The organism is Streptomyces sp. NBC_00464 (genome assembly GCF_036013915.1).
In the GTDB taxonomy this organism is placed as follows: Bacteria; Actinomycetota; Actinomycetes; order Streptomycetales; family Streptomycetaceae; genus Streptomyces.
Window position 1 is genome coordinate 6578358 of record NZ_CP107899.1, and the last position, 55551, is coordinate 6633908.

At 71.5% G+C, this 55551-nt stretch carries 55 protein-coding genes and 1 pseudogene (2 of these 56 running past the window's edge); 37 read left to right on the forward strand and 19 right to left on the reverse strand.

From position 1 onward, the window contains the following. A protein-coding gene (locus OG912_RS29540) for a gamma-glutamyl-gamma-aminobutyrate hydrolase family protein (protein WP_327711982.1) crosses the window boundary here: on the reverse strand, nt 1–404 show its 5' portion. 295 nt of this gene lie to the left of the window's left edge; only the first 404 of its 699 coding nucleotides appear in the window; its start codon is at nt 402–404; its stop codon lies beyond the left edge, outside the window. A gap of 114 nt (nt 405–518) precedes the next feature. Between OG912_RS29540 and OG912_RS29545 the strand changes: the two genes are divergently transcribed. The 4 genes from OG912_RS29545 to OG912_RS29560 are packed head-to-tail and all read left to right on the forward strand — an operon-like array spanning nt 519 to nt 5022. Beyond that, on the forward strand, nt 519–1886 hold the full coding sequence (locus OG912_RS29545; RefSeq protein ID WP_327711983.1) for a glutamine synthetase family protein: 1368 nt from the start codon (nt 519–521) through the stop codon (nt 1884–1886). 8 nt (nt 1887–1894) lie between these two features. After that, nucleotides 1895–3259, forward strand: a complete 1365-nt coding sequence (locus tag OG912_RS29550; protein WP_327711984.1) for an aldehyde dehydrogenase family protein — start codon at nt 1895–1897, stop codon at nt 3257–3259. A 6-nt stretch (nt 3260–3265) separates the two neighbouring features. Beyond that, entirely contained in the window at nt 3266–4054 is a 789-nt protein-coding gene (locus OG912_RS29555) for a 3-oxoacyl-ACP reductase (protein ID WP_327711985.1), read from the forward strand. Nucleotides 4055–4098: 44 nt separating this feature from the next. Continuing rightward, nucleotides 4099–5022: a DUF2510 domain-containing protein gene (locus OG912_RS29560; RefSeq protein WP_327711986.1), complete on the forward strand. Its 924-nt coding sequence runs from the start codon at nt 4099–4101 to the stop codon at nt 5020–5022. Between the two features lie 12 nt (nt 5023–5034). Here OG912_RS29560 and OG912_RS29565 read toward each other — a convergent pair whose 3' ends face one another. Beyond that, nucleotides 5035–6237, reverse strand: coding sequence for an amino acid deaminase/aldolase (locus OG912_RS29565; protein ID WP_327711987.1), 1203 nt, complete (start codon nt 6235–6237; stop codon nt 5035–5037). 907 nt (nt 6238–7144) lie between these two features. On the opposite strand from OG912_RS29565, the gene OG912_RS29570 reads away from it, so the two are divergent. Both OG912_RS29570 and mycP read left to right on the forward strand, forming a co-directional pair. Further along, nucleotides 7145–7909, forward strand: a complete 765-nt coding sequence (locus OG912_RS29570; protein WP_327713582.1) for a hypothetical protein — start codon at nt 7145–7147, stop codon at nt 7907–7909. Beyond that, the gene (gene mycP, locus OG912_RS29575; RefSeq protein WP_327711988.1) at nt 7906–9096 is read left to right on the forward strand and encodes a type VII secretion-associated serine protease mycosin; all 1191 of its coding nucleotides are present in this window, start codon (nt 7906–7908) and stop codon (nt 9094–9096) included. Before OG912_RS29570 ends, mycP begins: the two co-directional genes overlap by 4 nt. Nucleotides 9097–9106: 10 nt before the next feature. On the opposite strand, the gene OG912_RS29580 is transcribed toward mycP, so the two are convergent. Beyond that, nucleotides 9107–10033: a serine hydrolase gene (locus tag OG912_RS29580; RefSeq protein WP_327711989.1), complete on the reverse strand. Its 927-nt coding sequence runs from the start codon at nt 10031–10033 to the stop codon at nt 9107–9109. Between the two features lie 86 nt (nt 10034–10119). On the opposite strand from OG912_RS29580, the gene OG912_RS29585 reads away from it, so the two are divergent. Beyond that, nucleotides 10120–10848 carry an SseB family protein gene (locus tag OG912_RS29585; protein ID WP_327711990.1) on the forward strand — a complete coding sequence of 243 codons (729 nt, stop codon included), beginning with the start codon at nt 10120–10122 and terminating at the stop codon, nt 10846–10848. Nucleotides 10849–10955: 107 nt separating this feature from the next. Beyond that, a complete protein-coding gene (locus OG912_RS29590) occupies nt 10956–11663 on the forward strand; it encodes an MIP family channel protein (protein ID WP_327711991.1) in 708 nt (235 codons plus the stop codon). An 81-nt stretch (nt 11664–11744) separates the two neighbouring features. On the opposite strand, the gene OG912_RS29595 is transcribed toward OG912_RS29590, so the two are convergent. Beyond that, nucleotides 11745–12107, reverse strand: coding sequence for a DUF1844 domain-containing protein (locus OG912_RS29595; protein WP_326735199.1), 363 nt, complete (start codon nt 12105–12107; stop codon nt 11745–11747). Nucleotides 12108–12410: 303 nt separating this feature from the next. Here OG912_RS29595 and infC point away from each other — a divergent pair, with 303 nt between their 5' ends. The 9 genes from infC to OG912_RS29640 all read left to right on the forward strand — a co-directional run bounded on the left by infC (nt 12411) and on the right by OG912_RS29640 (nt 22326). Then, nucleotides 12411–13166, forward strand: a complete 756-nt coding sequence (gene infC / locus OG912_RS29600) for a translation initiation factor IF-3 (protein ID WP_443061032.1) — start codon at nt 12411–12413, stop codon at nt 13164–13166. 120 nt (nt 13167–13286) lie between these two features. Continuing rightward, nucleotides 13287–13481 carry a 50S ribosomal protein L35 gene (gene rpmI, locus OG912_RS29605; protein ID WP_173311612.1) on the forward strand — a complete coding sequence of 65 codons (195 nt, stop codon included), beginning with the start codon at nt 13287–13289 and terminating at the stop codon, nt 13479–13481. A gap of 107 nt (nt 13482–13588) precedes the next feature. Next, nucleotides 13589–13972 (forward strand): 50S ribosomal protein L20, encoded by a 384-nt coding sequence (gene rplT / locus OG912_RS29610; RefSeq protein ID WP_024494113.1) that lies wholly within the window; start codon nt 13589–13591, stop codon nt 13970–13972. Nucleotides 13973–14083: 111 nt separating this feature from the next. Then, nucleotides 14084–14926 carry a TrmH family RNA methyltransferase gene (locus OG912_RS29615; RefSeq protein WP_327713583.1) on the forward strand — a complete coding sequence of 281 codons (843 nt, stop codon included), beginning with the start codon at nt 14084–14086 and terminating at the stop codon, nt 14924–14926. Nucleotides 14927–15047: 121 nt separating this feature from the next. Continuing rightward, nucleotides 15048–16199, forward strand: a complete 1152-nt coding sequence (locus tag OG912_RS29620; RefSeq protein ID WP_326735197.1) for a sensor histidine kinase — start codon at nt 15048–15050, stop codon at nt 16197–16199. Nucleotides 16200–16325: 126 nt separating this feature from the next. Further along, nucleotides 16326–17453 (forward strand): phenylalanine--tRNA ligase subunit alpha, encoded by a 1128-nt coding sequence (pheS, locus tag OG912_RS29625; protein WP_145762505.1) that lies wholly within the window; start codon nt 16326–16328, stop codon nt 17451–17453. Further along, complete coding sequence (gene pheT / locus OG912_RS29630; RefSeq protein ID WP_327711993.1) at nt 17453–19963, forward strand: phenylalanine--tRNA ligase subunit beta; 2511 nt, start codon at nt 17453–17455, stop codon at nt 19961–19963. Before pheS ends, pheT begins: the two co-directional genes overlap by 1 nt. 428 nt (nt 19964–20391) lie before the next feature. Next, nucleotides 20392–21732, forward strand: coding sequence for a transcriptional regulator (locus OG912_RS29635; protein ID WP_327711994.1), 1341 nt, complete (start codon nt 20392–20394; stop codon nt 21730–21732). Between the two features lie 63 nt (nt 21733–21795). Beyond that, nucleotides 21796–22326, forward strand: coding sequence for an NUDIX domain-containing protein (locus OG912_RS29640; RefSeq protein ID WP_327711995.1), 531 nt, complete (start codon nt 21796–21798; stop codon nt 22324–22326). 58 nt (nt 22327–22384) lie between these two features. Here OG912_RS29640 and OG912_RS29645 read toward each other — a convergent pair whose 3' ends face one another. Continuing rightward, nucleotides 22385–23245 (reverse strand): 3-hydroxybutyryl-CoA dehydrogenase, encoded by an 861-nt coding sequence (locus OG912_RS29645; protein ID WP_327711996.1) that lies wholly within the window; start codon nt 23243–23245, stop codon nt 22385–22387. Nucleotides 23246–23468: 223 nt separating this feature from the next. Here OG912_RS29645 and OG912_RS29650 point away from each other — a divergent pair, with 223 nt between their 5' ends. Next, nucleotides 23469–24746: a glycoside hydrolase family 10 protein gene (locus OG912_RS29650; protein WP_327711997.1), complete on the forward strand. Its 1278-nt coding sequence runs from the start codon at nt 23469–23471 to the stop codon at nt 24744–24746. 27 nt (nt 24747–24773) lie between these two features. Here OG912_RS29650 and OG912_RS29655 read toward each other — a convergent pair whose 3' ends face one another. Together OG912_RS29655 and OG912_RS29660 are read right to left on the reverse strand one after the other, a co-directional pair. Next, nucleotides 24774–24983 carry a DUF1918 domain-containing protein gene (locus OG912_RS29655; protein ID WP_327711998.1) on the reverse strand — a complete coding sequence of 70 codons (210 nt, stop codon included), beginning with the start codon at nt 24981–24983 and terminating at the stop codon, nt 24774–24776. A gap of 42 nt (nt 24984–25025) precedes the next feature. Continuing rightward, nucleotides 25026–25997, reverse strand: a complete 972-nt coding sequence (locus tag OG912_RS29660; protein WP_327711999.1) for a DMT family transporter — start codon at nt 25995–25997, stop codon at nt 25026–25028. Here OG912_RS29660 and OG912_RS29665 point away from each other — a divergent pair. The 4 genes and pseudogenes from OG912_RS29665 (at nt 25996) to OG912_RS29680 (ending at nt 29781) form a co-directional block, all read left to right on the forward strand. Next, a complete protein-coding gene (locus OG912_RS29665; protein ID WP_327712000.1) occupies nt 25996–27453 on the forward strand; it encodes an aminotransferase-like domain-containing protein in 1458 nt (485 codons plus the stop codon). The two genes, OG912_RS29660 and OG912_RS29665, sit on opposite strands and share 2 nt — an antisense overlap. Further along, the gene (locus OG912_RS29670) at nt 27450–27881 is read left to right on the forward strand and encodes a GNAT family N-acetyltransferase (RefSeq protein WP_327712001.1); all 432 of its coding nucleotides are present in this window, start codon (nt 27450–27452) and stop codon (nt 27879–27881) included. The genes OG912_RS29665 and OG912_RS29670 overlap by 4 nt, the downstream gene beginning before the upstream one ends. Before the next feature lie 61 nt (nt 27882–27942). Further along, nucleotides 27943–28502 (forward strand): annotated as a pseudogene (locus OG912_RS29675) (histidine phosphatase family protein); the annotation flags it as partial. Nucleotides 28503–28629: 127 nt separating this feature from the next. After that, on the forward strand, nt 28630–29781 hold the full coding sequence (locus tag OG912_RS29680) for a serine hydrolase domain-containing protein (RefSeq protein WP_327712002.1): 1152 nt from the start codon (nt 28630–28632) through the stop codon (nt 29779–29781). A 24-nt stretch (nt 29782–29805) separates the two neighbouring features. Here the strand turns inward: OG912_RS29680 and OG912_RS29685 are convergent, their stop codons facing one another. The 5 genes from OG912_RS29685 to OG912_RS29705 form a co-directional block, all read right to left on the reverse strand. Continuing rightward, nucleotides 29806–32049, reverse strand: coding sequence for an MMPL family transporter (locus OG912_RS29685; protein WP_327712003.1), 2244 nt, complete (start codon nt 32047–32049; stop codon nt 29806–29808). A gap of 196 nt (nt 32050–32245) precedes the next feature. Then, nucleotides 32246–32989, reverse strand: coding sequence for a Clp protease N-terminal domain-containing protein (locus tag OG912_RS29690; RefSeq protein ID WP_326735184.1), 744 nt, complete (start codon nt 32987–32989; stop codon nt 32246–32248). Between the two features lie 157 nt (nt 32990–33146). After that, a complete protein-coding gene (locus tag OG912_RS29695) occupies nt 33147–33644 on the reverse strand; it encodes a peptidylprolyl isomerase (RefSeq protein WP_327712004.1) in 498 nt (165 codons plus the stop codon). 129 nt (nt 33645–33773) lie between these two features. Then, nucleotides 33774–34286, reverse strand: a complete 513-nt coding sequence (locus tag OG912_RS29700) for a DinB family protein (protein WP_327712005.1) — start codon at nt 34284–34286, stop codon at nt 33774–33776. A 64-nt stretch (nt 34287–34350) separates the two neighbouring features. Next, on the reverse strand, nt 34351–35196 hold the full coding sequence (locus OG912_RS29705; RefSeq protein WP_327712006.1) for a LysR substrate-binding domain-containing protein: 846 nt from the start codon (nt 35194–35196) through the stop codon (nt 34351–34353). 57 nt (nt 35197–35253) lie between these two features. Between OG912_RS29705 and OG912_RS29710 the strand changes: the two genes are divergently transcribed. Together OG912_RS29710 and OG912_RS29715 are read left to right on the forward strand one after the other, a co-directional pair. Further along, entirely contained in the window at nt 35254–35643 is a 390-nt protein-coding gene (locus OG912_RS29710; RefSeq protein ID WP_326735181.1) for a DUF5997 family protein, read from the forward strand. Nucleotides 35644–35927: 284 nt separating this feature from the next. Further along, a complete protein-coding gene (locus tag OG912_RS29715; protein WP_327712007.1) occupies nt 35928–37574 on the forward strand; it encodes a TlrC/CarA/OleB/SrmB family ABC-F type ribosomal protection protein in 1647 nt (548 codons plus the stop codon). A 110-nt stretch (nt 37575–37684) separates the two neighbouring features. Here the strand turns inward: OG912_RS29715 and OG912_RS29720 are convergent, their stop codons facing one another. After that, complete coding sequence (locus OG912_RS29720) at nt 37685–38425, reverse strand: esterase/lipase family protein (RefSeq protein WP_326735179.1); 741 nt, start codon at nt 38423–38425, stop codon at nt 37685–37687. 247 nt (nt 38426–38672) lie between these two features. Between OG912_RS29720 and argC the strand changes: the two genes are divergently transcribed. The 5 genes from argC to OG912_RS29745 are packed head-to-tail and all read left to right on the forward strand — an operon-like array spanning nt 38673 to nt 43506. Continuing rightward, on the forward strand, nt 38673–39701 hold the full coding sequence (gene argC, locus OG912_RS29725) for an N-acetyl-gamma-glutamyl-phosphate reductase (RefSeq protein WP_327712008.1): 1029 nt from the start codon (nt 38673–38675) through the stop codon (nt 39699–39701). Continuing rightward, a complete protein-coding gene (gene argJ / locus OG912_RS29730) occupies nt 39698–40852 on the forward strand; it encodes a bifunctional glutamate N-acetyltransferase/amino-acid acetyltransferase ArgJ (RefSeq protein WP_327712010.1) in 1155 nt (384 codons plus the stop codon). Before argC ends, argJ begins: the two co-directional genes overlap by 4 nt. After that, entirely contained in the window at nt 40849–41751 is a 903-nt protein-coding gene (gene argB, locus OG912_RS29735; RefSeq protein WP_326735176.1) for an acetylglutamate kinase, read from the forward strand. The genes argJ and argB overlap by 4 nt, the downstream gene beginning before the upstream one ends. Further along, the gene (locus tag OG912_RS29740) at nt 41748–42959 is read left to right on the forward strand and encodes an acetylornithine transaminase (protein WP_326735175.1); all 1212 of its coding nucleotides are present in this window, start codon (nt 41748–41750) and stop codon (nt 42957–42959) included. Before argB ends, OG912_RS29740 begins: the two co-directional genes overlap by 4 nt. Nucleotides 42960–42969: 10 nt before the next feature. Continuing rightward, nucleotides 42970–43506, forward strand: coding sequence for an arginine repressor (locus OG912_RS29745; RefSeq protein ID WP_326735174.1), 537 nt, complete (start codon nt 42970–42972; stop codon nt 43504–43506). 6 nt (nt 43507–43512) lie between these two features. On the opposite strand, the gene OG912_RS29750 is transcribed toward OG912_RS29745, so the two are convergent. Both OG912_RS29750 and OG912_RS29755 read right to left on the reverse strand, forming a co-directional pair. Further along, nucleotides 43513–44214, reverse strand: coding sequence for a L,D-transpeptidase family protein (locus OG912_RS29750; protein ID WP_327712011.1), 702 nt, complete (start codon nt 44212–44214; stop codon nt 43513–43515). Between the two features lie 64 nt (nt 44215–44278). After that, entirely contained in the window at nt 44279–44872 is a 594-nt protein-coding gene (locus tag OG912_RS29755; protein ID WP_327712012.1) for a pyridoxamine 5'-phosphate oxidase family protein, read from the reverse strand. 308 nt (nt 44873–45180) lie between these two features. Between OG912_RS29755 and argH the strand changes: the two genes are divergently transcribed. Further along, nucleotides 45181–46614 (forward strand): argininosuccinate lyase, encoded by a 1434-nt coding sequence (gene argH / locus OG912_RS29760; RefSeq protein WP_327712013.1) that lies wholly within the window; start codon nt 45181–45183, stop codon nt 46612–46614. A 65-nt stretch (nt 46615–46679) separates the two neighbouring features. Further along, complete coding sequence (locus OG912_RS29765; RefSeq protein WP_327712014.1) at nt 46680–47651, forward strand: aldo/keto reductase; 972 nt, start codon at nt 46680–46682, stop codon at nt 47649–47651. Between the two features lie 36 nt (nt 47652–47687). Here the strand turns inward: OG912_RS29765 and OG912_RS29770 are convergent, their stop codons facing one another. Next, entirely contained in the window at nt 47688–48209 is a 522-nt protein-coding gene (locus tag OG912_RS29770) for an HAD domain-containing protein (RefSeq protein ID WP_327712015.1), read from the reverse strand. Between the two features lie 85 nt (nt 48210–48294). Between OG912_RS29770 and OG912_RS29775 the strand changes: the two genes are divergently transcribed. Beyond that, on the forward strand, nt 48295–48846 hold the full coding sequence (locus OG912_RS29775; RefSeq protein ID WP_326735168.1) for a TetR/AcrR family transcriptional regulator: 552 nt from the start codon (nt 48295–48297) through the stop codon (nt 48844–48846). Further along, nucleotides 48843–50387, forward strand: a complete 1545-nt coding sequence (locus OG912_RS29780; protein WP_327712016.1) for an MFS transporter — start codon at nt 48843–48845, stop codon at nt 50385–50387. The genes OG912_RS29775 and OG912_RS29780 overlap by 4 nt, the downstream gene beginning before the upstream one ends. 196 nt (nt 50388–50583) lie before the next feature. Here the strand turns inward: OG912_RS29780 and OG912_RS29785 are convergent, their stop codons facing one another. Continuing rightward, complete coding sequence (locus OG912_RS29785; RefSeq protein ID WP_326735166.1) at nt 50584–51255, reverse strand: lysophospholipid acyltransferase family protein; 672 nt, start codon at nt 51253–51255, stop codon at nt 50584–50586. A 234-nt stretch (nt 51256–51489) separates the two neighbouring features. Between OG912_RS29785 and OG912_RS29790 the strand changes: the two genes are divergently transcribed. The 3 genes from OG912_RS29790 to OG912_RS29800 all read left to right on the forward strand — a co-directional run bounded on the left by OG912_RS29790 (nt 51490) and on the right by OG912_RS29800 (nt 53857). Continuing rightward, nucleotides 51490–52644, forward strand: a complete 1155-nt coding sequence (locus tag OG912_RS29790) for a glycerophosphodiester phosphodiesterase (protein WP_327712017.1) — start codon at nt 51490–51492, stop codon at nt 52642–52644. A 105-nt stretch (nt 52645–52749) separates the two neighbouring features. Continuing rightward, complete coding sequence (locus tag OG912_RS29795; RefSeq protein ID WP_327712018.1) at nt 52750–53316, forward strand: sigma-70 family RNA polymerase sigma factor; 567 nt, start codon at nt 52750–52752, stop codon at nt 53314–53316. Nucleotides 53317–53353: 37 nt separating this feature from the next. After that, the gene (locus tag OG912_RS29800) at nt 53354–53857 is read left to right on the forward strand and encodes a GNAT family N-acetyltransferase (RefSeq protein WP_326740526.1); all 504 of its coding nucleotides are present in this window, start codon (nt 53354–53356) and stop codon (nt 53855–53857) included. Between the two features lie 3 nt (nt 53858–53860). Here the strand turns inward: OG912_RS29800 and OG912_RS29805 are convergent, their stop codons facing one another. Together OG912_RS29805 and OG912_RS29810 are read right to left on the reverse strand one after the other, a co-directional pair. Continuing rightward, on the reverse strand, nt 53861–54298 hold the full coding sequence (locus OG912_RS29805) for a hypothetical protein (protein ID WP_327712019.1): 438 nt from the start codon (nt 54296–54298) through the stop codon (nt 53861–53863). Nucleotides 54299–54300: 2 nt separating this feature from the next. After that, on the reverse strand, nt 54301–54660 hold the full coding sequence (locus OG912_RS29810; RefSeq protein WP_326735163.1) for a hypothetical protein: 360 nt from the start codon (nt 54658–54660) through the stop codon (nt 54301–54303). A 601-nt stretch (nt 54661–55261) separates the two neighbouring features. Between OG912_RS29810 and OG912_RS29815 the strand changes: the two genes are divergently transcribed. Beyond that, nucleotides 55262–55551 carry the beginning of a methionine ABC transporter ATP-binding protein gene (locus OG912_RS29815; protein WP_327712020.1) on the forward strand. It continues 769 nt past the right edge of the window, so 290 of the gene's 1059 nt are visible here — the first part of the coding sequence; the start codon lies at nt 55262–55264; its stop codon lies beyond the right edge, outside the window.

Consider the following 55551-nt stretch of genomic DNA (forward strand, 5'->3'; position numbering starts at 1 on the left):
TGACCGTCCAGATGCTGGGTCAGCGTGCCGCCGAGCGCCACGTTCAGCAACTGCATCCCGCGGCAGATCCCGAGCAAGGGGGTGCCCGACTCCAGCGCCGCCCCGATCAGCGCCGCCTCCCAGCCGTCCCGCTCCGGCGCGGCCGGCCCGGTCCGCGGGTCGCGCTCCGCCTCGTACCGCGCGGGGTCCACATCCGGCCCGCCCGCCACCACTACCGCGTCGAGCCGGGCCACCACCGACGCCGCGAGCTCCGGCGTGTCCGGAGGCAGCAGCACGGCCACCCCGCCCGCCTCCCGGACCAGCCGGGCGTAACCGGCGGGCAGGAGCGTGGCCGGCAGGTCCCAGACGCCCCAGCGGGCCGAGGCGACCAGGTAGGTACTGACACCGATCAGCGGACGGTTCATGGGTCCCCTCACTTCACTCGTACGGCACGCGGCACGCACCGGCACCGTATCCAAATCCCTTGTGCTGCCCATAGATTTGGATCATCTGTCGGCCTGCGAGGAGAGGATCCATCCGTGTCCGACCGAACAGCCCCGCTCGCCGTCGAGGAACTCCGCCTCCTCGTCGACAGCGATGAGATCGACACCGTGGTCCTGGCCTTCCCCGACATGCAGGGACGCCTCCAGGGGAAACGCTTCGCCGCCGCCTTCTTCCTCGACGAGGTCGTCCCGCACGGCACCGAGGGCTGCAACTACCTCCTCGCCGTCGACACCGACATGAACACCGTCGACGGGTACGCCATGTCCTCCTGGGACCGCGGCTACGGCGACTTCGCCATGCACCCCGACCTCGCCACGCTGCGCCGCGTGCCCTGGAACGAGTCCACCGCGATGGTCACCGCCGACCTCACCTGGGCCGACGGCTCACCCGTCATCGCCGCGCCCCGCCAGATCCTGCGCCGCCAGCTGGAACGCCTCGCGGAGCACGGCTACACGGCCCACGTCGGCACCGAGCTCGAATTCATCGTCTTCAAGGACACCTACGAACAGGCCTGGGACCGCGGCTACCGCGACCTGACCCCGGTCAACCAGTACAACGTCGACTACAGCGTCCTCGGCACCGGCCGCGTCGAGCCCCTGCTGCGCCGCATCCGCAACGAGATGGCGGGCGCGGGCCTCACCGTCGAGTCCGCCAAGGGCGAGTGCAACCCCGGCCAGCACGAGATCGTGTTCCGGTACGACGAAGCCCTGGTCACCTGCGACCAGCACGCCGTCTACAAGACGGGCGCGAAGGAGATCGCCGCGCAGGAGGGCGTCGCGCTCACCTTCATGGCCAAGTTCAACGAGCGCGAGGGCAACTCGTGCCACATCCACCTCTCGCTCCGGTCCACCGGCACGCCCGGACGCAGCGCCATGGCGGACACCGACGGCACCATGACCCCGCTCATGCGGCACTTCCTCGCCGGACAGCTCGCCGCCCTGCGCGACTTCTCCCTCCTGTACGCGCCGAACATCAACTCCTACAAACGCTTCCAGCCGGGCTCCTTCGCCCCGACCGCCGTCGCCTGGGGCCACGACAACCGCACCTGCGCCCTGCGCGTCGTGGGACACGGCCAGTCCCTGCGCCTGGAGAACCGGCTCCCCGGCGGCGACGTCAACCCGTACCTCGCCGTCGCCGGACTCGTCGCCGCGGGCCTGTACGGCATCGAGCACGCGCTCGAACTCCCCGAGCCGTGCGAGGGCAACGCCTATGCCGCCGCGTACGACCACGTCCCCACCACCCTGCGTGAGGCGGCCGAGCTGTGGGAGCACAGCGAGATCGCCCGCGAGGCCTTCGGCGACGAGATCGTGGCCCACTACCGCAACATGGCACGCGTCGAACTCGACGCCTTCGACGCAGCGGTGACCGACTGGGAAATCCGACGCTCCTTCGAACGACTGTGAGGGCCGCCTTGATCCATGAGCACCAGGTACTGAACCCGGCGACGGAGGAACTCCTCGCCGCCGTCCCCGCGACCTCGGCTGCCGAGGTGGACGCCGCCGTCACCCGCGCCGCCGCGGCCCAGCAGGTCTGGGCCGCCCTCGCCCCCGCCGACCGGGCGCGGCTGCTGCGCCGTTTCGCCGTCGCCGTCGACTCCCACATCGAGGAGCTGGCCGGGCTGGAGGTGCGGGAGGCCGGGCACACGGTCGGCAACGCGCGCTGGGAGGCGGGCAACGTCCGCGATCTGCTCGATTTCTCGGCCGGGGGAGTGGAGCGGCTCAGCGGCCGGCAGATCCCCGTCCCCGGCGGCATCGACCTCACCCTGCTCGAACCGCTCGGCGTCGTCGGGGTGATCGCCCCGTGGAACTTCCCCATGCCGATCGCCGCCTGGGGGACGGCCCCCGCCCTCGCAGCGGGCAACGCCGTGATCCTCAAACCCGCCGAGACCACCCCTCTGACCGCGCTCCGGCTCGCGGAACTCGCCCTGGACGCGGGCCTTCCCGAGCACCTCTTCCAGGTACTGCCGGGCGCGGGCGACGAGGCGGGCAACGCCCTCGTCGAGCACCCCGGAGTCGCCAAGATCGTCTTCACGGGCTCCACGCGCGTCGGCAAACAGATCATGGCCAAGTGCGCCGAACACGTGAAGCGGATCACCCTCGAACTCGGCGGCAAGAGCCCCAACATCGTCTTCGCCGACGCCGACATCGAAGCCGCGGCTGCCGCCGCCCCGCTGTCCTTCCTGGACAACGCGGGCCAGGACTGCTGCGCCCGCACCCGGATCCTCGTCCAGCGCTCCGTGTACGACCGTTTCCTGGAACTCCTCGCCCCGGCCCTCGCGGCGGTCGTCGTCGGTGACCCGGCCGACGAGAAGACACAGATGGGCCCGCTCATCTCACGTACCCAGCTGGAACGGGTACGGGGTTACGTCCCCGAGAACGCCGCCGCGCTCCGCGGCAGCGCGCCCGACGGCCCCGGATTCTGGTTCCCGCCGACCGTCCTCACCGGTGTGCCCGCACACGCGCCCGTCGCCACCGAGGAGGTCTTCGGCCCGGTCGCCGTCGTCCTGCCCTTCGAGGACGAGGCGGACGCCGTCCGGCTCGCCAACGCCACCGATTACGGCCTCGCGGGCTCCCTCTGGACCCGCGACGTGGGGCGTGCGCTGCGCGTCGCGCAGGCCGTCCGGGCGGGGAACCTCTCCGTCAACTCCCACTCCGCGGTCCGCTACTGGACACCGTTCGGCGGGTTCAAACAGTCGGGCCTCGGCCGGGAACTGGGCCCGGACGCCCTCACCGCCTTCACCGAAACCAAGAACGTCTTCCTCAGTACGGAGGCCTGAACCGGTATGACCACGGACAACGAGAACATCTGCCGCCGCCTCGTCGGCCGCACCGCCGTCATCACCGGCGCCGGCAGCGGCATCGGTCTGGCCACCGCCCACCGGCTCGCCTCCGAGGGGGCGCACATCGTCTGCGGCGACATCGACGAGACCGCGGGCAAGGCGGCCGCCGAAGCGGTCGGCGGCACCTTCGTACAGGTCGATGTCACCGATCCCGAGCAGGTCGAGGCGCTGTTCAAGGCGGCGTACGACACCTACGGCTCCGTCGACATCGCCTTCAACAACGCCGGGATCTCGCCGCCCGACGACGACTCCATCCTCACCACGGGGCTGGAGGCCTGGAAACGTGTCCAGGACGTCAACCTCACCTCCGTCTACCTCTGCTGCAAGGCCGCTCTGCCCTACATGCGGCGCCAGGGCCGGGGCTCGATCATCAACACCGCCTCGTTCGTCGCCAGGATGGGGGCGGCGACCTCGCAGATCTCGTACACCGCCTCCAAGGGCGGCGTACTGGCCATGTCGCGCGAACTGGGCATCCAGTTCGCCCGCGAGGGCATCCGGGTCAACGCCCTGTGCCCGGGACCGGTCAACACTCCGCTGCTCCAGGAGCTGTTCGCCAAGGACCCGGAGCGCGCGGCCCGCCGGCTCGTGCACATCCCGCTCGGCCGGTTCGCCGAGGCGACCGAGATCGCGGCAGCCGTCGCGTTCCTGGCGAGCGACGACTCCTCGTTCGTCAACGCCACCGACTTCCTCGTCGACGGCGGGATCTCCGGCGCGTACGTCACACCCCTGTAAGGCCCTGAGGGCCGGCCGCAGGCCGCGGAACCTAGAGTGGGGCGATGAGCAACGCGACACCGCCCGGCTGGTACCCGGACACGGCCGCACCCGGCAACGAGCGGTGGTGGGACGGCGCGTCATGGACCGCCCACACCCGCGCCTTCGCCACAGTGCCCTCCCCGGTCGTGCCCGGCCGGGGAGGAGGCGGTGGCAGCGCCAGGACCATCGCGCTCGTGGCGGCCGGCGTGGTGGTCGTGGGTGTGGCCGTGACAGGCGCGGTGCTGTTCGGCAGGGACGACGACGCCGCACCCACCGCGGCCCCGTCGGGCAGTTCCGCGCCGAAGGTCGCCGACACCGCCACCGACGCGTCACCCGACGACGAGAGCCCGTCGTCGGACGGCTCTGCGGCCGACGAGGATCCCACGGTGCTCGTCGACCAGCTCAACGGCATCACCCTGCCGATCCCCGACGGCTGGGAGCGGCCCGAAAGAACCGTCGGGGAACTGCTCACGATGCGCACCACCGACTCCTACGACTGCCCCGGCGCATTCTCCTCGTTCTGCTACCGCGGCACGGTGACCACCCGTACCCCCGGCGGCACCGACGCCACGACGCCCGAGGCGCTCGCCGAGGCGGACATCGGCGCCGCAGCGGACCGGGCCTACGAGGAGGACATCGTTGGCGCGCGGATCCACGGCGGCATCGTCTCCCACCGGCAGATCGCCGCCGGCCCGGTCAGCGTGGCCGGGCGCACCGGATATCAGGTGCGCTGGCGGGTCGTCACCGCGAAGGGGCCGGGCGGTTATGTGCAGTCGCTCGTCTTCCCCTCGGCCGTGGGCAGCGAGTCACCCGTCGTCGTCCGCTACGCCTTCGACGCGGGCCCCGACGGGCCGCCGCTCGCCCTCATGGACACCCTCACCCGAGGCATCCGGCCGATCGGCGACAGCGAGACGAGCGGGGGCGTCGGCAGCTCCGTCGCCCCCTGAGCGGCTGTCGGCTCAGAGGAAGGTGCGGCCTTCGCCCCGGTACGTCGGCACGGTCGCCGTCACCCGGTCGCCCTCGATCAGCTGAAGCTCGTCGAACCGCTCGCACAGCTCCCCGGCCTTCGCGTGCCGGAACCACACCTTGTCGCCGATCAGCAGATCGTCGGCGGGGGCGCCGAGCAGCGGAGTCTGCACCTCGCCGGGCCCCTCCTGCGGGTCGTAGCGCAGTCCCTCCGGCAGATACGGGACCGGCAGCCGGTCCGCACCGGCCGCCCCGGAAGCCGGGTAACCGCCGCCGAGCACGGTCACCACGCCCACCCCGGGCCTGCGCACCACGGGCTGGGCGAACAGGGCCGCCGGACGCGCCGTGAACGAGGTGTAGTTGTCGAAGAGGCGCGGCACGTAGAGCCCGGAACCGGCCGCGATCTCGGTGACGGCCGGCTCCGCAGCGGTGTGCTGCACGCTGCCGGTGCCGCCGCCGTTCACGAATTCCAGATCCGGTGCCACGGCCCGTACCGCCCGCACCACCTCGGCCCGGCGGGCCGCCAGCTCCCGTCGGCCGGTGGCCTGCATCAGCCGGATCGCCCGGGAGCGCAGCGGCCGCCCGGCGAGCGAGTCGCCCACCCCGGCGATGTGCCCCTCGTACGCCATCAGCCCCACCAGCCGGAAACCGGGCCTGCGGGCGACGGACCTGGCCAGCTCGGCCAGTTGGGCGGGGGAGCGCAGCGGCGAACGCAGGGCCCCGATCCTGACCCGGCCGCCGAGCATGCGCAGCGAGGTGTCCAGCTCCAGACAGACCCGGATCTCCTCCGTGCCTCCGGCCCGTGCCGCGTCGATGAGCTCCAGCTGGGCGTGGTCGTCCACCATCACGGTCATGGCGGCGGCCAGCTTCGGGTCCGCGGCCAGCTCCGCGAAGGCCGAGCGGTCGGCCGACGGATAGGCGAGCAGGACGTCCTCGAAACCGGCCCGCGCCAGCCACAGCGACTCCGCGAGCGTGAAGGACATGATCCCCGCGAATCCGGGACGGGCCAGCACCCGTTCCAGCAGGGCACGGCAGCGCACCGATTTGCTCGCCACACGGATGGGCTTCCCGGCCGCACGCCGGACGAGGTCGTCGGCGTTGGCGTCGAACGCCTCCAGATCGACGACGGCGATCGGGGCGTCGAGATGTGCGGTGGCCCGGTTGTAGCGGGTCCGGTCAGCGGTGCGGGCAGTCATGGCCGCAGCTTGCCAGACAGCTGTACCGCTGGGTAGGGGGACGATCTGCGCAGATCGGCCCCAGGGTCTGTCCGGCGAGGTGGCCCGCTCCCACCAGGGCCTCCCCAACCCGTAGAGTGACGGGCACGCGGCGAGCAACGGGCCTGCCTGTGCAGCCGATCCGCGTGCGGTACGGAACGGACCAGGGGGGCGGATGAGTACCGAGGCGCAGCGCGCTCCCGTCCCGCCACGCCCGAGCACCGCGCCGCAGCTCCCGGCGGCGCCCGCCGACCGGCCCGTGAACGCCACTCCGCCGCCCCGCCCCGAAACCCCGCCACCGGCCATGGCCCCGGCCCCGGACGGCCGGGACAGTGAGCCCACGGAAACCGGCGCGGTCGGCCCTGCACCGGACAGGACCGGAACCGGTCCGGTGGGGACGCGGGACACACCGGGCGGCGTCGTCCGGGCCCCGGACACCGGGGCGAGGGGCCTGCGGTTCTCGGATCTGCCCAAGGCACAGGCCTCGACGCAGGCGCCGGAATCGACCCCGATCCCGGCCCCGACCCCGGCCCCGACCTCGACCCCGATCCCGACCCCGGCTCCCATTCCGCCGCGGCCCCCGTCCGCACCCCGTACGCCCGCCCCGATCCCGTCCGCGCCGCCCCCCGTGGAGACCACCGCCCGTCTGCGCCCCGTACCCCCGGCCCTGCCGGCCGAGGCGCCCGCGTCCCAGGGATCCCCGGCGGCGCCCACCGCCCCGGTCTTCCCGGCGAGGCAGCCCGCCGCGACCCGGCGGCGGCCCGTGGGCGCCGTGGAACTCGGCGGGCCGCCGACGCGGTCCGGGGCAGCCGCCCCGTACGCCTACCGGCCCCCGCACGCCCACCCCCCGGCCGAGACGCCGGCCGAGACCACCACCCGGCTCCGGCCCGTGCGGACCCGGCACCCCTTCCGGGCCGCCGCGGCCGCGGTCTGTGCCGTGCTCGGGCTCGGACTGATCGGCGGTGCCGCCACCGGCAGCTGGCTGATCAGCGACTCCTCGGCCGATCCCGCGGCCCGCAGCCCCTACACCGTGGGCCGGGGCGCCTGGCACAGCGTCCCCGTCGACACCTTCTTCCCGCGCACGCTCAAGGGCGACGGCGCCGGGCCCGGCGGCGCCGACCGGGTCTGGACCAGAATCGCCGTGGCCCCGGACAGCGGCTGCACGGGCGCGCTCGACCCGCTGCTGCTCAAGACGCTGCGCCCGGTCGGCTGCACCCGTCTGCTCCGTGCCACCTACACCGACGCGACGAGCAGCAGCGTCACCACGGTCGGGCTGGTCTTCACCGAGGCCGACACCGAGGCCATGCGGGCATTGAGCAACCGCTTCGGCACCGAGCACCTCGACGCGCGCACGGACCTGATGCCTCGTACGTACGCGGTGAAGAACAGCCCCGCCGCCGGATTCGGCGACCGGCAACGGGCCAGCTGGACCGTGCACGTGCTGACCGACGTGCCCGTCGTGGTGTTCGCCGTCTCCGGATTCGCCGACGGACGCAAGGTCACCGACCCGCAGCCGGCCGAGAAGGCCATGGCGGCCAACGCGACGACCGCCGCCGCGCAGGCCGGACTCGGACACGAGGCCAAGGGCGTGGCCGACCGGGTCGAGCGCGGACTGCGCAGAACCGTCGCCGACCTCACGGAGAAGCCCGAATGAGCCGCCGCCCCCGCAGACTCCTCGGCGCGGTCTGCGCCGCCACCGCGTTCGCGCTGCTGCCCGCGGTCCCGGCGGACGCGGACACCATCCGGGCCGAGCAGTGGGGCCTGGACGCCCTCCACACCGACCGGGCCTGGCAGACCACGCGCGGCAAGGGCATCACCGTCGCCGTGGTCGACACCGGGGTCGACGGCACCGTCCCCGACCTGGTGGGCCAGGTACTGCCCGGCAAGGACCTGATCGGCTTCGGCGCCGGACGCGGCGACCGGTCCTGGGCCAGGCACGGCACCGCGATGGCCGGGATCATCGCCGGCCGGGGCCACGGCACCGGGCGCGAGGAGGGAGTCATCGGTATCGCACCCGAGGCGAAGATCCTTCCTGTCCGGGTCATCCTCGAAGCGAGCGACCCTGCCCGGGCCAAGGCCCGCAAGTCCCGGGGCACGGCCCTCGCCGACGGCATCCGCTGGGCCGCCGACCACGGTGCCGACGTCATCAATCTCTCCCTCGGCGACGACAGCGAGTCGGCGCACCCCGAACCCGACGAGGACGCCGCCGTCCAGTACGCGCTGAAGAAGGGTGCCGTCGTCGTCGCCTCGTCCGGCAACGGGGGCGAGAAGGGCGACCACATCTCGTACCCCGCCGCCTACCCGGGCGTGATCGCCGTCGCCGCGGTCGACCGGTACGGCACCCACGCCTCGTTCTCCACCCGCCGCTGGTACGCCACCGTGAGCGCACCCGGCGACCAGATCGTCGTCCCCGCGCCGGACCGCAAGTACTACGTGGAGTGGGGCACCTCCGCGGCCGCGGCGTTCGTCTCCGGCGCCGTCGCGCTGGTGCGTGCCGCCCATCCCGGTCTCTCGCCGGCCCAGATCAGGAAGCTCCTCACCGACACCGCCCGCAGCTCCCCGCCGGCCGGCCGCGACGACGCGCGGGGCTACGGCATCGTCGACCCGGCCGCCGCCATCAAGGCGGGCGGTGCGCTGCGTCCTGAGGGCCTGCGCACCGACTCCTCCGCGACCGGCTACCGCAAGCAGTACTTCGGTACCGGGCCCACACCGGAGCGCGAGGACGACGGCCCCGCCGGCTGGCTGGCCCCGGCGGCGGGTGGCCTGGGCGCCGTCCTGCTGGCCCTTGCGGTCGTCCTGTGGCGCGGCCGGGGCGCCCGCCCGCCCGCCTTCCGCCGCTGAGCCGGCTGCCTCACCCCGCGGCCCCGGCCCGCACCACCCCCACGGCCGCCTTCGCCACCGACTCGACGAGCGCGATGCCCGTCTCCTTGGTCCGCTGACCGCCGGACAGCACGGCCACCAGGTAGGTGTGCCCGCCCGCCGTCACCTGCCCGATGCTGTTGATGTTCCACAGCCCGGTCGCGGTACGCGGCATCCAGCCGTTCTTGAGCGCCCAGTCGCCGCCCGCCGCCGACACCCCCCACTGCTGGTCCGCCTCGACCTGCGTCATCAGCCCCCGCAGATACGTCCGGGACTCCTCGCTGAGTGCGGTGTCCGCATCCGTCCCGAACACCGCCCCCAGCAGCGTCAGCTGATCGGCCGCGGTGGTCCGGGTCAGCCCCCACGCCTTCGCGGCCGTCGTCGCGGTGAGACCGAACCGTTCGTTGGCGGCGTCGAGACCGGCCGCCCCGCCCACCGCCGCCAGCAGCGCGGTGGCGGAGTCGTTGTCGCTCCGCTCGATCATCGCGACCGCGTGAGCCTGCTCGACGGCCGTCAGGTCACGCCTCTCGTCCTGGGCCCGGAGCAGCAGCGCCGCGAGGATGTCGACCTTGACGATGCTCGCGGTGTCGTACGTCGCGTCCGCGCCCCCGTACACCGCTCGCGTACCGCTGCCGCTGTCCAGCACGGCCACCGAGACGGCCGCCGTGTCCGAACCCGACAGCAGCGGTTCGACGGCCGCAGCCAGTTCCGTATCCAGTTCCACCACCGGCTCCTCGCTCGTCGCCGCGACCGGAGCGGTCGCGGCCGGTGAGACGGACGATACGGATGCCGCGGCGGCGGGCGCGTGATCCGGAGACCTGCCGGTCAGGTACGCACCCCCGGCGGCCGAACCGGCCAGCACGACCGTGGCCGCCACGGTCGCGGACAGGGCGGATCTGCGGATTCTGTGTCGGGGCATGACCCGGACGCTAGGAACCGCAGCTGAGAGGAGGCTGAGCCCGACCTGTCGGCGGGATGAGAAAGCCCAGGCACTACGCTCGTCCTGTGGCGCAGAAGAACATTCCGGACCCCGGATACTCCGACGACGACGGCACGGCCGACCCCGCCCTGACCGCGGCACTCGCCGCCTGGGCCGAGGACCGCAAGGCCGTCGGCCCGGTACTCGAAGCCCTCAAGGGGGCTCGTCTCCTCGTTCCCGTGGTGGCGGTCCTCGGTGAGGTGGAGGAGGACGAGAAGGGGCTGCGCCGGGAGAAGACCAGCGACATGGCGGTCCCCACCCTCCAGGCCGGCGACCGCCGCGCCCTGCCCGCCTTCACCTCCACCGCTTCGCTGGCCCGCTGGGACCCGCAGGCCCGCCCCGTCGCCGTACCCCTGCACCAGGCCCTCCAGGCGGCCGTGCACGAGAAGGCCGACACGGTGGTGCTCGACCTCGCCGGGCCGGTGGCCTTCGAGCTGACCGGTTCCGCCCTGCTCGCCCTCGCCGAGGGCCGTACCAGCGCCGACCCGCTGGACGACCCGGCTGTCACGGCGGCGGTACGTGACGCCGTCGCCGCCGAGCCCGCGGTGCTCCGCGCCCACCTCGGGCCGGGCCGCGCCGACGGCACCCTCGCCCTGGTGCTGGCGGACGGCACCGACCCCGCCGAGGCGGCCGGCCGGGTTGCGCAGGCGCTGGCGGCGAACGAGGTGCTCCGTGCCCGGCTGGTCCGGGGCCTGGACCTCGCGCTGCTTCCGGCCGACGCGCACACGCCCGGTGAGGCCCTGTTCACGCGCTGATCACCCGACCGGCCCAACGCGCACAAAGCGACTGAGGGACGGAGAATTGCGAAGAAATCGGACGAGAAGTCAGTTGATCTGATCTTCGATCTTCGCGAGGTGGTTGTATGCAGACGCGGACAGCTGTGTCGGAATTCCTCGGCACACTGCTGCTGGTTTTCTTCGCCGTCGGCTCGGCGGTGCTCGGGGCCCAGTACATCGGGACCGTCGGCATCGCACTGGCCTTCGGCTTCGTGCTGCTCGCGCTCGCCTACGCGCTGGGTCCGATATCCGGCTGTCATCTCAACCCGGCGGTGACGCTGGGGATGCTGACGGCCCGACGGATCGACGCGCGCACCGCGGTGACGTACTGGATCATGCAGTTCCTCGGCGGCATCGCCGGTGCGGCTCTGCTGTTCCTGCTCGCCAAGCAGGTGCCGGGGCTGAAGACGAGCGGAAATTTCGGCAGCAACGGCTACGGCGACCGCTCGGACGTGCACATCAATGTCGGGGGAGCCTTTCTCGCCGAGGTGATGCTCACGTTCCTCCTGGTCTTCGTGGTGCTCGCGGTGACCCACAAGGTCGCCGTCATCGGCTTCGACGGACTCCCCATCGGCATCTCGCTCGCGGTGATCCACCTGGTCGGCATCCCGCTCACCGGCACCTCGGTCAACCCGGCGCGCAGCCTGGGCCCGGCGCTGTTCGCGGGCGGCGCGGCGCTCTCGCAGCTCTGGCTGTTCCTGGTGGCCCCGCTGATCGGCGGAGTGATCGCGGCGTTCGCGCACCGGCTGACCCACCCCGTATCCGGGCAGCTGGCGCAGCCCGTCCGGTCCTGATCCCGCCACGTACGCCGTGAGCCCCCTGCCGGATCGGGCAGGGGGCTCACGGACGGGAAGGAACGGAAGGTCGGGGTGGGCTCAGCCGAAGACCGGGCCGGTGTACTTCTCGCCGGGGCCCTTCCCGGGCTCGTCCGGTACGAGCGAGGCCTCGCGGAACGCGAGCTGCAGGGACTTCAGTCCGTCACGCAGCGGAGCGGCGTGGAAGGAGCTGATCTCCGTGGTACTCGCGTCCAGCAGTCCGGCCAGCGCGTGGACCAGCTTGCGGGCCTCGTCGAGGTCCTTGTGCTCGTCGCCGTCCTCGGTCAGTCCGAGTTTCACGGCGGCGGCGCTCATCAGGTTGACCGCGACCGTCACGATCACCTCGACCGCGGGCACCTCCGCGATGTCGCGGGCCATCTCGTCGAAGCCGGGGGAATCACTGGTGGGGGTCGCGTCACTCATGCGCCATACGATAGGCCCACGCCCGGCCCGCTCTGTCTGCGGGAGGGCGGTGCGACCACTGGTTAGCGCACGCCCGGCCGAGCTGCTAACCTTGTGTAACGACCGGCTGGGTGCCTATGTGCCCGGCCCACAAGTGGAGGCTCCGATCTCCCACCTGGCCGTCCTCAGGACGGCGGGTCACCGGTCAGGTGGCGCCCATCGTTCCGTACGGACGATGGAGCTGCCCGATGCGCCCCGCGGTTGACCGCGGCGGTGTTCCGGTTGTTCAAGGAGCCCCGCCTGTGTCCCGGCGGGGCATTTTTCATGGTCCCGCACGGTTGGTCTGTCGAAAACAGACGTTACGTGGCTGTCTGCCAGGCGGCCGCGTGGTGCTACCGAGGAGGATCCATCAGCGCCGAGCCCCGCATCAACGACCGGATTCGCGTGCCCGAGGTGCGACTTGTCGGTCCCAGCGGCGAGCAGGTCGGGATTGTTCCGCTTGCCAAGGCCCTGGAACTCGCACAGGAGTACGACCTCGACCTGGTCGAGGTGGCGGCTACCGCCCGTCCGCCCGTGTGCAAGCTCATGGACTACGGGAAGTTCAAGTACGAGTCGGCCATGAAGGCCCGTGAGGCGCGCAAGAACCAGGCGCACACGGTCATCAAGGAGATGAAGCTCCGGCCGAAGATCGACCCGCACGACTATGACACCAAGAAGGGTCACGTCGTCCGGTTCCTCAAGCAGGGCGACAAGGTCAAGATCACGATCATGTTCCGTGGTCGCGAGCAGTCCCGCCCCGAGCTGGGCTTCCGACTGCTCCAGCGTCTCGCTTCGGACGTGGAGGAACTCGGCTTCATCGAGTCCAACCCGAAGCAGGACGGCCGGAACATGATCATGGTTCTGGGCCCGCACAAGAAGAAGACCGAAGCCATGGCCGAGGCCCGCGAGGCCCAGGCCGCCCGCAAGGCGGAGCGTCAGGGTTACACCCACGACGACGACGCCGAGGCTGCGGACGAGGCTGTCGAGGCTCCGGCCGAGGCGACCTCCGAGGCTCCGGCCGAGACACCTTCCGAGGCGTGACCTTCGGGGGCTGCCATCCAGGCGCCCCCGGGTCCCCCCGGAATCCCACCAAGATCTGACGCCCCTGCGTTCCGGTGCCCGCACCGAGAGGGGCGCCACTGACGAGGAGAGAACGGCGCTATGCCGAAGAACAAGACGCACAGCGGTGCCAGCAAGCGCTTCAAGATCACCGGCTCCGGCAAGGTGCTCCGTGAGAAGGCCGGCAAGCGCCACCTGCTCGAGCACAAGTCGTCCAAGAAGACCCGCTCGCTGTCCGGCACGGTCGTCGTGGCTCCGGCCGACGCCAAGAAGATCAAGAAGCTTCTCGGCAAGTGAGGCCGTCGTCCCCGGTGACACCGGAGACGCGCCCTCGATCCGACCGGGACCAATTCGTTTCCGGGCCGTGTGAGTACGACCACGGCCCCGCTACAAGGAGTTAACAAGTGGCACGCGTCAAGCGGGCAGTCAACGCCCACAAGAAGCGCCGGGCAATTCTCGAGGCCGCCAGCGGTTACCGCGGTCAGCGCTCGCGCCTGTACCGCAAGGCCAAGGAGCAGGTCACCCACTCCCTGGTCTACAACTACAACGACCGCAAGAAGCGCAAGGGCGACTTCCGTCGGCTGTGGATCCAGCGCATCAACGCTGCGGCCCGCCAGAACGGTATGACGTACAACCGCCTCATCCAGGGTCTGAACGCCGCCAACATCGAGGTGGACCGCAAGATCCTGGCCGAGCTCGCGGTCAACGACGCCAACGCGTTCGCCGCCCTCGTCGAGGTTGCCCAGAAGGCCCTCCCGAGCGACGTCAACGCCCCGAAGGCCGCCTGATCCAGGCTGCACTTCTTGGCTTTTGAGCCGGACCCGCAGGCGCTCGTCGTCTGCGGGTCCGGTGCGTTCACCACCCGGACGTTTCGTCTTGCAGAGAGGCTCGCCGCCGACATGGGCACCCCCGAACTGATCTCCCCGCGTTCGCCACGGGTCGCCGCCGCCCGGCGGCTGGCCAGGCGCAACTTCCGCGGCAAGGAGCGCATGTTCATCGCCGAGGGGCCGCAGGCCGTGCGCGAGGCCGCGGACCACCGCGGCAGCGACGGCCGGCCGACCCTCACCGAGCTGTTCGCCACCGTCGAGGCCGCCGAGCGTTACGCGCCCATCATCGACGCGGCTCAGGACGCGGGCGCCCGGGTGCACCTGGCCGACAGCGAGGTCTTGGCCGACGTGTCGCAGACCGTCACCCCGCAGGGGCTGATCGGCGTCTGCCACTTCCTCGACTCTCCCTTCGAGTCGATCCTCGCTACCCGGCCGAAGCTGGTCGCGGTCCTGGCGAACGTCCGCGACCCCGGGAACGCCGGTACGGTGCTGCGCTGCGCCGACGCCGCCGGCGCCGACGCGGTCGTCCTCACCGACGCCTCCGTGGACCTGTACAACCCCAAGTCCGTGCGCGCTTCCGTAGGCTCGCTCTTCCACCTGCCGGTCGCCGTCGGCGTGCCCGTCGAGCAGGCCGTGCAGGGGCTGCGGGACGCGGGCGTACGGATCCTGGCCGCCGACGGCGCGGGCGAGGACGACCTCGACGACGAGCTGGACGCCGGCACCATGGGCGGGCCCACCGCCTGGGTCTTCGGCAACGAGGCCTGGGGCCTGCCCGAGGAGACCCGGGCGCTGGCCGACGCCGTCGTGCGCGTGCCGATCCACGGCAAGGCGGAGAGCCTCAACCTGGCCACCGCCGCCGCCGTCTGCCTGTACGCCTCCGCGCGCGCCCAGCGTCCCCGCCGCAGTACCGGCTGAACCCTCCGGCCGCCGCTCCCCGGCCCGGGGCCCCCGCAGGGTGTCGCTCCGTCACCGACGACTAGTAGGGTGACGAACTCGGGGGCCCACTGCACCGGTTCGAGAGGTGGGGTACGGGAATATGGCTGTCGGCATGAGCGGACCGCGGGCGACACATGCGGCCGTCGTGCGCGCCGCCGAGGACCCGGACGGTGTCACCTTCGGTGACATCGGATCCGCGGGTCAGGCACTGGATCCGGACGACCTTCCCGACGGGCTCGTCGTCGCGGACGAGACCGGCCGGATCATCTGCTTCAACGCCGCCGCCGCACGGATCACCGCCATGCCCAGGGCCGCGGCCCTGGGCCGCCCGCTGGAACACGCGCTGCCCCTTGAAGACCTCAAGGGCCGCCGCTGGTGGGAGCTGACCGACCCCTACGGTGGCCTCGCCACCCGCGTCGGCCAGCCCGAACGCAACCTCCTGCTGCCCGGCGGCCGCGAGGTCCTCGTCTCCGCCCGCTACGTACGCGAGAGCCCGACCGGCCCCGTGCGCCGGCTCGTGGTCAGCCTGCGCGGCACCGAGGCCCGCCGCCGCAACGAACGCAGCAACGCCGAACTCATCGCGACCGTCGCCCACGAGCTGCGTTCGCCGCTGACGTCCGTGAAGGGCTTCACCGCCACGCTGCTGGCCAAGTGGGAGCGGTTCACCGACGACCAGAAGCGGCTGATGCTGGAGACCGTCTACGCCGACGCCAACCGGGTCACCCGCCTGATCACCGAGCTCCTGGACATCTCCCGGATCGACTCGGGGCGTCTGGAACTGCGCCGCCAGCCCGTGGACCTCTCCGCCGCCGTCGAACGCCACATCCAGGCACTCACCGCCTCCGGCCAGGACCCCGGCCGGTTCCTCGTCCGCACCTGCCAGCCGCTGCCCACCGTGTGGGCCGACCCGGACAAGGTCGACCAGGTCCTCGGCAACCTGCTGGAAAACGCGGTGCGCCACGGCGAGGGAACCGTCACCATCGAGGTGGCACCCGCACCGGCCAAGAGCGACGAGAAGGGAACGGCGGTCACCGTGAGCGACGAAGGCCCCGGCATCCCCGAGGAGTCGATGGCCCGTGTCTTCACCCGCTTCTGGCGGGGGAGCAAGCGTGGCGGCACCGGCCTGGGCCTCTACATCGTCAAGGGCATCGTCGAGGCGCACGGCGGCACCATCACGGTCGGCCGCGGCCCCGGGGGCGGCGCCGAGTTCCGATTTATTCTGCCCGTGAGCACGCCGGCCTACATGAAGTAGAGGGGCCTGAGCGGACCACGGGCGGCCCACACATCCTGTGGCCCTTAGACTCGACCTTTGGCACCTTTGCGTCCTCCAGTCGTCGAGCGGGGCCGCGCCACCAGCCAATCGGAAGTACGGGAAGAGATGTCGGCACCGAACAAGTCGTACGACCCAGTCGAGGTCGAGGCACTGAAACCGGAAGAGATCGAGCGCATCCGGGACGAGGCGTTCGCCGCCTTCGCCGCCGCGGGCGACCTCGACGCGCTCGCCCAGGCGAAGACCGCGCACACCGGTGGTACCTCGCCCCTGTCACTCGCCAACCGCGAGATCGGCGCGCTGCCGCCGCAGGCCAAGGCCGAGGCAGGCAAGCGCGTGGGCCAGGCCCGCGCCGCCGTGGGCAGGGCGCTCGCCGCCCGCCAGACGGAGCTGGAGGCCGAGCGGGACGCCCGGGTCCTGGTCGAGGAGGCGGTGGACGTCACGCTGCCGTACGACCGCACCCCGGCCGGCGCACGCCACCCGCTGACGACGATCATGGAACGCGTCGCCGACGTCTTCGTGGCCATGGGCTACGAGGTCGCCGAGGGCCCCGAGGCCGAGGCCGAGTGGTTCAACTTCGACGCCCTGAACTTCGTGCCCGACCACCCGGCCCGGCAGATGCAGGACACCTTCTTCGTCGAGGGCGCCGACGGCGCGAAGAACGACGAGTCCGGTGTCGTGCTGCGTACGCACACCTCGCCGGTCCAGGCCCGCACCCTGCTCGACCGCGAGCCCCCGGTCTACGTCGTCTGCCCCGGCCGCGTCTACCGCACCGACGAGCTCGACGCCACGCACACCCCGGTCTTCCACCAGATCGAGCTGCTCGCCGTCGACGAGGGCCTCACCATGGCGGACCTGAAGGGCACCCTCGACCACATGGTCCAGGCGCTCTTCGGCCCGGACATGAAGACCCGGCTCCGGCCGAACTTCTTCCCGTTCACCGAGCCGTCCGCCGAGATGGACATGGTCTGCTACGTCTGCCGCGGCGAGTCCGTCGGCAACCCCGACCGCCCCTGCCGCACCTGCGGCAGCGAGGGCTGGATCGAGCTCGGCGGCTGCGGCATGGTCAACCCCAAGGTGCTCATCGCCTGCGGCGTCGACCCCCAGAAGTACAGCGGATTCGCCTTCGGGTTCGGCATCGAGCGGATGCTGATGTTCCGCCACAACGTAGAAGACATGCGAGACATGGTCGAAGGCGACGTCCGGTTCACCCGGCCCTTCGGGATGGAGATCTGATGCGCGTCCCGCTTTCCTGGCTGCGGGAGTACGTCGACCTGCCGCCCACCGAGACCGGCCGTGACGTACAGGCCAAGCTCGTCGCCGTCGGCCTGGAGGTCGAGACCGTCGAGCAGATCGGCGCCGGCCTCAAGGGCCCGCTGGTCGTCGGACAGGTGCTGACCATCGAGGAGCTGGAGGGCTTCAAGAAGCCCATCCGCTTCTGCACGGTCGACGTCGGCTCCGCCAACGGCACCGGCGAGCCGCAGGAGATCGTCTGCGGCGCCCGTAACTTCGCCGTCGGCGACAAGGTCGTCGTGGTCCTGCCCGGCGCCGTGCTGCCCGGCGACTTCGCGATCGCCGCGCGCAAGACGTACGGCAGGACCTCGCACGGCATGATCTGCTCCACCGACGAGCTCGGCATGGGCGACGACGGCACGCACGGCATCATCGTGCTGCCGCCGGAGCACGCGGTCGGTACCGATGCGATCGAGCTGCTCCAGCTCGTCGACGAGGTCCTCGACATCGCGGTCACGCCCGACCGCGGCTACTGCCTGTCGATGCGCGGTGTCGCCCGTGAGACCGCCATCGCCTACGGCCTGCCGCTGCGCGACCCGGCCCTCCTGGACGTGCCCGCGCCCAACGCGTTCGGCTACCCGGTCAAGGTCTCCGACCCGATCGGCTGCTCCCGCTTCACCGCGCGCACCGTCGTCGGTCTGCAGCCCGAGGCCCGCTCGCCGATCTGGATGCAGCGCCGGCTCCAGAAGGCCGGAATGCGGCCGATCTCGCTCGCCGTCGATGTCACCAACTACGTGATGCTCGAACTGGGCCAGCCGCTGCACGCCTACGACCGGACCCGGATCGACGGTCCGATCGGGGTGCGCCGCGCCGAGCAGGGCGAGAAGCTCACCACGCTCGACGGCACCGTCCGCGTCCTGGACGCCGCCGATCTCGTCATCACCGACAACCGCGGGCCGATCGGCCTGGCGGGCGTCATGGGCGGGGCCAACACCGAGATCGCCGACGCCTCCGAGGACACGCACACCACCGAGGTCGTCATCGAGGCCGCGCACTTCGACGCGATCTCGATCGCCCGCACCGCGCGCCGCCACAAGCTGGCCTCCGAGGCGTCCAAGCGCTTCGAGCGCGGCGTCGACCCGCAGGCCGCCGCCGCTGCCGCGCAGCGCACCGTCGACCTGCTGGTGCTCCTCGCCGGCGGCACCGCCGAGGCGGGCGTCACCGAGGTGAGCGCCCCGTCCGGCCCCCGCACCATCTCGATGGCGGCAGACCACCCGGACAAGGTGGCCGGTGTCGCGTACGGCCGCGAGACCGTCGTACGCCGCCTCCAGGAGGTCGGCTGCGACGTCTACGGGCAGGACGAGCTCCTCGTCACCGCCCCGTCCTGGCGGCCCGACCTGAACGAGCCGAACGACCTCGCCGAAGAGGTCATCCGGCTGGAGGGCTACGAGAACCTCCCCTCCACGCTCCCGACGCCGCCCTCCGGCCGCGGGCTCACCGACCGCCAGCGGCTGCACCGCCGCGTCGGCCGGGCTCTCGCGGGCGCGGGCTACGTCGAGGCACTGAACTACCCGTTCATCGGTGAGGCGGTCCTGGACCAGCTGGGCCTGGACGCGGACGACGCCCGCCGCCGTACGGTCAAGCTCGTCAACCCGCTCTCCGACGAGGAGCCGTCGCTGCGCACCACGCTGCTGCCGGGCCTCCTCGGCGCACTGCGGCGCAACGACGGCCGCGGCAGCCACGACCTCGCGCTGTTCGAGACCGGTCTCGTCTTCCGGCCCACCGGCCAGGAGACGAAGCCCGTCCGGCTGCCCGTCGACCGGCGTCCCTCCGACGAGGAGATCGCCGCGCTCGACGCCGCACTGCCGCGTCAGCCGCGCCGCGCAGCCGTCGTCCTCGCGGGCGCCCGCGAGCAGGCCGGCTGGTGGGGCAAGGGCCGCCCGGCCGACTGGGCGGACTCCGTCGAGGCCGCCCGCACCGTCGCCCGTGAGGCAGGTGTCGACCTCACGGTCCGCGCCGACCAGCACGCGCCCTGGCACCCGGGCCGCTGCGCCGCGCTGTATGTGACGGTCAACGGCGAGGAGACCCTCTTCGGGCACGCCGGCGAGCTGCACCCGCGCGTCATCAAGGAGCTCCACCTGCCCGAGCGCACCTGCGCCATGGAGGTCGAGCTCGACGTCCTGGAGCAGGCCGTGGACGGCGCCCTCCAGGCGCCGCGGATCTCCACCTTCCCGGTGGCGACCCAGGACGTCGCACTCGTCGTCGACCAGGGTGTGCCCGCCGCCGACGTGGAGCAGGCGCTCCGCGCGGGCGCGGGTGAACTCCTCGAGTCGCTGCGGCTGTTCGACGTCTTCACGGGCGAGCAGATCGGCGGGGGCCGCAAGTCCCTGGCGTACGCGCTGCGGTTCCGTGCCGCGGACCGCACGCTGACCGTCGACGAGGCGAGCGCCGCCCGTGACGCGGCGGTGGCACTGGCCGCCGAGCGTACGGGCGCGGTGCTGCGCGGCGCGTAACAGCCCACCCGCACAGTGAGGAGGGGCGTATCCGGCCACCGGATACGCCCCTCCTGTGTGCTCGCCCAGGGGCGGGGGACCGCACGCGGGATCCGGCCGGCCCGGGGGAACCCGGTTTCCGGCCGACCCGCAGCCACCCTCCGATCCGTGGGCAGTGGGTCGTGCGATCCGGCGCCGTCCGCGCTGCCGCGGAGTGTCGGGCAGGTCGGCAGAGCGGACGGCGCGGGTGCGGGTCGTCGTGCTGTACGAGGGGGAGCAGACGACCCGGCCGCCTCTTGCGAGGGACTCATTCAAGCGATCCGGGTACCGGTGCAACAGAGTGCGCAGCGGGACGGTTCGGGCATTCCGTTCACACCCCGTGTGAATCGTGCTCCACTGGGGCGACACGTCCTTGGCGTGCCGACCCACCGGAGGGGGCTATGGGGGCAATGGAGCCCAACACTCTGCTAGAGGCTCTGATCGACGAGGCGGGCGTCTCCCGGGCCGGGCTTGCCGCGCGTGTGAACCAGGCCGGCCGCACCCGTGGGCTGGGCCTGCGCTACGAACACACCGCCGTCGCCCGCTGGCTGAAGGGCCAGCGACCGCGCGGCCAGGTGCCCGACCTGATCTGTGAAGTGCTGGGGAACCGGCTGCGCAGGGCCGTCTCGCTCAACGACATCGGCATGGCGGCCCTCGGAGGCCACCCGCCCGCGCAGGGCTCCTCGCTCACCGGTTTCGTCGAGCGGGCCACCGCACTGTGGCGCTCCGACGAACAGCGGCGCCCGCACGTCGTGGCCGCCCCTGCCGTCACGGGGACCACCGCGGTGATGCCTGTCTGGGAGTGGGAGAACCCGCCGGAGGACGCCGATGTGTCCCGGACCGGCTCGCACCGCGTCGGACCGGCCGACATAGCGACGCTGCGGGCCGCCCGTGCCCACTACGAACTGATGTACCGCAAGGCGGGCGGAATCGCGACGCGTTCGCGCATCGTCGGCTTCCTCAACAACGGGACGGCTCCCCTGCTGCGCGGCGGCTACAGCGACGCGATGGGGCGTCAACTGCACCGTGCGACGGGCGCTCTGGTGGCTGTGGCGGGCATCTGCGCGTACGACTCCGACGCACACGGGCTCGCCCAGCGCTACTTCCACCAGGCGCTCCGGCTGGCCAAGGCGAGCGGGGACCGGGGGCTCGGCGGCTATGTGATCGCCCTGCTGGTGAACCAGTCGCTGTTCCTCGCCGAATACCGGCAGTCCGTCGCCTTCGCCGAGGCGGCGCTGCGGGCCGCCGGACGCGACATCACGCCCGCGCTGGCGGCCGACCTCCATGCGATGCAGGCCAAGGCGTACGCCCATCTCGGCGACGGGCCGAGCGCGTTGAGATGCATCCGGTGCGCCGAGTCCGAGGCCGAACGGATCCGGCCCGGCCAGGAGCCGGCCGAGACGGGGTACGTCCAGCCGGGCCTGGTCAACGTCCAGGTGGCGGAGGCCCTGCTCGGCCTCGGGGACCTGCCGGCGGCCCGGGAGCACGCCGCGGTCGCGGCGCGCACCCCCGCGCACGACCGGGGCCGGGTCCACCGGCTGGCGATGCTGACCACGATCGAGCTGCGGCAGGGCGAGCCCGACCGGGCCGCGGTCACGGCGGCGGAAATGGCGGAACGCGCCAGGGGCATGGAGTCGCAGCGGCTGCGTGACCGGCTGCGGGACGTGCGCGAGGACCTGGTCGCGAGCGGCAGCGCCGACGCGGAACGGGCCGCCGAACTCGTCGACGGTGCGCTGTGCGTACCACTGTGAGTATCGCTGTGAGTCGAGGTCTGCTGCGATATGGCCACCTACGAGTCAGAAGGTGGCAAAACTGTGCAGTGGACGAATCTGAACGAGCAGACTGTGTACGAGAACCGCTGGTTCCGGGTCAATCTGGCGGACGTAGTACTTCCCGACGGTCACCACCTCGACCACTTCGTGATCCGGCTCCGCGCCGTCGCGGCGGCCACCGTCGTCAACGAGGCGAACGAGGTCCTGCTGCTCTGGCGGCACCGGTTCATCACCGACAGCTGGGGCTGGGAGCTCGCCGCCGGGGTGGTCGAGGAAGGTGAGCAGCCCGCTGCCGCGGCCGCCCGGGAGATGGAGGAGGAGACCGGCTGGCGCCCCGGCCCGCTGCACCCGCTGCTGACCGTGGAGCCGTCGAACGGCCTCACCGACGCCCGGCACCACTTCTACTGGGGCGAGGAGGCCGACTGGACGGGTCACCCCGTCGACGACTTCGAGTCCTCGCGCCGCGAGTGGATACCGCTCAAGCTGGTGCCCGACATGATCGCCCGCGGTGAGGTCCCGGCCGCGGGGATGGCCGCCGGACTGATGATGCTGCACCACTTACGGCTGGGCTGAACCCTTCCGTTCACGTGCGAGGGGCCGCCGGGCCCCTCGCACGCGCGGCTGGGCGGGGTCAGGCGTACGGGTAGAACCCCGACCCCGTCTTCCGGCCGAGCCGGCCCGCGTCCACCATGCGCTGGAGCAGCGGGGGAGCGGCGTACAGGGGCTCCTTGTACTCGGCGTACATCGAGTCGGCGACCGAGGCCACCGTGTCGAGCCCGATCAGGTCGGCGAGCTTGAGCGGGCCCATCGGGTGGGCGCAGCCCATCTCCATGCCGTTGTCGATGTCCTCGCGGCTGGCGATGCCCGACTCGAACATCCGGATCGCGGAGAGCAGATACGGGATCAGCAGCGCGTTGACCACGAAGCCGGAACGGTCCTGGGCGCGGATCGGGTGCTTGCCGAGTATGTCCTGGACCATGGCCTCGGCGCGCTTGACCGTCTCGTCCGACGTGGTCAGTGCCGGGATCAGTTCGACGAGCTTCTGCACCGGAGCCGGGTTGAAGAAGTGGATGCCGATGACCTGGTCCGGACGGGAGGTCGCGACGGCCAGCTTCACCAGCGGGATCGAGGAGGTGTTGGAGGCGAGGATCGCGTCCTGCCGGGTCACCACCTGGTCCAGCACCTGGAAGATCTCGGTCTTGACCTGCTCGTTCTCCACGACGGCCTCGATGACGAGGTCGCGGTCGGAGAACTCGCCGAGGTCGGTGGTGAAGCTGAGGCGGCCAAGGGTCTCGTCGCGCTCCTCCTCGGTGATCTTGCCGCGTTCGGCGGCCTTGGAGAGGGAGTTGTGGAGCCGGGTGCGGCCGATCTCCAGCGCCTCGCCGGTGGTCTCGGCCACCTTGACATCGAGGCCACTGCGGGCGCACACCTCCGCGATGCCTGCGCCCATCTGGCCACAGCCCACCACTCCGACGCGTGCAATGTCGGCCATAGAGTCCGTCACCTCGTGCCTTTCGCTGATCTCCGTTCGGCGGCTTCCGTCTGATTCCGGGCTCCACCACGACCCCACGACGTTACTCCGCGTCTCAGGGCGACCGGCAAATGGGGGGCGACGTCGCGCTTGCCGGGGATCGCGGGCCGGGACGGGCATGCTCGGATTCACGCCCGGATTCCGGGGCTGCGGACGCGAGTGCAGGGACGGCAGGTGCGGCGAGATGCGGCAAATGGGACGAAGGAACTTCGTGACGGGTGCGGCCGGGACGGTCGCGGGGGTGATGGGTTCGGTCGCGGCGGCCGGTGATGCCGCGGGGGTCCCGCGGGGCGGCGGCCGTCCGGCCCGGCCGGGCCGGACGCGCGACGTGCTCCGGCGCGAGCTGCGGGGCATGTGGGTGGCCACGGTCGAGAACGTGGACTGGCCGTCGAAGCCGGGTCTGTCGGCCGCGGCGCAGCGGTCCGGGCTGATCGCGTACCTCGACGAGGCCGTCGCCCGACGGCTGAACGCGGTGATTCTCCAGGTCCGCCCCAGTGCCGACGCGCTGTGGCCCTCACCGTACGAGCCGTGGGCCCAGTGCCTCACCGGCGTCCAGGGCAAGGACCCCGGCTGGGATCCGCTGGGCACGGCCGTCCAGGAGGCACACAGCCGCGGCCTGGAGCTGCACGCCTGGTTCAACCCCTACCGGATCGCCAACCACGCGGACCCCTCCCGGCTGTCCGCCCGCCATCCTGCCCGGCTGCACCCCGAGTGGGCCGTGCCGTACGGCGGGAAGCTCTATTACAACCCCGGGCTGCCCGAGGTCCGCTCCTTCGTCCAGGACGCGATGCTCGACGCGGTCCGCCGCTACGACATCGACGCCGTCCACTGGGACGACTACTTCTATCCGTACCCGGTGGCGGGCCAGAGCTTCGGGGACGCTGCGGCGTACGCGAAGTACGGCGCCGGCTTCCCCGACCGGGCCGCCTGGCGGCGCTCCAACACCGACACGCTGGTGCGGGAGATGTCCGAACGGATCGCCGCGCTCAAGCCGGCCGTCCGGTTCGGCATCAGCCCGTTCGGCGTGTGGCGCAACGCCTCCACCGACCCGCTCGGCTCGCGGACGGCGGCGGGTGTGCAGACGTACGACGACCTGTACGCCGACACCCGAGGCTGGATCAAGAAGGGCTGGATCGACTACATCGTTCCTCAGCTGTACTGGAACATCGGCTTCGCCCCCGCCGATTACGCGGCACTGGTGCCCTGGTGGGACCAGGTGGTCCGGGGCACGGGCGTGGACCTCTTCATCGGCGAGGCCCTGTACAAGGCGGGGGACCCGGCCCAGTCCGCCGCCTGGCAGGACCCGGCGGAGCTGTCCCGGCACGTCGACTTCGCCGCCGTGTACGACCAGGTCCGCGGCCACGTCTACTTCTCGGGGAAGAACGTGGTCACGGACCGGATCGGCGCGATGGACAGGGTGGTGGCCGATCACTACGGGACACGGGCGCGCCCGCCCCGCTGACCTGCCGCCGTCCTGACCGGCTGTTCCTCAGGATCCCGGGTCCCGGTTCCGGCCGGCGCCGTGTTGCACGACGCTGTCGGGGCCGGGCGCGATCAGGTGTTCATGTCCGTCCTCGAAGCGGACGCGGTACGGGGGAGTCCCCCCGTTCCCGAGCACTTCGACGATCTCTGCGACCCGGTCGTGCTCTCCCACGGTCCTGCCGTGCGTCAGCAGCCGGTCGCCCGTGTGTGCCTCCATCGGGAGTGACCTCCTCACGGGTGGCGTTCCATGTCGACAAGTCTATGACCGGCGGGCTCCGGCGCGCTGGGTGACCGCGATGCAGACGAGGACGGCGACCGCCGCCGCCGGGGCCGCCGGGGTGACCTCCTCGCCGAGCAGCAGGAACGACCAGATGAGGGTCAGCAGGGGCTGAGCGAGCTGAAGCTGGCTGGCCCGGGCGACGCCGATCTCGGCCATGCCGCGGTACCAGACGTACAGGCCGAAGAAGGTCGACGCCACGGACACCCAGACCAGCCCGATCACCCCGTGCGCGGTCAGCCGCACCGGCTCGTACGGCAACGCGATCGCGGCGCCCGCCACCGCGAGCGGCACGGTCAGGAGCAGTGCCCAGCCGGTCACCTGCCAGCCCGGCATCACCTTCGCCAGTCTGCCCCCCTCGGTGTACCCCGCCGCGCAGACCAGCAGCGCGCAGAACAGGTAGAGATCCCCGGCCGACAGACCGCCGCCGCTCTGCAGCACGGTGAAGGCGATCACCACCGCCGCCCCGGCGAGCGCCGCGGCCCAGAACGCGCGAGGAGGCCGCGATCCGGTGCGTACGGAGGAGAACACCGCGGTGGTGAGCGGCAGGAGGCCGACCACCACCGCCGCGTGCGAGGTCGTCGAGGTCTGCAGCGCCAGCGTGGTCAGCAGGGGGAAGCCCACGACCACCCCGCCCGCCACCACCGCGAGACCGGCCCAGTGCTGCCGCTCGGGCACCCGCACCCGGGCCGCGAGCAGCACACCGCCCGCGACCGCGGCGGCCAGCAGGCTGCGCAGCGCGACCAGGGACCAGGGGCCGAAGCTCTCCAGGCCCCAGGCGGTGGAGGGGAAGGTCAGCGAGAAGGAGAGCACGCCGAGCAGGGCGAGCAGGGTGCCGTTGCGTCCTGCCGGCAGGGAATCGGGTGATGCGAGGGGAGCATGGGAGGCCGGCCCGGTCGCCACCGGACCGACCGCTATCGTGGGCCCCGTAGTAGCGCTATCCTGTGCTGTCATGCAAGAGCGTAGCAGCGTAGCCGAGTTGGCTGAAGTCCTCCGGATGGAACTGAACCGCTACTCGCCCGGTGAGAAGCTGCCGTCCAGCCGCGCGCTCGTCGAACGCTTCCGGGCCAGTCCCGTCACCGTCTCGCGGGCCGTCGCGCAGCTCGCAGCCGAGGGGCTCGTCGTCACCCGGCCCGGCGCCGGCGCGTTCCGGGCACAGCCCCGTACCGGCGTGCGGCCGCCCGCCGACACCTCCTGGCAGGAGGTGTCGCTCAGCGGTGACGGCGGGCCCGAGGTGGTGCCCCGTACGGTCGACGCGTCCGGCCTCGTGGTCACGTTGACGGCCCCGCCCACGGGAGTCGTCGAGTTCAACGGCGGCTACCTGCACAGCTCGCTCCAGCCCGAGCGGGCCATGGCGGCCGCCCTCGCCCGCGCCGGACGCCGTCCGGGTGCCTGGAGCCGGCCGCCCACCGACGGGCTCACCGAACTGCGCGCCTGGTTCGCCCGCGAGATCGGACCCGCTTTCACGGCGGCCGACGTGCTCATCACCGCCGGTGGCCAGAGCGCCCTGGCCACCGCGCTGCGGGCGCTCGCCCAGCCGGGCGCGCCCATCCTCGTCGAATCGCCCACGTACCCCGGCATGCTGGCGGCCGCCCGGGCCGCCGGACTACGGCCCTTCCCCGTCCCCGTCGACGCCGACGGTGTACGGCCCGAACTCCTCTCCGCGGCCTTCCGGGCCACCGGCGCCCGTGTTCTGGTGTGCCAGCCTCTCTTCCAGAACCCGACGGGTACGGTCCTGGCCGACGGCCGGCGCGGCGAGGTCGTCCGGATCGCCCGGGAGGCGGGGGCGTTCGTCATCGAGGACGACTTCGCCCGCAACCTCGTCCACGACGATGCGGGGCCGCTCCCCGCGTCGCTGGCCGCCGACGATCCCGACGGCGTCGTCGTCCACGTCTGCTCGCTCACCAAGGCCACCTCCCCCAGCTTCCGGGTGGGTGCCCTCGCCGCCCGGGGGCCGGTCCTGGAGAGGCTGCGGGCCATCCAGGTCGTCGACAGCCTCTTTGTGCCCCGGCCGCTCCAGGAGGCCGCGCTGGAACTCGTCGGCTCTCCCGCCTGGGGCCGCCATCTGCGCTTCGTCTCGGCAGAACTGCGCATCCGCCGAACCGCCATGATCACCGCACTGCGCCAGGAACTGCCCGGCCTCACGCTGCCGCACATCCCCGCGGGCGGCGGCAATCTCTGGCTGCGCCTGCCGGATTCCGGCGCCGGTGCGGACGAGTCCGCCATGGTGGCGGCGGCTCTGCGTGCCGGCGTCGCCGTCGCGCCGGGCCGGCCCTACTTCTGCGCCGAACCCCCCTCGCCCCAGGTCCGGTTGAGCTTTGTCGCCGTGGCCGGACTCGCGGAGATCGCCGAAGGTGTACGGCGGCTGTGTACTGCCTGGGGCGATGTGCTCGCTAGTCTCCGGTCATGACCGAAACGCCTCAGGAACGTTACGAGATATCGTCCGACCCCAGCCGGCTGGACGCGGCCCGCATCCACAACTGGCTCTCCAACGACGCCTACTGGGCCATGGGCCGCACTCGGGAGCACCAGGATCGCGCCATCGCGGCGTCGCTCAACTTCGGTGCCTACGACCTCGTGTCCGGCGAACAGGCCGGATACGCCCGTGTGGTGACCGATCTCGCCACCTTCGCCTGGCTCTGCGATGTCTACGTGGATCCCGGGGCTCGCGGGCACGGCCTCGGCGGAAGGCTCGTCTCGGCGGCGCGCGACCACCTCGCCCCGACCGGTGTCCGCAGGTTCCTGCTCGCCACGGCCGACGCCCACGGCGTGTACGAGAAGGTCGGTTTCCAGCCGCTCGAGAACCCCGACCAATGGATGTGCCTGCGGTTCGGCTGAGCCGGAAGCGCTTGCGGCGGCGCTCTTGACCTGTGCGGCGAACGGCTCCACGATCACGCCCATGAGTGTTCGAGTCTCGCTCGTCGCCGCGGCGCGCAGCTCCTCCCTGCTCGGTGAGCGCTTCGACGACGACCGGCCGCTCGACGAGGCCGGCTGGCACGAGGTGCAGTTCGCCGCACCGGCCCTGGTGCCCCTGGGTGCGGCCGAACTGCGTTACTGCTCGCCGACCCCCGCAGCCGCGCCACCGGTGAGGCGCTCGGCTTCGCACCGCTGGTCCAGCCCGCCCTGCGCGACTGCGACATGGGGCGCTGGCGCGGCTGCACGCTCTCCGACGTCACCGCGCGCGAACCGGCCGCCGTGGACGCCTGGCTGGCGGACCCGCGCTCCGCGCCGCACGGCGGAGAACCGCTGCTCGCGTTCATCTCCCGGATCGGCAACTGGCTGGACACCCGCCCCGCCTTCGACGGCTCCATCGTCGCCGTAGCCGAACCGGCGGTCGTCCGGGCCGCCCTCGTCTACGCGTTGAAGGCCCCGCCGTCCACGTACTGGAACGTCGACGTCCGCCCGCTCTCGGTGGTCACGCTCACCGGAATCCCCCGCCGCTGGAGCCTTCGCCTGGAACCGGAGCCCGCTGACCGAAGGGTGCCGGGGAGTTTCGCGCGAACCACGCCTTCCCGTCAGTCCGACCAGTCGGTATGTTGACGGAGAACCGAGTCCGACCAGGCATGCCCAGGCGAGGGAGGCCATCGTGCCGCTGATCCACGGCCACTGCGACGAGCGATACTCCGCGGTGCGCAGCGCGTTCGAGGCGAATTTCCGCGAGCGTGACGAGCTGGGCGCGGCCGTCACTGTCCTGGTCGACGGCCGGCCCGTGGCCGATCTCTGGGGAGGCTGGGCGGACGGCGCCCGCATCCGTCCCTGGGAACAGGACACCCTGGTCAACGTCTGGTCCACCACCAAGGGGCCGATCGCGCTCTGCGCGCACATCCTCGCCGACCGCGGCCTGCTCGACCTGGATGCCCCGGTGGCTTCGTACTGGCCGGAATTCGCCGCAGCGGGCAAGGAGGCCGTTCTCGTACGGCATCTGCTCTCCCACCGCGCCGGCCTTGCGGGCCTCCGTGAACCGCACACCCTGGCGGAGCTCTACGACTGGGAACTGACCACCGCCCGGCTCGCGGCGACCGCACCGTGGTGGGAGCCCGGTACCCGGTCCGGCTACCACGCCCTGACGTACGGCTTCCTGGTCGGCGAGGTGATCCGGCGGGTCAGCGGGCTGCTGCCGGGGGAGTTCCTCCGGCGCGAGGTGACCGGCCCGCTGGACATCGACTTCACCGTCGGCCTGCCGGAGAAGGAGGCGGCGCGCGCCGCCGACCTGGTCGTCCCGAAGACGGACCGGGCCCAGCAGGCGGCGCTCTTCGCGCAGCTGGAGCCGGTCGCCGTCGCCTCGCTGCTCAATCCGCCCACGGGCGCGGCCGCCGCCAACACCCCCGAGTGGCGGGCGGCGGAGATCCCCGCCGCCAATGGCCACGGCACGGCCCGCGCGGTCGCCACGCTGTACGGCATCCTCGCGGGGCGCGGCAGCATCGGTGGCGTACGGATCCTGTCCGAGGAGGCCGCCGAGCGGGTCCGTGAGGGTCAGGGCGGCTGCCGCGACCTGGTGCTCGGTGCGGGCTTCGCCCATGAGACGGAGATCGCGCTCGGCCTGTGGCTGAGCGGCGCCGACGCCAGTTACGGACCCAACCCGCGGGCCTTCGGCCACGACGGCGCGGGCGGCTCCTGCGGCCTCGCCGACCCGGAGAACGGGATCGCGCTGGGGTACGTGATGAACCGGATGGGCCCGCACATCGCGAACGACCCGCGCAAGACGGCGCTGATCGAGGCGGTGTACGCGTCACTGTGACCGGATCCGTTCCGGTGCGCGGGGTCACGCGGCCGGCAGCGTCGGGACCGACTCGCCCTCGGTGTCGATGCGGGGGAGGATCCGGTCCAGCCACCGGGGCATCCACCAGGCGCTCCGGCCCAGCAGCGTCATCACCGCGGGGACCAGCAGCAGCCGGACGATCGTGGCGTCGACGAGCACGCTGACCGCCAGCCCGAGGCCCAGCATCTTGACCACGATGTTGTCGCTGATGACGAAGGCGGCGAAGACGCTGACCATGATGAGCGCGGCGCAGGTGATCACCCGCGCGGTGATCTCCAGCCCGTGTGCCACCGCGCCCTTGCTGTCACCGGTCCGCAGCCAGGCCTCGTGCACCCGGGCGATCAGGAACACCTCGTAGTCCATGCTCAGGCCGAAGACGATGGCGAACATCATCATCGGCACATAACTCTCGATGGGCACCGTCCCGGAGACCCCCAGGGAGGGCCCGCCCCAGCCCCACTGGAAGACCGCCACCACCACCCCGTACGAGGCGGCGATCGACAGGAGGTTGAGGACGGCCGCCTTGACCGCGACGAGGACACCCCGGAACACGGTCAGGATGATGACGAAGGCCAGGCCGACCACGACGGCGATGATCAGCGGGAGCCTGCGGGCGATGATGTCGAGGAAGTCCTCCTGGGCGGCGGTCGTGCCGGTCACATAGGCGGAGGCGGCGGTGCCGGACACCCCCTGGGGCAGGACGTCGTCCTTGAGGTGGTTGAAGAGCGTGGTCGTGCCCGCGTCCTGCGGGGCCTCCTTGGACAGGGCGGTGCCGACGAGGAGCGCCCCGTCGTCCGTCGGCTGCAGCGGACTGACGCTGGCCGCGCCCGGGACGTCGGTGAGGGCCTTCTGGAGACTGCTCGCCAGGGCCGAGCGGTCGGAGCTCGGCACCGACCGCTGATCGACGACCAGGGTGAACGGGCCGTTCGCGCCGGGTCCGAAGCCCGTGGAGATCAGGTCGAACGCGCGCCGGTCGGTGAAGCTCGTCGGGTCGGCCCCGTCGTCGATGTGCCCCAGCCGGATGGAGAACAGCGGGATCGCGAGGACGCCCACCACGACCAGCCCGGCGAGCAGGAACCACCAGGGCCGCCGTTCCACCCGCTGGGCGTAGCGGTGCCAGCCGCCCGTCGCCTCGGCGCCGGGCCCGGCGCCGCCCTCGGCGACCGGCGGCCGCACCCGGTAGCGGTCGATCCGCCGGCCGATGAGGCCGAGCAGGGCCGGGACCAGGGTGATCGCGCCGATGACCGCGGTGATCACGGTGACCGCGGCCGCGGCCCCCAGCTTGCCGATGAAGCTCACCCGGGAGACGTACAGGCCGGCCAGCGCGACGATGACGGTGCAGCCGGAGACCAGGACGGCCCGCCCGCTGGTGGCCACCGACCGGCCGGCGGCCCGCACGGGATCGGCGCCGTCCATCACGAGCTGGCGGTGACGGGTGATCAGGAAGAGCGCGTAGTCGATCCCGACACCCAGCCCGATCATGGTGGCGAGTGTGGGCGAGACGCTCGCGAAGGTGGTGGCCGCGGCCACCAGGGCCAGGCAGCTCAACCCGACGATCACGCTGATCAGCGCGGTGAGCAGCGGTACACCGGCGGCGATGATGCTGCCGAACCCGATGAGCAGCACCACCACCGCGACGGCGAAACCGATGGCCTCACTGGTGAGGTCCTTGGTCTCGGGCCTGGCGAGCTCGCCCAGCGGCCCCCCGTACTCGACCTGCACGCCGGCGGAGCGCAGCGGCTTCACCGCCGTGTCGACCTGGTCGAGATAGGAATCGTCCAGCGAGGTGGGGTTCACGTCGAACCGCACGGTGATGTATCCGGTCTTGCCGTCCTTGGACAGCGAGGTGGACGAGGCGGAGGAGGACGAGGGCAGCGGGTTCTGGGCGGACAGGACGTGCGGCAGTTTCTGGAGGTTCGCCACGGCCTGATCGACCTGGCTCTGCACCTCGGTCAGCTGCTTCTGCGCATCGTGCAGGACCACCTGCGCCCCGGTGCCGCCCGCCGCCGGATCGTGCGCCTTCAGGAGTTCGGCGCCGGTGTTGGACTGGGTGCCGGGCAGGCTGAAGTCGTCGGAGTACGTCCCCCCGAACGCGCTCTGGAGGGCGTGCAGCCCGCCGAGGGCGACCACCCACAGCACGATCACCACGACGCAGTGGCGCGCACACCATTCGCCCAGCCGCAGCAGCCACCCCCGGCCGGAACGTGCCGGTGGTGTGTGCGTACTGCTGCTGTGGGACGGGGCCATGCGCTCTCCCGGAGAAGGGGACGGGCTGTTTCCAGCCGGGCGTTCCGCCCTGGTGTCCACTTCGAGAACGTAGAGGCCGGTACGGAGGCCATGGAGTGCGACACGTCCGACGGCCTGCCCGTTCCGCCGCACGGCCGGTAGCAGCGGCGGGCCGGTGCAGCCCCATGGCCCCGCGCCGGAGACAGCCCCGGTCCGGTCAGTCCTTCTGCTGGGCGCCGACGATGAGCGTGAGCGCCTCGGTGATGGCCGTCTCCGCGGCCGCCTTGTCGAGTCCGAGGCCGGCCAGCAGCCCCGCACCGTCCTCGTGCTCCAGCAGGGCCAGCAGGATGTGCTCGGTGCCGATGTAGTTGTGCCCCATCCGAAGGGCCTCCCGGAACGTGAGCTCCAGGGCCTTGCGGGCATCGGCGTTGTACGGGATGAGCTCGGGCAGTTCGCCCTCCGCGGCTGCCGGGAGCGCCTGCTCGGCGGCCTGGCGGACGGTGTCCAGGGCCACACCCTGCGCCTTGATGAACGCCCCCGCGAGCGCCTCCGGCTCGCTGAGCAGGCCCAGCACGATGTGCTCGGTGCCGATCTCGGCGTTGCCCGCGGCGCGGGCCTCGTTCTGTGCGGCCATCACCACGTTCTTCGCGCGCGGGGTGAAGCGGCTGAAGCCCTGGCTGGGGTCGAGCTCGGTCAGCTCGCCCGGGTCCTTGGCCACGAACCGCTTCTGGGCGGCCTGCCGGGTCACGCCCATGCTCTTGCCGATGTCGGTCCAGGACGCTCCGGAACGCCGCGCCTGGTCCACGAAGTGGCCGATCAGATGGTCGGCGACGTCGCCGAGGTGGTCCGCCGCGATGACGGCGTCCTGAAGCTGGTCGAGTGCGTTGGGGTGGACCTTCTTGATGGCGGCGATGAGGTCGTCCAGGCGGACGGGCTGCGTCATGCCTACGGGATTCGTCATGTGTCAACGATAGGTTGACAGTGCGCCGACTGTCAACCTTCGGTTGACAGTCGGCGCACGTCCGGGGTGCGGTGCCGTCCCCGCACGACAGAACGCGCCGGCCGACGGTGTTCGTCGGCCGGCGCGTCCGGTCAGCTGTTCTGCGGGCGTCCCGGGATCAGAGGGCCCCGGAGTCGGCGATGGTGACCTTCGCCTTGGTGCGGCCGCTCTGCGAGCCGAGGCCCTCGATCTTCGTGACCAGGTCCATGCTCTGCTGGTCGGCGACCTCGCCGAAGACCACGTGCTTGCCGTCCAGCCAGGAGGTCACGATGGTCGTGATGAAGAACTGCGAGCCGTTGGAGTTCGGGCCGCTGTTCGCCATGGAGAGGAGGCCGGGCTTGGTGTGCGCCAGCTTGAAGTTCTCGTCGTCGAACTTGGCACCGTAGATGCTCTTGCCGCCCGTGCCGTCGCCGCGGGTGAAGTCGCCGCCCTGCAGCATGAACTCGGGGATCACGCGGTGGAAGGACGAACCCTTGTAGCCGTAGCCCTGCTCGCCGGTGGCCAGCTGGCGGAAGTTCTCCGCGGTCTTGGGAACGACGTCGTCGTACAGGTTGAAGACGATCCGCCCGGCGGGCTCGTCGTTGATGGTGATGTCGAAGTAAACCTTGCTCGTCATGGAACCATCCTGACATCTGCTCCCGGGGCCCCGACGGGCGGGCGCGTACAAACACCGCTCAGGGGTGACCGTCCGGCGGCAGGTGGTGGACACTCCGCCAAGGCCCCCGGCCCGGTCGCGTGTGCTCCCTCACACCCCCGTGCTGCCGTCGATCCGCTCCCGGAGCAGGTCGGCGTGGCCGCTGTGGCGCGCGTACTCACCGATCATGTGCGTGTAGATCCACCGCAAACTCACCTCGCCGCCCATGAAGGGGGCCGTGTCCTCCAGCGACCGTGCGGCGCAGTTGGCCCGGGACACGGCGATCTCCTCCTGCCAGCCGGCGCAGACTCCCGCGAAGGCCCGGCCGCCGGAGAGCTCGAACCCTCCGTCGTGGCCGTCGGGGCCCGTCGGTGCCCCGTCGGCCGGCGGGACGTCCTCACCGGTCAGCACCCGGCGGAACCAGTTCCGCTCGACCTCCGTCAGGTGCTGGACCAGCCCCATCAAGGTCAGTGACGACGGCGGTACGGAGGCGTGGCGCACCTGCTCGTCGGTGAGTCCGTCACATTTCACGGCCACGGTGGCCCGGTAGAAATCGAGCCAGGCAGCCAGATTGGTGTGCTCGTCGGCGTTCAGGGGCGGCATCGGACGTTCGCTGGGCGTCATGATCACTCATGCTGCCAGGAGGGTCTGACAGTGGTGCCTCTGCGACGTCTGCCGAGACGTCGGGCTACGGCCGCCGGCGGGGCTTGCCACGCTTGGCACCGCCGGCACCCTTGGCACCGCCGGCACCCTTGGCACCGCCGGCACCCTTGGCGCCGCGGGCGCCGCCCTTCGTGCCCTTGGCCCCGCCGGAACCGCTCCGAGGGTTCTTCCCAGCCGACGCACCCGCTGCGGGCTTGCGCCGCGCACCGCCGCTTTCGGTGCGTTTCGACTTCGGCTTCGGCTGCTCCGCGGGCGCCGTGGTGCGGCCCCGGGTGCTGTTCACGGTCCGCCCGCGGACGATCCCGATGAAGTCCTCCACCAGGTCGGTGGTCCTGTCCTCGGGCCATGAGAGGGCGATCCGGGACTCGGGCGCGTCCGACAGCGGACGGTAGGTGAGGTCCTTGCGGTGGTACAGGCGGGCGAGCGACTGCGGGACGACGAGGACACCCACTCCCGCGGCCACCAGCTCGACGGCGTCCTCCGTCGTGGCCGGACGCTCGATCGCGGGCTTGCCGGGAAGCTGCTCCCAGCCGAGGGTGTCGTCGAGCGGATGGAGCACGATGTCGTCGGCCAGCTCCGCGAGGGAGACCCCGTCGACCGCCGCCGCCACATGGTCCTTGGGGATCACGACGACGGTCTGCTCGGTGTAGAGCGGGATCGCGCTGAGATCCGTGCCGTCGACCGGCAGCCGGACGAAACCCGCGTCGGCGCCGCCGTCGCGCAGCAGGGCCGGCGCCTCGGCGGCGGGCACCGCGACGAGAGCCAGCGGGACGTCGGGCAGGCGCTCGTTCCAGATACGCACCCACTTGGTGGGCGTCACCCCCGGGACATACGCGAGCCGGAACGAAGGGGATACTTCCGAGCCTGTCACTCCGCCAGGTTACCGGTCGTGGTCAGAGCCGGCGCACACGCTCGATACTCTTGAACCATGACGTCGCACCAGACCGCCCAGACAATGAAGCCCGCAACCGCGGCGAAGAAACTGGGTGTGTACCTCGAGGCCACCCCCACCGAGTTCCAGGAGGGTGTCGTCTCGCGCGCCGAGCTGGCGGCCCTCCAGTCCGATCCGCCCGAGTGGCTGCAGGAGCTGCGGCGCAACGGCCCGCACCCGCGGCCGGTGGTCGCGTCCAAGCTGGGCGTCTCCATCTCCGGCCTCGCCCGCGGAGGCGTCACGGACGCTCTGACCACGGAGCAGATCGACGCCCTGAAGCAGGACAACCCCGAGTGGCTGCAGAAGGAGCGCGCCACGCAGGCGGACGTCCGCAAGGAAACCGTACGCATCAAGGAGCGGAACGCCGAGCGCAAGAACGCCTCGTAACGCTCGCACCCGTCTTTGAAGACCGTCATGTGGGTGGTCTCCGTTCCCCGTCACCCGGCGGGACGGAGGCCACCCACACGTCGTCTCCGTGCAATGCCGCCGCACGGCAGACAGCCGTCGGCCCGAAAAGCGGATGACGGCCGGCCGGACTCTGCGTACCTTGTTCTCCATGGGAACGCTGTGATCGCCCCGCCCACGACCGCGTAGAGCTCAGCTCCGCCGTCGTGGCTCCGATTCATCCATGAATCCGTTCTGCCGGCATGTCCGGGAACAGGGGCTTACGCATGCACCCAGCACACTCCGCACAACTTTCCCTGCACGGCGTCACCAAGCGTTACGGCGACCGCACCGTGCTCCAACAGGTCTCGTTCAGTCTCGCGCCCGGCGAGAAGGCCGGCGTCGTCGGCGACAACGGGGCGGGCAAGTCCACCCTGCTCCGTCTCCTCGCAGGCGAGGAACGCCCCGACGCGGGCGAGGTGTCCGTCATCGCTCCCGGCGGGACGGGGTATCTCGCCCAGGCCATCGGGCTGACCCCACAGGCCACGGTCCAGGACGCCGTCGACGTGGCTCTGGGGGAGCTGCGTTCCCTGGAGTCCGGGCTGCGCAGGGCCGGGGCCGCGCTGGCCGAAGCACCTCCCGGCCCGGAACTGGAGGCGGCCCTCGCCGCGTACGCCCGCCTGACCGGGCAGTACGAGGCGCGCGAGGGCTACGGCGCCGACACCCGGGTGGACACCGCGATGCACGGGCTCGGTCTGCCCCGGCTCTCCCGGGACCGGCCGCTCGGCACGCTCTCCGGCGGCGAGCGGTCCCGGCTGGCGCTGGCCGCGACGCTCGCGTCCCGCCCCGAACTGCTCCTGCTGGACGAGCCGACCAACGACCTCGACGACCGGGCGGTCGGCTGGCTGGAGGACCACCTGCGGGCCCACCGCGGAACGGTCGTCGCGGTCACCCATGACCGGGTGTTCCTGGAACGGATCACCGCCACGGTCCTGGAGGTCGACGGCGGCCGCGTCTCCCGCCACGGCAACGGCTACGCCGGGTACCTCACCGCCAAGGCCACCGAACGCCGCCGGCGCCAGGAAAGGTACGACGAGTGGCGGGCCGAACTCGACCGCAGCCGCCGGGTGGCCGAGACCAACTCCGTCCGCCTGGACGCCATCCCGCGCAAACTGACGAAGCCCGGCTCCGGAGCCGGTGCGTTCCGTGCGCGTGGTCGCGCCCACGGCGCGATGAGCCGTATCCGCAATGCGAAGGAACGTGTCGAGCGGCTCACCGTGAACGCGGTGGCTCCGCCGCCGGACCCGCTGTCCTTCAAGCCCCGTATCACCACCGCGGGCGGGCCGGGCGAGGCGCCGGCCGCGGTGCTCGACGGTGTGGTCGTCGGGGGCCGGCTGAAGGTGCCGGAGCTGCGGATCGGTCCGGCCGAGCGGCTGCTGGTCACCGGCCCCAACGGTGCCGGCAAGAGCACCCTGCTGCGGGTTCTGGCCGGGGAGCTCCGGCCGGACGCGGGCACCGTGGGTGTCCGTGGGCGGGTGGGACATCTGCGGCAGGAGGAGACGCCGTGGCCGCCGGGCCTGACCGTACTGGCGGCATACGCCCACGGCCGCCCCGGCGACCGGGACGAGCACGCCGACCGGCTGCTGGCGCTCGGTCTGTTCGAACCGGCCGCTCTGCGGCTGCGCGTCGGGGACCTTTCGTACGGTCAGCGACGCCGCATCGAACTCGCCCGGCTGGTCAGCGAGCCGGTGGACCTGCTCCTGCTGGACGAGCCCACCAACCACCTCTCACCGGCCCTCGTGGAGGAACTGGAGGCGGCGCTGGCCGGCTACGCGGGCGCACTGGTGCTGGTCACCCACGACCGCCGGATGCGGACGCGGTTCAGCGGCACCCGGCTGGAAATGAGCGAGGGGGCCGTCACCGGCGGCCCCTGAGCCCGTGCCGGGGCGCGGCGCCGCTGCGGCCGGCGGCGCACGACCGGCGTCCCGTCCCCGCCACCCGACGGGGGAGGCGGGAACGGGACGTGTCCGGTCCTTGTGACGCGTCAGGAGGCTACGAAGCGCGCGATCTGGCCCAGCACGATCGTGTCCGCCAGGTACCCGATGTGGGTCTGGCAGGCCACGTTGTGGTTCGTCGCACCGTTCAGCTTGGTGCTGGTGTACGGGAGGATGACGCCGTCGCACGCCGAGTACCAGGTGGCGTACGCGGTGTCGCCCGGCGTCTCGTCGCCGGAGGAGATCTGGGAGATGAACGACGAGCCCGGGTACATCTGCTGACAGGTCGTGTAGATCAGGCAGGCACTGGCGAACGTGGTTCCGTGGTTCGCGCCCGCGATGGAGGCCAGGTGGCTGACGCTGGTGTTTCCGCCCAGGACCTTCAGGTAGTACTGGCTGACGAGGCCGCCCATCGAGTGGTTGACGATCGCGACCTTGCTCGCACCGGTCTGTGACTTCACGTTGTTGACGAAGGTGGCGAGCCCCTGGGCGTTGGTGATGTTGTTGCCGTAGGAGTTGTACTCGTAGGCGAAGAGCTTGGAGCTGGACCAGCCGTTGAGCTGGAAGACGCTCTTGGCGGTGACCCAGTTGGAGGCGTTGCCGGTGTACCCGTGGACGAAGACGACCGGGGTGCTGGTCGACAGGGGCTGAACGGCGGCTTGTGCGGACTGCGCGGTCGAGGGAGCCGCGGTCCCGGCCGCGCCGGCGGTCGATGCCGAGCCGAACAGGGTGAACGCGACCGTGACGGCTGCGAGAACGCCGAGAAGCCGGCGGGGTGAACGACGACGCATGGAGCACTCCTGACAAGGGTGTGGGGATGCGGGGATGCGGATGCCTGCTTGGATCAGGGTCGGGGCGCGCGGCGCGGGCGGCATCGGCGAATTCACCGGTGTTCGCGAGCGGCGGGGGCCTCCTACCGGGGCGGGGCGCCGCACCGGCGTGTACGACGGGTCCGGTCCGGGTGACGCCGATGATCGCAAGTCTTTGCATAAAACTGCGGGAATGCGTATAGTCATGCCATCGACGAGGAGGATTTCGATGGTGGTACGTGCAGCAGTGGCAGGGGCGAGCGGATACGCCGGCGGGGAGCTGCTCCGCCTTCTGCTGGTCCACCCCGAGGTCGAGATCGGGGCCCTGACCGCGAACTCCAACGCGGGTCAGCCGCTCGGCGCCCTGCAGCCGCACCTGAGGCCACTGGCCGGCCGGGTGCTTCAGCCGACCACCCCCGAGGTGCTCGCCGGGCACGACGTGGTCTTCCTCGCCCTGCCGCACGGGCAGTCCGCCGCCGTCGCGGAGCAGCTCGGTGACGAGGTGCTCGTGGTCGACATGGGGGCCGACTTCCGGCTCAAGGACGCCGCGGACTGGGAGAAGTTCTACGCCTCGCCGCACGCCGGGACGTGGCCCTACGGCCTGCCCGAGCTGCCCGGCGGGCGGGCCGTACTGGCGGGGAGCAACCGCATCGCGGTGCCCGGCTGCTACCCGACCGCCGTATCGCTCGCGCTCTTCCCGGCGTACGCGGCCCAGCTCGCCGAGCCCGAAGCCGTGATCGTCGCCGCCTCCGGGACCTCGGGCGCGGGCAAGGCGGCCAAGCCGCATCTTCTCGGCTCCGAGGTGATGGGCAACATGTCGCCGTACGGCGTCGGCGGTGTCCACCGGCACACGCCCGAGATGATCCAGAACCTCAGTGCCGCCGCCGGCGAACCGGTCACCGTGTCCTTCACCCCGACCCTCGCCCCGATGCCCCGCGGCATCCTCGCCACCTGCAGCGCCAAGGCGAAGCCCGGCGTGAGCGCCGAGTCGCTGCGCGCCGTGTACGAGAAGGCCTTCGCGGACGAGCCGTTCGTCGATCTGCTCCCCGAGGGGCAGTGGCCCGCCACCGCCTCCGTGTACGGCTCCAACGCGGTGCAGATCCAGGTCGCGTATGACGAGGCGGCGGGCCGGATCATCGTGATCAGCGCCATCGACAACCTCGCCAAGGGCACCGCGGGCGGCGCCCTGCAGAGCATGAACATCGCCCTCGGACTTCCCGAGGACACCGGACTTTCCACGATCGGAGTGGCACCGTGAGCGTCACGGCAGCACAGGGATTCTCCGCGGCGGGCATCGCCGCGGGACTCAAGGACAGCGGTAACCCGGACCTGGCCCTCGTGGTCAACAACGGTCCGCGTCGCGCCGCCGCGGGCGTCTTCACCTCCAACCGTGTCAAGGCCGCTCCCGTCCTCTGGTCGGAGCAGGTCCTCAAGGGCGGCGAGGTCAGCGCCGTCGTCCTCAACTCCGGTGGCGCCAACGCCTGTACGGGACCGCAGGGCTTCCAGGACACCCACGCCACCGCCGAGAAGGCGGCCGAGGTCCTCGAAGGCCACAGCGCCGGCGAGATCGCCGTCGCCTCGACCGGGCTCATCGGCCTGCTGCTCCCCATGGACAAGCTGCTGCCCGGCATCGAGAAGGCCGCCGCGGCGCTGAGCGAGCACGGCGGCGAGAAGGCCGCCATCGCCATCAAGACCACCGACACCGTCCACAAGACGGCCGTAGCCGGCGGCCAGGGCTGGACCGTCGGCGGCATGGCCAAGGGCGCGGGCATGCTCGCCCCGGGACTGGCCACGATGCTGGTCGTCCTCACCACCGACGCCGACGTCGCCGCCCCCGCCCTCGACACCGCGCTGCGCGACGCCACCCGGACCACCTTCGACCGGGTCGACTCCGACGGGTGCATGTCCACCAATGACACCGTGCTGCTGCTGGCCTCCGGGGCGAGCGGCATCACCCCGGAGCAGGGGGAGTTCGCCGAGGCCGTGCGGGCCGTCTGCGACGACCTGGCCCGGCAGCTGATCGGTGACGCGGAGGGCGCGTCGAAGGACATCCGGATCGAGGTCGTCAACGCCGCGACCGAGGACGACGCCGTCGAGGTGGGCCGCTCCATCGCCCGCAACAACCTCCTCAAGTGCGCCATCCACGGCGAGGACCCCAACTGGGGCCGCGTCCTGTCCGCCATCGGCACGACGAAGGCGGCCTTCGAGCCGGACGAGCTGAACGTCGCCATCAACGGCGTCTGGGTCTGCAAGAACGGCGGCGTCGGCGAGGACCGCGACCTCGTCGACATGCGCTACCGGGAGGTCGGGATCACCGCCGACCTTGCCGCGGGCAACGAATCGGCCGTCATCTGGGCCAACGACCTCACCGCGGACTACGTCCACGAGAACAGCGCGTACAGCTCATGACCACCGCGCGGAAGCACACCGCACTCCCGAAGGCGCAGATTCTCATCGAGGCCCTGCCCTGGCTGACCCGGCACAACGGCAAGACCGTCGTCATCAAGTTCGGCGGCAACGCCATGATCGACGAGGAGCTGAAGGCGGCCTTCGCCCAGGACGTCGTCTTCCTGCGGCACGCCGGACTCAAGCCCGTCGTCGTGCACGGCGGCGGCCCGCAGATCAGCGCCCAGCTGGACAAGCAGGGCCTGGTCAGCGAGTTCAAGGCCGGGCTGCGCGTCACCACGCCCGAGGCGATGGACGTCGTACGGATGGTGCTCGCCGGGCAGGTCCAGCGCGAGCTCGTCGGCCTGCTCAACCAGCACGGCCCGCTCGCCGTCGGCATGACCGGCGAGGACGCCCACACCATCACCGCGATCCAGCACCGCCCGGTGATCGACGGCGAGGCCGTCGACATCGGCCGGGTCGGCGAGATCACCGCGATCGACACCGGGGCCATCCAGGCGCTGCTGGACGACGGCCGCATCCCGGTCATCTCCTCCATCGCCCGCTCGGCGGAGGACAACCACGTCTACAACGTCAACGCCGACACCGCGGCCGCCGCACTGGCCGCCGCGCTGAACGCCGAGACGCTGATGGTCCTCACCGACGTCGAGGGCCTCTACGAGGACTGGCCCAACAGCGACGACGTGATCAGCCGCCTCACCGCCACCGAGCTGGAGAGGCTTCTGCCGGAACTTTCCAGCGGCATGGTGCCCAAGATGCAAGGCTGCCTCCACGCCGTACGCAACGGCGTGGAGACCGCCCGCGTCATCGACGGCCGGGTCCAGCACTCGATCCTGCTGGAGATCTTCACCGACGAAGGAATCGGCACGATGGTCGTGCCCGATGCACAGGGGGAAGCATGACCAACGCCGAGCTCTCGCAGCGCTGGCAGCACGCACTGATGGACAACTACGGCACCCCGAAGCTGTCCCTCGTCCGCGGCGAGGGCGCCCACGTGTGGGACGCCGACGGCACCGAGTACCTCGACTTCGTCGGCGGCATCGCAGTGAACGCGCTGGGCCACGCCCACCCCGCGGTCATCGAGGCGGTCTCCACACAGATCGCCTCCCTCGGCCACGTCTCCAACCTTTTCATCGCCGAGCCGCCCGTCGCGCTCGCCGAACGGCTGCTCCAGCTCTTCGGCCGCACCGGCAGGGTCTACTTCTGCAATTCGGGCGCCGAGGCCAACGAGGCCGCTTTCAAGATCGGCCGGCTGACCGGGCGCACCCACATGGTCGCGACCGACGGCGGCTTCCACGGCCGGACCATGGGCGCCCTCGCGCTCACCGGCCAGCCCAAGAAGCGCGAGCCGTTCGTCCCGCTGCCCGGCGATGTCACGCACGTCCCGTACGGGGACGTCGAGGCGCTGCGGGCCGCGGTGACCACGGACACCGCGCTGCTGATCATCGAGCCCATCCAGGGCGAGAACGGTGTCGTCGTCCCGCCCAAGGGCTATCTGGAGGCGGCCAGGGAGATCACCCGGGCCACCGGCACCCTCCTCGTCCTCGACGAGGTGCAGACCGGCATCGGCCGGTGCGGCACCTGGTTCGAGCACCAGGCCCACCAGGGCGTGGAGCCCGATCTGGTCACCCTCGCCAAGGGGCTCGGCGGCGGACTGCCGATCGGCGCCACGGTGGCCTTCGGCGCAGCCGCCGATCTGCTCGGACCCGGCCACCACGGCACGACGTTCGGCGGCAACCCGGTCGCCTGCGCCGCCGGACTCGCGGTCCTGGACACCCTGGCCGCCGACGGTGCGCTGGACAACGTGAAGCGGCTCGGCGAACGGATCCGGGACGGCGTGGAGGGCCTGGGGCACCCCCTGGTCTCCCACGTCCGCGGCTCCGGTCTGCTGCTGGGTATCGTGCTCACCGAGCCCCTCGCACCCCAGGTGCAGCAGGCGGCTCAGGGAGCCGGACTTCTCGTGAACGCACCCGCCCCCGATGTCGTACGGCTGATGCCGCCACTGATCATCGGTGAGGCGGAGGTGGACGCGTTCCTCCAGGCACTGCCCGGTGCCCTCGACGCGGCATACGGGGACGAACGATCCGGCGAAGGACACACCGGAGAATGAGGCGACGACGATGACCGAGGCGCAGGAATCCGAGCACGGCGGGCCGTCCGTGCCGCAGACCCGCACCGCGCGCCACCGCCGGATCGTGGACATCCTGAACCGGCAGCCGGTGCGCTCGCAGAGCCAGCTGGCCAAGCTCCTCGCGGACGACGGGCTGAGCGTCACCCAGGCGACGCTCTCCCGGGATCTGGACGAGCTGGGCGCGGTGAAGATCCGCAACACCGGCGGCGAGCTGATCTACGCGGTGCCGAGCGAGGGCGGATTCCGCACCCCGCACGCACCGCTGGGCGGCTCCGCCAAGGAGGAGCGGATGCGCCGCCTCTCCGCCGAACTGCTGATCTCGGCGGAGGCCTCGGCCAACCTCGTCGTGCTGCGTACGCCCCCGGGCGCCGCCCAGTTCCTCGCCTCGGCGATCGACCAGGCCGAGCTGCACGACATCCTCGGCACCATCGCAGGAGACGACACGCTCATGCTGATCAGCCGCGACCCGGCCGGTGGGCAGGCGCTCGCCGACCATCTGCTGCGGCTGGCGCAGAACGAGCGCTGACGTACGTCAGTAGCGGGTGATCGCGGTCGGGCCCGAGCGGGTCCCGATCGCGAGATGCGGACGGCGGGCCGGATCGGCCCAGGCCAGGATCCGGTCCATCGCGGCCGCCGGCACGGAGACACAGCCGGCGGTCGCACCGCGCCCGTTGACGTGCAGGAAGATCCCGGCGCCCCGGTCCCGTACCGGCCGGTCGTAGTTGAACCCGACGACGAGGGCCCGGGCATACTGCGTCGGATACGTGATCAGATGCTCGGCCTCGGCCGCCCGGCAGTCGGCGGGGCGCGGCTCCACCCACCGGTTGTAGGCGCGCGCCGCGGTGTCCTGGCACCACCACGACCGGTCGGTGACCCGGCGGTACGGGTAGCGCGTCCCGGGCCGGGCCGCTTTCACCCCGAAGGCGTACGGCAGTTCGTACAGCCCGGTGGGTGTCGTGTTCGTGCCCTGCTTGCGCGAAGCCCCCTCGGTCAGCCCGTTCGCTCCGAAGCGGGCGGGCGCCGACCCGGCCGCCACCCAGCGGCCGGCCCGCAGACTCCACCAGGTGACCGTGCCCGTGGTGGATGCGGTACCGGCTGCCTCGGCCGTGATGAGCTGGCTGCCCCCGCCCGTGCCGGCCAGCCGCAACGGCAGCGGCGCCGCCGCCGGCGGACGGGCTCCGACCAGTCCGGCGAGAGCGAGCAGGACCGAACCGGTCACCAGAAGTCTGCGCATGCCCCGGACCGTAGACCGGCCGTCGCCGGACCACCTGCGGACCTGCTCCGTACGGCCCAGTGGCTCAGGACGCGGGCGGCATGACCGGCAGGGGGAGCGGCAGTCCCGGCAGCCCGTCCATGCTGGTGGCGACGTGCTCCTTCTTCTCGAAGTAGGCGCTGAGCGAGGCGTCGTCCTCCCGGGCGAAGCGCTGCCCGTGCAGCGTGCGGTCCTCGTCGTAACTCATGAAGGGCACGCCGTATCCGCACGTGTCCCGGATCAGTTCGGCCGTGACCACGATGATCGCCCGCAGCCCGTGCAGTGAGGGGTCGACCCCGTCGAACCGTCCGAGCAGTTCCGGGAACCGGGGGTCGTCACGGAAGACCGGCTCACCGCGGCCGTGGACCCGCACGATGTTCGGCGGCCCCTGGAAGGCGCACCACATCAGCGTGATGCGCCCGTTCTCGCGGAGATGGGCGACCGTCTCGGCGGTGCTCCCGGCGAAGTCGAGGTAAGCCACCGTCTGTTCGTCGAGGACGGCGAACGATCCGCTGACGCCCTTGGGTGAGAGGTTCACCGTGCCGTCGGCGTCCAGCGGGGATGTGGCGGTGAAGAATACGGGCTGCGCCTCGATGAAGGTGCGCAGCCGTCCGTCTATGCGTTCATATGTCTTTCCCATGGGCCGATTATCCGCCCCGCTTCCCGGTGTGGCGGGGGGATTTCAGCCGGTGGGACGGAGATGCCCGGCCGCCCGGAGAAGGTGCTGCGCCGCCACCCGCGCCGCGCGGGGCGCACGGCGCGCGGACGGCCCGCCCCGCGCAGCTTTGACAAAACATACAGAGGATCGCATAGTTATGCCTGATAGTGATTGCGGCAGTGGCTGCACCGTGGATCGCGCCGTGAGCAGGCATCCGTGACCGAGTGCGTCGCACTCGCGCGGGAAAGCGGTCGCACATCCAACCCCCTGGTTCTTCCGAGGAGCACGCAGTGAGCAACGGCAACGGCAACGGCGACGTACGTCTCTGGGGCGCCCGCTTCGCGGACGGTCCGGCCGAGGCGCTGGCCAGGCTGTCCGCGTCCGTCCACTTCGACTGGCGGCTCGCGCCGTACGACATCGCCGGCTCCCGTGCCCACGCGCGCGTCCTCAACAAGGCGGGCCTGCTCACCGAGGACGAGCTGAAGCGGATGACCGCCGGACTCGACCAGCTGGAAGCCGATGTCGCGGACGGCTCCTTCACCGGCACGATCGCCGACGAGGACGTCCACACCGCACTGGAGCGCGGACTGCTGGAGCGCCTCGGCCCCGACCTCGGCGGCAAGCTGCGGGCCGGGCGGTCCCGCAACGACCAGATCGCCACGCTCTTCCGGATGTACCTGCGCGACCACGCCCGCGTCATCGGCGGTCTCATCGCCGAGCTCCAGGACGCCCTCGTCGGCCTCGCCGAGGCGCACCCGGATGTGGCCATGCCCGGCCGTACGCACCTTCAGCACGCCCAGCCGGTGCTCTTCGCCCACCACGTCCTGGCCCATGTGCAGCCCCTGTCCCGGGACGCCGAGCGGCTGCGGCAGTGGGACGCGCGGACCGCGGTCTCGCCGTACGGCTCCGGCGCGCTCGCCGGCTCCTCGCTCGGGCTCGACCCGGAGGCGGTCGCCGCCGATCTCGGCTTCGAGGGCGGTTCGGTGGGCAACTCCATCGACGGAACGGCCTCGCGGGACTTCGTCGCCGAGTTCGCGTTCATCACCGCGATGATCGGTGTCAACCTCTCCCGGATCGCCGAGGAGATCATCATCTGGAACACGAAGGAGTTCTCCTTCGTCACCCTGCACGACGCCTTCTCCACCGGCTCCTCGATCATGCCGCAGAAGAAGAACCCCGACATCGCCGAACTGGCACGGGGCAAGTCGGGCCGGCTCATCGGCAACCTGACCGGCCTCATGGCCACACTCAAGGCCCTGCCGCTCGCGTACAACCGCGACCTCCAGGAGGACAAGGAGCCGGTCTTCGACTCCTGCGACCAGCTCGAAGTCCTGCTCCCCGCCTTCACCGGGATGATGGCCACCCTCACCGTCAACCGCGAGCGCATGGAGGAACTGGCCCCGGCCGGCTTCTCGCTCGCCACCGACATCGCCGAGTGGCTGGTCAAGAAGGGCGTCCCGTTCCGCGTCGCCCACGAGGTCGCCGGCGAGTGCGTCAAGGAGTGCGAGAGCCACGGCATCGAGCTCGACGAGCTGACCGACGAACAGTTCGCGAAGATCTCCGAGCACCTCACCCCCGAGGTCCGCACGGTCCTCAACGTGGCCGGTGCACTCGCCTCCCGTAACGGCCGGGGCGGCACGGCGCCCTCGGCCGTGGCCGTCCAGCTGGCCGAGGTCAAGGCGGACCTGGCGACGCAGCACGCCTGGGCGGCGGCGCGCAAGTAGCCCGATGCGCATCGCGGGCTACGTTGGGGGTAGGCGAGATTCCTGCCGACCACGAGGAGCCCGCGATGCCGTTCGCCCGACTGACCACAGCGACCACCCCGACCGCCCACATCGGGCTCGGCCTGGCCGCGGTCGGAAGGCCCGGCTACATCAACCTCCACCGTGACCGCGACCTGCCAGGTGAGCGGACCGTCGACGACCTGCGTGCCCGGACGCACGAACTGCTGGACGCGGCCTACGCGCAGGGCGTCCGGTACTTCGACGCCGCCCGTTCCTACGGCCGCTCCGAGGAGTTCCTCGGTGACTGGCTGACCGCCCGGCCCGAGGTCCGCGACGTCGTCGTCGGGAGCAAGTGGGGTTACACGTACACCGCCGGCTGGAGCGTCGACGCCGAGGCGCACGAGGTCAAGGACCACACCCTCGCCACGTTCGACCGCCAGCGCGCCGAGACCGGCGAGCTGCTCGGGGACCGGCTCGACCTCTACCAGATCCACTCGGTGACGCCCGACAGCCCGGCGCTCACCGACAAGGAGCTGCACGCCCGGCTTGCCGCGCTCGCCGCCGAAGGGGTCAGTGTCGGCCTCTCCACCAGCGGCCCCGCCCAGGCGGACGCGATCCGTGCCGCCCTCACCGTCATGGTGGACGGCGAACCCCTCTTCCGTACGGTCCAGGCCACCTACAACGCGCTGGAGACCTCGGCCGGACCGGCGCTCGCCGAGGCCCATGCCGCGGGGCTCACCGTCATCGTCAAGGAAGCCATGGCCAACGGCCGGCTCGCGGGCACGGAGGCCCCCGCCGTGATGCGGGAGATCGCCGGCGAGGAGGGCCTCGGCAGCGACGCGGTCGCCCTGGCGCTGGTGCTGCACCAGCCATGGGCCGGGGTCGTGCTCTCCGGCGCGGCGACCGTCGGCCAGCTCGCCGGCAACCTCCACGCGGCCGTCCTCGACCTCGATGAGGAGCGCAGGGCCCGGCTGGACGCGCTGGTGGAGGAGCCGGAGGCGTACTGGCGGCACCGCGCGTCGCTCCCGTGGAGCTGAGCCCTTCGCGCATCCGCCACCCCGACCCGGCAGGGATCAGCCGGTGTCCCGTCCGTCCGCCCACGCGGCCAGCGCGTCGAAGTCGGCCCGCTCCAGCCCGATCCGCGGATCTATCTGCAGCAGGAGACTCTCCTCGCCCGCCCCCTGGTCCGCGACCCACGCCCGGTCCCGGTCGGTGATCTCGTCGTCGATCCACGCGAACGGCCGCCCGGCCGCGTACTCCACGACGTACTGCGTCTTCCAGTACGTCCCGGCCGGTGCGGCACCGTGCATGTCCGGCCAGTCGATGTACGGGAGAGGGGGCAGCCCGAGATGCGGCCCGATCCACTCGTTCGCCTCGTCCTTCCAGGTGGTCGCCCAGATCAGCTCGTACCGGCCGGCCAGCGTGAGCAGTTCCCCGCCGTGCCGGTGGTTGAGCAGAACGGGCAGCGCCGGGCCGGCGGCCCACCCTGTCGGCCGCATGCGGTGCCTGGTGTATCCCTCCGGCGCACGGCGGCGGGAGAGCGCTGCGTACGGATTGAGCGGACCGTCGATGTCGATCAGCAGCAGCGGCTTCATGCCGACATGGTCCTCCGCTTCCGGCGGGCGGCGCGAGCCCATTTCCGGTGAGACGTTTGTGTCTCAAATGGGTTAGTGTCGTCTCATGACTCTTGATCGTGAGCAGGTCCTGCGCAGTGCCGCAGCCCTGCTGACCCGCAAATCGACGGCCACCATGGACGAGGTGGCCAAAGCCGCAGGCATCGGCCGCGCCACCCTGCACCGGCACTTCGCCGGACGGGACGCCCTGGTCAGGGCGTTGGAGGAGCTGGGGATCCAGGAGTTCGAGGCAGCGCTCGACGCCGCTTCGCTGGACGAGGGGGCCTCGGAGGAGGCGCTGCGCCGGTTCGTCGCCGCGATCGAGCCGAGTGCCGGACTGCTCTCCTTCCTCGTGACCGAGAATCAGCTCTTCGAGGGGGACGAGCAGAACGACGGCTGGGACCGGCTGGACGCCCGGGTGGCCGCGTTCTTCCGGCGCGGCCAGGAGCGCGGCGAGATCCGCCTCGACCTGACCCCGGCCTGGCTGACCGAAGCGCTCTACGGGCTCATCAGCAGCGCCGCGTGGGCCGTTCAGACGGGCCGGGTGGCCGCACAGGACTTTCCGTACATGATCGTCGAGTTGCTGCTCGGCGGCGCACGCCGGAGCGTGGAGCAATGAGCAGCATGGAACAGCACCCGGAGCCCGCGCCCGAGCTGTACCGCCCCGGGCGGTGGATCGCGCTGTCCGTGCTCGTGCTCGCGGTGCTGCTGGTGGCCATCGACGCCACCGTGCTGGGTCTCGCGACCCCGTTCCTCAGCGAGGACCTCGAACCGACCGGCACCCAGCTGCTCTGGATCGGCGACGTCTACTCCTTCGTCATCGCCGGACTCCTGGTCTCGATGGGCAGCCTCGGTGACCGCATCGGCCGCAAGAAACTGCTGCTGTGCGGTGCCACCGCCTTCGGCGCGGTCTCGGTGCTCAACGCGTACGCGAACTCGCCCGAGATGATGATCCTGGCGCGGGCCCTGCTCGGCGTCGCCGGCGCCACCCTGATGCCGTCCACCCTCGCCCTCATCCGCAACCTCTTCCACGACCCCCGCGAGCGGAGTCTCGCGATCGGCATCTGGGGAGCGATGGCCTCGGCCGGTGCCGCGGTCGGACCTGTCGTCGGCGGATTTCTCCTGGAGCACTTCTGGTGGGGCTCGGTCTTCCTGATCAACGTGCCGGTCATGGCGGTGCTCGTCGTGGTCGGGATCAAGATGATCCCCGAGTCGAAGAACCCGGCGCCCGGACCGTGGGACCTGCTGAGCGTGGCGCTCTCCCTGGTCGGCATCATCGGCGTCGTCTATGCCATCAAGGAGCTCGCCGCACACGGCGGAAGCTGGGAGGCCGCACTCGCGGGCGTCGGCGGTGTGCTGGCCCTCGTCTGGTTCGTGCGGCGGCAGTTCCGGCTGCCCGCCCCGCTGCTCGACATGCGGCTGTTCCACCACCGGGGCTTCTCCGGGGCGGTCCTCGCCGACCTGCTGACCATCCTCGGCCTTTCCGGCCTGGTCTTCTTCCTCTCCCAGTTCCTGCAACTGGTCCAGGGGCGCGGACCGCTGGAGGCCGGGCTCGCCGAACTGCCCGCGGCGGTCGGCGCGGTCACCGCGGGTCTGCTGGCCGGGACCGCCGCCCGCCGGTTCTCCGTACGGGTCGTGGTGACCGGCGGCCTCGCCGGGATCGGCCTGTCACTGGCCGCGGTCGCCGCCGTCCACAAGGACACCGCCTATCCGCTGATCGGCGCGCTCCTGCTGGTCGTCGGCGTGGGCGCGGGCTTCGCCTTCACGGTCACCTCCGACGTGATCCTGTCCAGCGTTCCGAAGGAGCACGCCGGTTCCGCGTCCGCGGTCTCCGAAACGGCGTACGAGCTCGGCGCCGCTCTCGGCATCGCCCTGCTCGGCTCCATCGTCACCGGCGTCTACCAGGGATTCACCGCACCCGCCGGAACCCCGCCCGACGTCGCGGCGGCCGCCCACGAGTCACTCGGCGGCGCGGTCGAAGCGGCCGAGGTGCTGCCCGAGGAGCAGGCCACGACCCTGGTCTCCGCCGCCCAGGACGCCTTTGTCGACGGGCTGGGGGCCGCCTCGGCCATCGGTGCGGTCGTTCTGATGGCGACGGCCGTCGCCGCCTGGTTCCTGCTGCGCGGCCAGGAGCTGGAGGAAGGCATCGTGCACGACTAGGGCGTGCGTGCCAGACGCCGCCGGGCCCGCCCTTCGGGCGGACGGCGCTACTTTCAAAACACGCCCTAGAGGCCCTGGCCCTTTGAACGTGAGGGCGGGCATGCGGAAGGGCCCGTACCACCGACCGGGGACACTGTGTCCGCCAACCGGGTACGGGCCCTTCCCGCCGTCCTGTGCCGTGCCGTCGCGCTCCGGCTCAGGCGGCCTTGGCCTTCGTCGCGTACATGTCGACGTATTCCTGGCCGGACAGCCGCATCACCTCGGCCATCACGGAGTCCGTCACCGCCCGCAGCACATAGCGGTCGCGGTCCATGCCCTCGTAGCGCGAGAACTCCATCGGCTCACCGAAGCGGACCGTGACCTTGCCGGGCCGCGGCAGGCCGGCGCCGCCCGGCTGCAGCTTGTCCGTACCGATCATCGCGAACGGCACCACCGGAGCACCCGTCATCAGCGTCAGTCGCGCGATGCCCGTCCGGCCACGGTAGAGGCGGCCGTCGGGGGAGCGGGTGCCCTCCGGGTAGATCGCGAAGGCCTTGCCCTCGTCCAGTACCCGGCGGCCGGTCATCAGCGCCGCGACACCACCGCGGCCGCCGTCCCGGTCCACCGGGATCATGCCGCTGCCGGTGAAGAACCAGGCCATCAGACGGCCCTTGATGCCCTTGCCGGTCACGTACTCGTCCTTGCCGATGTAGAACACCGGCCGGTCGCAGCAGATCGGCATGATCATCGAGTCGATGAACGTCAGATGGTTGCCCGCGAGGATCACCGGCCCGGTCCCCGGAATGTTCTGGGCGCCTTCCACCTGGGGGCGGAACATCAGGCGCAGGATCGGTCCGAGCACTGCCTTGATGAGTGCGAGTCGGGACAACGGTTCCTCCGGTGTAGTGGCCGGGCCGGCCGAGGCGACGGATTGTGAGGGTCCATGCAGGTGAGGACGATACTCGCGGGTACTCGCTGATCGCACATCGGGTTCACCACTTGGATACGCAGTGTTGACGTGTGTTTGCGCCATGTTCGTCCAGATGGCGCTGTCCGGACCACGCCGCTGCCTACGCTCGGTCCTCGCCCGACAGGTGCCGGACATCACATGCGAGGAGCATTCATGACAGAGCGTGCGCAGGCCAGGCCAGGACGACGGACCGTCATGGGCGTGGGCGCCGCGGTACTCGGCACCGCAGCCCTCGGTGTCACCGGAACGGCGCAGGCGGCCGGGAAGCCCGCCGGGCACGACGGCCACCGCCTCGACCTGCCGGTGCCGACCGTCATCGGACACCGCGGTACCAGCGGATACCGCCCCGAGCACACGCTCGGCTCCTACCAGCTGGCACTCGACATGGGTGCGCACGTCATCGAGCAGGACCTGGTGCCGACCAGGGACGGCCATCTCGTATGCCGCCACGAGAACGACATCACCGCCACCACCGATGTCTCCGCCCACCCCGAGTTCGCGAGCCGCAGGACGACGAAGACGGTCGACGGCGTCGCCCTGACCGGCTGGTTCACCGAGGACTTCACCCTCGCCGAGCTCAAGACGCTGCGGGCCAAGGAGCGCATTCCCGGCAACCGCCAGAAGAACACGCTGTACGACGGCCGCTGGGAGATCCCCACCTTCGAGGAGGTCCTGCGCTGGGCCGACCGCGAGGGCCGCAAGCGCGGAAAGCCCGTCTGGCTGTACGTCGAGACCAAGCACCCCACCTACTTCCGCGGCCTGGGCCTCGGCCTGGAGGAGCCGCTCGCCAAGCTGCTGCGCCGCTACGACCGGCACCGCGCCCAGTCGCCGCTCATCCTCCAGTCCTTCGAACCCGGCAGCATCCAGCGGCTGTCGAAGCTCGTCGCCACCCCGCGTGTCGTACTGCTCTCGGGTGCCGGTTCCAAGCCCTGGGACTTCGTGGCGTCCGGCGACCCCCGCACCACCGACGACCTGGTGAAGCCCGCCGGCCTGAAGTGGATGGCGTCCTTCGCGCAGGGCATCGGCCCCACCCTGGACCTGATCATCCCCAAGGACGGCGCGGGCCGGCTCACCACACCGACCGCCCTGGTGCGGGACGCGCACGCGCAGGGCCTGATCCTGCATCCGTACACGATGCGCAACGAGAACACCTTCCTGCCCGCCGACTTCCGGCGCGGTACGGACCCCAACGCGTACGGCGACGCCTTCGGCGCCTTCACCGCGTACTTCGCCACCGGGATCGACGGAATCTTCTCGGACAACCCGGACACGGCGCTGCTCGCGGCGGCGGACTTCGCCGCCAAGTAGCGGCCCCGGGGCCTGAGGCGTCAGCACCCGGCCGGGGCGTGCCCCGGTCGGGTGGTCCCGGCAGGTTCGGCGACCGGCGGCCGGTATACCGGGTCGGGTGGGGGCATGACGCTTGTCGATCTTCCTCAGGCCCTGCCGGCCCCTGGCGCGGCTACTGCCGTCCGCACGCTGTATCCACTGGTCGCAGCCGAGGCGACGGCGGAGGCCGCGGCATCCGCCACCGGCGCCGTCGTCGACCCCGCCGATCTCGAACAGGCCGTCTGGCTGCGCCTGCTGGAACGGCTGGCCGACCAGGGGCTGCCCGCGGACCCCGCCCGGTGGGTGCGGGACACCGTCAGAGCGGAGGCCCGCCGGGCCCGCCGTACCGCACTGCGCGAGCGCCCCTACCGTGACGAGACCGCCGCCGACCCGTCCGGCTGCCCGGAGCGGGCCGCCCTCTTCGCCGACCAACGCCGGGTGCTGTACGCCGCCGTGGACCGGCTCCCCGGCTCCTGCGCCCGCTTACTGCGCGCACTGCTCGCCCCGGGCGATCCCACCTACCGGGAAATCGCAGGGGAGTTGGGTATGTCACAGGGGAGTTTGGGCCCGATCCGTTCCCGATGCCTTGGATGTCTGCGCAGAATGCTGGCGGCGGAGGTTGTAGCCCCTGAACTGCGGGGAAAGGGGCGGTAGACAACCGGCGGATCAGGTGAGCGAGAGGCATGCGCAGATGGGCATGAGCGTGATCATCTCGGCGGCGAAGGCACAGGACGCCGAACAGATCTTGAAACTCCAGTACCTCTGTTTTCAGAGCGAGGCGGAGCTGTACGGGAACTACCGGATCGACCCCCTCGTCCAGACCCTCGACTCGGTACGCGCCGAAATCGCCACGAACCTGGTGTTCGTGGCGCGCCTCGGCGAGGAAGTCGTCGGTTCGGTACGCGGTGCGGCGGACCAGGACGGCACGGGACAGATCGGGAAGCTCTGTGTGCACCCCCGGCTCCAGGGGCACGGCCTGGGCGCCCGCCTGCTGGGCGCGGCGGAGGCCGGTCTCACCGACCAGCGCTCGGCCACCCGCTTCCGCCTGCACACCGGACACCGGAGCGAGGGCAATCTGCGGCTCTACCGGCGCGCGGGCTACGCCCCCGTCGGCAACGAGACCGGTCAGGACGGTGTCCGGATGATCCTGCTGGAGAAAGAGGCCTCGGCGCCCGCCTACGTGACGAGCGCCTAGAAGTTACGCGGTCCGGGCGCGGCGCAGCCACATCATCCCGGTGACCGGAAGGATCACCGGGATGAACAGGTAGTCCCGGCCGAAGGACGACCAGACCGTGGCGTCCGAGAACGCCGAGGGCTCGACCAGGGTCCACGTACCCACGATCAGCACACCGGCGAGCTCGGCGGCGCAGCACACCAGTGCCGTACGCCGCGCCTTCTCGCCACCGCGCACCAGTGAGTACGTGATGAAGCCGTAGACGGCCGCGGCGGCCGCCGAAAGCACGTAGGGGAGCGGGGCCTTGTCGAAGTGCAGGATCATCTCGACGATCGCGCGGGACGCCGCCGCCACGGTGAACACGCCGTAGAACCAGACCAGTACCCGCCCCGGACCGGTGCCCAGATCGAAGGGCCGTTTCTCGCCGGCGGCCGCTGCGGGGGTGCGATCGGTGTCGGTCACGGTCAGTTTCCCCAGATGTCGTAGAGCCGTACTTCGAGAACGGCCAGCACGACCGCGCCCGCCGCCACCGTCACCGAACCCCACCGGGTCCGCTCGCTCAGCGACAGGAAGCCCGCCGCCGGTACGGCGAGGAAGGCCCCGATCAGATACGCGATGAAGATGGTCATGCCCTGCTCCGGCCGCTCGCCGCGGGCCAGCTGCACGATCCCCACCACCACCTGGGACAGGGCCAGCAGCGTGACCACGGCCATCCCGATGAAGTGCCAGTCCTTGGTCGGCTGGTCCCGGTAGGCGGCGAATCCGCACCAGGCGGCGAGGGCGAGGGCGGCCACGCCGACCGCGATCGTCAGGGCGTCAAGCATGAGCCGAGGGTATTACGGGTCGCGGGGGCCGTTGCGTGCACCCCCGTGCCCGGACGTCAGCAGCCCCTGGGGCCAGGCGGGGAAGCGATCGTGGTCTTGGCCACACGCCTGGGTGTCCCCGGCCGGTGCGGGCTGGAATCGCAAAGGGCGAGTCCCTTGTATCGATGCAGGTCACGGCGTTATGGGCGGACCTTGTCCTGGCCGGTCGACCGAAGTCGCCGCAGTATCCACAGCCGTCCGCTATCCGGACAACCGGTTCGACGGGAACCTGACGTCTGTTTTACTTGGCGCATGACCACGACGAGCAGCCGCACCCTTGCGACCGAGGCGATCACGACGCCCGGTGCTCGTTGTATGTGTCGAATGCGCGCCTTCTGAGGGCCCACGCCTGAGCCTCGCGCCCCGAAGCGAGACCGAGCCGGAGCCGTCCGCACCCAGCGGAACGCGCCCTTCCAGCACGTTGCCCCGCGGCCACCGCCGCGCCCGGCCGTGCCGGGATCCCGCTCGCCACGTCCGATCGAAACGTCCGGACAGCCTCATCGGACGACTTCCCCGTGCCCGGCGGACACCGCGCCGCGCACTCGACAGTGACGGAAACCCTGTGATCACCACTACGGGCCTCACGAAGGTCTACCAGTCGCGCGACCGTGAGGTCACCGCCCTGGACGGCGTCGACCTGCACGTCCGTGAGGGCGAGGTGTACGGCGTCATCGGGCAGAGCGGCGCCGGGAAATCCTCTCTCATCCGCTGCGTCAACCTGCTGGAGCGCCCCACCTCCGGCACCGTGACCGTGGCAGGCCAGGACCTCACCGCTCTCGCGGGCCGCGGCCGCCGGGCCGGCAAGGAACTGCGCGAGGCGCGCAGCCGCATCGGCATGGTCTTCCAGCACTT

What these genes read in the sequence shown, in the direction of transcription:
- OG912_RS29565 (WP_327711987.1), bottom strand. Translation starts at nt 6,237, where the DNA reads ATGACTGCCCGCACCGCTGACCGGACCCGCTACAACCGGGCCACCGCA.
- OG912_RS29655 (WP_327711998.1), bottom strand. Translation starts at nt 24,983, where the DNA reads ATGGAGGCACACACGGGCGACCGGCTGCTGACGCACGGCAGGACCGTG.
- OG912_RS29770 (WP_327712015.1), bottom strand. Translation starts at nt 48,209, where the DNA reads ATGAAGCCGCTGCTGCTGATCGACATCGACGGTCCGCTCAATCCGTAC.
- infC (WP_443061032.1), top strand. Translation starts at nt 12,411, where the DNA reads ATGGTCCCGCACGGTTGGTCTGTCGAAAACAGACGTTACGTGGCTGTC.
- OG912_RS29560 (WP_327711986.1), top strand. Translation starts at nt 4,099, where the DNA reads ATGAGCAACGCGACACCGCCCGGCTGGTACCCGGACACGGCCGCACCC.
- OG912_RS29580 (WP_327711989.1), bottom strand. Translation starts at nt 10,033, where the DNA reads ATGCCCCGACACAGAATCCGCAGATCCGCCCTGTCCGCGACCGTGGCG.
- OG912_RS29710 (WP_326735181.1), top strand. Translation starts at nt 35,254, where the DNA reads ATGACGTCGCACCAGACCGCCCAGACAATGAAGCCCGCAACCGCGGCG.
- pheT (WP_327711993.1), top strand. Translation starts at nt 17,453, where the DNA reads ATGCGCGTCCCGCTTTCCTGGCTGCGGGAGTACGTCGACCTGCCGCCC.
- OG912_RS29555 (WP_327711985.1), top strand. Translation starts at nt 3,266, where the DNA reads ATGACCACGGACAACGAGAACATCTGCCGCCGCCTCGTCGGCCGCACC.
- OG912_RS29650 (WP_327711997.1), top strand. Translation starts at nt 23,469, where the DNA reads ATGCGGCAAATGGGACGAAGGAACTTCGTGACGGGTGCGGCCGGGACG.
- OG912_RS29660 (WP_327711999.1), bottom strand. Translation starts at nt 25,997, where the DNA reads ATGACAGCACAGGATAGCGCTACTACGGGGCCCACGATAGCGGTCGGT.
- OG912_RS29615 (WP_327713583.1), top strand. Translation starts at nt 14,084, where the DNA reads ATGGGCACCCCCGAACTGATCTCCCCGCGTTCGCCACGGGTCGCCGCC.
- OG912_RS29745 (WP_326735174.1), top strand. Translation starts at nt 42,970, where the DNA reads ATGACCGAGGCGCAGGAATCCGAGCACGGCGGGCCGTCCGTGCCGCAG.
- pheS (WP_145762505.1), top strand. Translation starts at nt 16,326, where the DNA reads ATGTCGGCACCGAACAAGTCGTACGACCCAGTCGAGGTCGAGGCACTG.
- rpmI (WP_173311612.1), top strand. Translation starts at nt 13,287, where the DNA reads ATGCCGAAGAACAAGACGCACAGCGGTGCCAGCAAGCGCTTCAAGATC.
- OG912_RS29790 (WP_327712017.1), top strand. Translation starts at nt 51,490, where the DNA reads ATGACAGAGCGTGCGCAGGCCAGGCCAGGACGACGGACCGTCATGGGC.
- OG912_RS29670 (WP_327712001.1), top strand. Translation starts at nt 27,450, where the DNA reads ATGACCGAAACGCCTCAGGAACGTTACGAGATATCGTCCGACCCCAGC.
- OG912_RS29685 (WP_327712003.1), bottom strand. Translation starts at nt 32,049, where the DNA reads ATGGCCCCGTCCCACAGCAGCAGTACGCACACACCACCGGCACGTTCC.
- OG912_RS29715 (WP_327712007.1), top strand. Translation starts at nt 35,928, where the DNA reads ATGCACCCAGCACACTCCGCACAACTTTCCCTGCACGGCGTCACCAAG.
- OG912_RS29620 (WP_326735197.1), top strand. Translation starts at nt 15,048, where the DNA reads ATGGCTGTCGGCATGAGCGGACCGCGGGCGACACATGCGGCCGTCGTG.
- OG912_RS29690 (WP_326735184.1), bottom strand. Translation starts at nt 32,989, where the DNA reads ATGACGAATCCCGTAGGCATGACGCAGCCCGTCCGCCTGGACGACCTC.
- OG912_RS29775 (WP_326735168.1), top strand. Translation starts at nt 48,295, where the DNA reads ATGACTCTTGATCGTGAGCAGGTCCTGCGCAGTGCCGCAGCCCTGCTG.
- OG912_RS29700 (WP_327712005.1), bottom strand. Translation starts at nt 34,286, where the DNA reads ATGACGCCCAGCGAACGTCCGATGCCGCCCCTGAACGCCGACGAGCAC.
- OG912_RS29590 (WP_327711991.1), top strand. Translation starts at nt 10,956, where the DNA reads ATGCAGACGCGGACAGCTGTGTCGGAATTCCTCGGCACACTGCTGCTG.
- OG912_RS29795 (WP_327712018.1), top strand. Translation starts at nt 52,750, where the DNA reads ATGACGCTTGTCGATCTTCCTCAGGCCCTGCCGGCCCCTGGCGCGGCT.
- OG912_RS29810 (WP_326735163.1), bottom strand. Translation starts at nt 54,660, where the DNA reads ATGCTTGACGCCCTGACGATCGCGGTCGGCGTGGCCGCCCTCGCCCTC.
- OG912_RS29765 (WP_327712014.1), top strand. Translation starts at nt 46,680, where the DNA reads ATGCCGTTCGCCCGACTGACCACAGCGACCACCCCGACCGCCCACATC.
- OG912_RS29595 (WP_326735199.1), bottom strand. Translation starts at nt 12,107, where the DNA reads ATGAGTGACGCGACCCCCACCAGTGATTCCCCCGGCTTCGACGAGATG.
- OG912_RS29720 (WP_326735179.1), bottom strand. Translation starts at nt 38,425, where the DNA reads ATGCGTCGTCGTTCACCCCGCCGGCTTCTCGGCGTTCTCGCAGCCGTC.
- OG912_RS29695 (WP_327712004.1), bottom strand. Translation starts at nt 33,644, where the DNA reads ATGACGAGCAAGGTTTACTTCGACATCACCATCAACGACGAGCCCGCC.
- OG912_RS29800 (WP_326740526.1), top strand. Translation starts at nt 53,354, where the DNA reads ATGGGCATGAGCGTGATCATCTCGGCGGCGAAGGCACAGGACGCCGAA.
- argB (WP_326735176.1), top strand. Translation starts at nt 40,849, where the DNA reads ATGACCACCGCGCGGAAGCACACCGCACTCCCGAAGGCGCAGATTCTC.
- argC (WP_327712008.1), top strand. Translation starts at nt 38,673, where the DNA reads ATGGTGGTACGTGCAGCAGTGGCAGGGGCGAGCGGATACGCCGGCGGG.
- OG912_RS29755 (WP_327712012.1), bottom strand. Translation starts at nt 44,872, where the DNA reads ATGGGAAAGACATATGAACGCATAGACGGACGGCTGCGCACCTTCATC.
- mycP (WP_327711988.1), top strand. Translation starts at nt 7,906, where the DNA reads ATGAGCCGCCGCCCCCGCAGACTCCTCGGCGCGGTCTGCGCCGCCACC.
- OG912_RS29740 (WP_326735175.1), top strand. Translation starts at nt 41,748, where the DNA reads ATGACCAACGCCGAGCTCTCGCAGCGCTGGCAGCACGCACTGATGGAC.
- OG912_RS29750 (WP_327712011.1), bottom strand. Translation starts at nt 44,214, where the DNA reads ATGCGCAGACTTCTGGTGACCGGTTCGGTCCTGCTCGCTCTCGCCGGA.
- OG912_RS29665 (WP_327712000.1), top strand. Translation starts at nt 25,996, where the DNA reads ATGCAAGAGCGTAGCAGCGTAGCCGAGTTGGCTGAAGTCCTCCGGATG.
- OG912_RS29645 (WP_327711996.1), bottom strand. Translation starts at nt 23,245, where the DNA reads ATGGCCGACATTGCACGCGTCGGAGTGGTGGGCTGTGGCCAGATGGGC.
- OG912_RS29635 (WP_327711994.1), top strand. Translation starts at nt 20,392, where the DNA reads ATGGAGCCCAACACTCTGCTAGAGGCTCTGATCGACGAGGCGGGCGTC.
- OG912_RS29780 (WP_327712016.1), top strand. Translation starts at nt 48,843, where the DNA reads ATGAGCAGCATGGAACAGCACCCGGAGCCCGCGCCCGAGCTGTACCGC.